Source organism: Mesorhizobium hunchu, assembly GCF_040081975.1.
Classification (GTDB): Bacteria; Pseudomonadota; Alphaproteobacteria; order Rhizobiales; family Rhizobiaceae; genus Mesorhizobium; species Mesorhizobium hunchu.
Genome location: NZ_JBEBMG010000005.1, coordinates 1 through 57,144 on the forward strand (window position 1 = coordinate 1; position 57,144 = coordinate 57,144).

Below are 57,144 nucleotides of genomic sequence, written 5' to 3' on the forward strand. Positions count from 1 at the left end.
GCCGGAAAATCCCGTATCCTTACGACAAGGCGCTCTACCGCCAGCGCCACAAGGTCGAGAACCTCTTCGCCAAGCTTAAAGACTGGCGGCGCGTCGCCACCCGCTACGACCGATGCGCCCATACCTTCTTCTCCGCAATCTGCATCGCCGCAACCGTCATCTTCTGGCTCTGAAACAATGAGTCCTGAGCCTAGGGCCGGTATTTGAAACTTCGTTGGACCGTATTGATTTGATAGATGTGCCTCAATTCGAGGCTTTGGTTAACTTTGGCGGTTTCTGGGGCGATAGAGCTGGCGCCAGTGAATCTGCACGTCAACGTATTATTATCAATCAGTTGGATAGCTCTCTGTACAAATTGCTGGTGGAAGTGATTGAGTCGGAGAAAGTTCGAGATGAAGTTAGGCGGTTGGTCGAACCTTTGACTAAAGACCCGTATGCTATGAAAATTTTCGTTTCAGCATTTATCGTAAATGTGATGAATTTTCGATTTTCGTTGAATGATTGGCAAACTATCTATGATCCTCAACGTGTTCGCCTCGTTATGCAAAAGTATTCCGAGCAGGTGCGCCACTTTATTCGCTTGCAAGGCGACACGATTTTTCCTCGTGCGGGACTTTTGAGCGTTCATATTCTCAAAAATTTTGCTAGCAATGAGTTGATCGGAGAGTGCTTGGTCGATCTGTATCAGCGGACTACGCGGCGGGATAATTCTGATCCTGAACTTATCTCCCTCAGGATCGCGCTGACCCGATATGGGTCAATTGAGCCAATGTTTTCCGGCGTGACAAAAGGGCAGAATATTTTTCGCTACTATGATGACATTCGAGTTTTTGGAGATACTCGGAACAACCCGGATTATTGGCTCCAACTTGGAATTGCCGCGACCGTTCATGAGGACCTCGATGCGGCGGACAGTGCTTTTAAGAACGCTTATGCGCGAGAGAAAGCTAAGTTAAAGCCAAACTTGAAGAGGATTGACAACTATTTTTCTCGCTTTGAAATGCGGAAAGCAATCCAGGAGAATGATCCAAAAGAGGCGTTTGCAACTTTCGCAAGAGCGAGTGAGCGTCTCAAGAAGCAAATCTTCCTGGAAGAAAACCGTCACTACCCGTTCAAAACTGGCCGCTATTACACCGATATAGCGGCGAAGCACTTTGCCAAATGGGACCAGAGCCAACAAGCACAGTTTGTGAGGGAAACCGGTGAGATCCATCAAAAAGCGGTCGACTGGAACGCATCTAGCAGGGAGAGCAGCGTGGACGTGGATATACTGATTAGGGAGACGTCTTCCTTGCTAAAAAGGATCGCCACGTCACAGTAAATTGTCTGAATGCTTATTTATCCTGAATGTCCGATGGTTCATCTGTTGGGCAATCAGCCTCTCTACTCCGCCGCTTCCCGCTTCCTCCCGCCCGGCCGGCGTTCCAGCAGTTCCTTCAAAAACTGCCCCGTATAGCTCCTCGGTTCCGCCACGATCGCCTCCGGCGTCCCGCTCGCCACCAGTTCGCCGCCGCCGTCGCCGCCTTCGGGGCCGAGGTCGAGGATCCAGTCGGCGGTTTTTATCACTTCGAGGTTGTGCTCGATGACGACCACCGTATTGCCCTGGTTGACCAGTTCCTGCAGCACTTCCAGCAGTTTCGCCACGTCGTGGAAGTGCAGGCCGGTGGTCGGCTCGTCGAGGATGTAGAGGGTCTTGCCGGTCGCCTTGCGCGACAGTTCCTTGGCGAGTTTTATCCGCTGCGCCTCGCCGCCGGAGAGCGTCGTGGCCTGCTGTCCGATATGGATGTAGCCGAGGCCGACATCCTTCAGCGTCTGCAATTTGTCGCGCACCGCCGGCACCGCCGAGAAGAACTCGACGCCTTCCTCCACCGTCATGTCGAGCACGTCGGCGATCGACTTACCCTTGAAGGTGACGTCCAGCGTTTCGCGGTTGTAGCGCTTGCCGTGGCAGACGTCGCAGGTGACGTAGACGTCGGGCAGGAAGTGCATCTCGATCTTGATGACGCCGTCGCCCTGGCAGGCCTCGCAGCGGCCGCCCTTGACGTTGAAGGAGAAGCGGCCCGGCTGGTAGCCGCGCGCCTTGGCTTCCGGCAGGCCGGCGAACCAGTCGCGGATCGGCGTGAAGGCGCCGGTGTAGGTCGCCGGATTGGAGCGCGGGGTGCGGCCGATCGGCGACTGGTCGATGTCGATGACCTTGTCCAAAAATTCCAGGCCCTCGATGCGGTCATGCTCGGCCGGGTGCTCGCGCGAGCCCATGATGCGGCGCGAGGCGGCCTTGAACAGCGTCTCGATCAGGAAGGTGGATTTTCCCCCGCCCGATACGCCGGTGACGGCGGTGAAGGTGCCGAGCGGGATCTCCGCCGTCACGTTTTTCAGATTGTTGCCGCGCGCGCCCACCACCTTGATGCGCTTGCCCTTCTTGCCGGGCCGGCGCTGGTCGGGCACCGCGATCTCCAACTCGCCCGACAGGTATTTGCCGGTGATCGACTCCGGATTGGCCATGATCTCGTTCGGCGTACCCTTGGCGATGACGCGCCCGCCGTGGATGCCGGCGGCGGGACCGATGTCGACGACATAGTCGGCGTGCAGGATGGCGTCCTCGTCATGCTCGACGACGATGACGGTGTTGCCGATGTCGCGCAGGTGCTTGAGCGTATCGAGCAGGCGGGCGTTGTCGCGCTGGTGCAAGCCGATGGAAGGCTCGTCCAGCACGTAGAGCACGCCGGTGAGGCCCGAACCGATCTGGCTGGCCAGGCGGATGCGCTGGCTCTCGCCGCCCGACAGCGTGCCGGAATTGCGCGCCAGCGTGAGATAGTCGAGGCCGACGTCGTTGAGGAAGCGCAGCCGCTCGCGGATTTCCTTGAGCACGCGCACGGCGATCTCGTTCTGCTTCTCGTTCAGCTTTCCCGGCAGGTCGGTGAACCATTGGTCGGCCTTGCGGATCGACTGTTCCGTCACCTCGCCGATATGCTTGCCGGCGATCTTCACCGCCAGCGCCTCGGGTTTCAGGCGATAGCCGTTGCAGGCGGGGCAGGGGGTGGCCGACATGAAGCGCTCGATCTCCTCGCGCATCCAGGCGGATTCGGTCTCCTTCCAGCGGCGTTCGAGATTGGGGATGACGCCTTCAAAACTCTTGGTCGTCTTGTAGGAGCGCAAGCCGTCGTCATAGTGGAACGTGACCTCGTTGCTGCCCGTGCCATGCAGGATGGCGTACTGGCCCTCGAACGGGATATCCTTCCACCTGTCGCCCGGCTTGAACCCGAAAACCTTGCCCAGCGCTTCCAGCGTCTGCGCGTAGTAGGGCGAGGTCGATTTCGCCCAGGGCGCGATGGCGCCGTCGCGCAGCGTGGCGTTCTCGTCCGGCACGACGAGCTGCGGGTCGATGGCGCGCTGGCTGCCCAGGCCGTCGCAGGTCGGGCAGGCGCCGAACGGGTTGTTGAAGGAAAACAGCCGCGGCTCGATCTCCGGAATGGTGAAGCCGGACACCGGGCAGGCGAATTTTTCGGAGAACAGGATACGCTCATGCGTCTCGTTGAGCGACTTGTTGGCGGCGCCGCCCTCGGCGGTCTCTTCCTTCGGCAGCGGCCGGTCGGCGAATTCCGCCACGCACAGGCCATCGGCCAGTTTCAGCGCCGTCTCGACGGAATCGGCCAGCCGCGTAGCGAGGTCCGGGCGCACCACGATGCGGTCCACCACCACGTCGATGTCGTGCTTGTATTTCTTGTCGAGCGCCGGCACGTCGGCGATCTCGTAGAACGTCCCGTCCACCTTGACGCGCTGGAACCCCTTCTTCTGGAGTTCCAGCAACTCCTTTTTGTATTCGCCCTTCCGGCCGCGCACGATGGGCGCCATGATGTAGAGGCGCGTGCCTTCCTCCAGCGCCAGCACGCGGTCGACCATCTGCGAGACCGTCTGGCTCTCGATCGGCAGGCCGGTCGCCGGCGAATAGGGCACGCCGACGCGCGCGAACAGCAGGCGCATGTAGTCGTAGATCTCGGTGACGGTGCCGACCGTCGAGCGCGGGTTCTTCGACGTCGTCTTCTGCTCGATCGAGATCGCCGGCGACAGGCCGTCGATCTGGTCGACGTCCGGCTTCTGCATCATCTCCAGGAACTGCCGCGCATAGGCCGATAGGCTCTCGACATAGCGCCGCTGGCCTTCGGCGTAGATCGTGTCGAAGGCCAGCGAGGATTTGCCGGACCCGGACAGGCCTGTCATCACCACCAGCGAATCCCGCGGCAGGTCCAGATCGACGTTCTTGAGATTGTGTTCGCGCGCGCCGCGAATGGAAATGAACTTGTGATCGGCCATGGCCGGTCTGCCGCCTCAGGTCTGAATGGTTGGATCGGCGCGGACGGGCCGGCCATTCCGTCATGTAGGTATTTTTACCGACAGGTCGAGGGATGCGACCCGTCCGGCAGGTTTAACCGGCTTTCGCGCGTGCGGGCAAGCGGCAGGAACAAATATCGAACACGCTCCTGACATCGTCATGGCAGCAGCCATGTTCGACGGGATGCAACTGAACGGCGCGTTGCGATCACATTTTCGATCGAGTTGCCGGTAACGGTTGACGCTGCGGCGTGGCGGGAGCAGACTTTCCATGTCACCGAGGCCGACCGCCGCAAAGGAGTTCTCCAGAGCGGTCTTCGAGCCGATGAAGCGGCGGCTTGCGAGACGCCGCAAGTCACGAATACGAGCTTCGGACGGCGACAGGAGCAACGGACAGGAGGAGGCATGACCCCGCCGGACAGTCCCTTGAGGCTCCACGGTTGATGGAGCCGCGGCAAGCATAGGCGTGGGTGGCGCGAGTGCCGCCGGCAGACCGTGATTGCCGATACGCTACAATCAGAGACCGTAGTCGGATCGTCGGCCGTGCGCCGCGAAGCATCCGAAATCCAAAGCCGGTGAACCTTTCCCGGCGAAAGTCATTGGGTAAAGCCCGACAAGGCCCCGTCCGCATTGCTTAGGCAGCGGCGGGGCCGTTTCGTTTGGAAAACTGCTTGACCGAGAGCAACCAAGCGGCTCCTCTTGCCACCACGACTTCCAAGACGCATTGACGTCTTGTTTGCCATGGCATTGCTATCCACTTCGCTTTGTTCGAGGCCTCTTCAGCGAGGCGTTGGTGAACAAGCTGGCGCGTGGTCGGACTTTATCCTACCTTACAGGTGAAAGGAGTCTGACCATGAACAACGCCGAGAAGGTCAGCGTTACAATGGCTCGCGAGCAAATGCAGGCAATACGCGAGAGCGTCGAGGCCGGCGAATTCGCCACCACTAGCGAGGCTATGCGTGACGCGGTGCGAGTATGGCAGCGACAACGCCTTGAGGACGCGCAGCGCCTCGAAGCCATGCGCGCCCGCATCCATCGCTCCATTGACGATCCGCGTCCCAGCCTGAGCTTGGAAGAAGCGGAAGCGGAATTGGCGCGCTTCATCGAGACCGAGGCCAAGGGATCGAATGCAGCGCCTTAAGGTCACGTTGCGTCCCGAAGCAATCGCTGATCTCAAAGCAATTTATCGTTCCATCGCTCAAGCCAGCCAGAGCCATGCTCTCGCTTCCGGGTTCATCGATCGAATCGTCGCCAGGTGCCGAAGGATTGGTGACGTGCCGTATGGTGGCAGACCGAGGGATGACCTAGAATCCGGATTGCGGCTCGTGCCTTTTGAACGCAGCGCTGTAGTCGCTTACCGCGTTGGTAAAGTCGTCGAAATTGTCAACGTATTCTACGGCGGCCGCGACTATGAGGCCTTATACCGCGGTGGAGAGGACACGAAGGAGTAGCGCGCCGGCGCTGACTATCCCGTCGAGGTACGACTGTAGGAAACGCCAGAATCTTCAACGAAAAAAAAGCCGGGCAATGCCCGGCTTTTCCATTTGCTTTAGCGTCAGCTAAAAAATCAGCCGACGATTTCCGTATCCGAGAACCAGTAGCGGATTTCCTGGGCGGCGGTTTCGGGGGCGTCGGAGCCGTGCACCGAGTTCTCGCCGATCGACAGCGCATGGGCCTTGCGGATGGTGCCCTCATCGGCGTTGGCCGGGTTGGTCGCGCCCATCACTTCGCGGTTCTTAGCGATGGCGTTTTCGCCTTCCAGAACCTGCACGACCGTCGGGCCGGACGACATGAACGCGCACAGTTCGTCGAAGAAGGGGCGTTCCTTGTGGACGGCGTAAAAACCCTCGGCCTCGCGGCGGCTCATCCACACGCGCTTGGAAGCGACGACGCGCAGGCCGGCCTCCTCCAGCATCTTGGTGATCGCGCCGGTCAGGTTGCGCTTGGTCGCGTCGGGCTTGATCATGGAAAAGGTGCGTTCGGTCGCCATGTGTCGTCCTTGCTGGATGAAATGAAAGTGGCGGCTCTATACAGGCCGCCTCCGCCATTGCCAAGGGGAGGCGGGTTTTGCTGCACCCGGCCGCGTTCGGTCTCTGCGTTGACTCTTTAAATCAGGCATGTTCGCAGCCTTGTGGGATAGTCGCGTAGGGCGGCGCACCCCCACCCCTAACCCCTCCCCACAAGGGGGAGGGGGACTTTGCGGTGACGCCACATCACGCTGACACTGATGGTTTTGATAGAAACGGCAGTGTCGGCGTCTCCCTCCCCCTTGCGGGGAGGGGACAGGGGTGGGGGTGCTGGACGCCGGATCATACCCGGAACGGGGTCGGCTCTTTACGCCGCTGCCGCAAAACTCCGCCCAACGCCGTCATAAAGGTCCAGGCATCGCTCGAACCATGCCTGCACGGGATCCGACGTGTCCAGGAATTCGTAGGTCGAGGTCACGCGCACCCATTGCAGCGCGCCGAAGACGATATGGTCGCAGAACAGCGGCGATTGGCCGCCGATGAAGGGCTGCTGGCCCAGCGTCTCGCGCAGCGGGTCCAACCTTTTGCGGAAGGCGGCGAGGTGCGCGTCGCGTTCCTCGCCCACTTCCTCCAGCGTCTTGCCGTAGCGTTTCTCGCGGCTGTCGCGAAAATAGACTTGGTTGGCCTCGTCCTGTCGGTGGTGGATTTCGAGCAGCGCCGCCGATCCGAGGAAGGGGTGAAGCTGCGTCTGCGACCAGCGTTCGATGAAGCGGGCCATCGCCTTGCCGCCATCGCCGGCGAACAGGGTTGGCCGGTCCGGATAGGCTTCCTCCAGATAAAGCGCGATGGCGAAGGAGTCGGCGATGACCTTGTCGCCGTCGCGGATGACCGGGATCGTTTTCGACGCTCCGTTCTCGACCTTGGGCACGTCGATGAAGCGGGTAGGCACGGACTTGAAATCGAGCCCCTTGTGGGCCAGCGCCATGCGGGTCTTCCAGCAATGCGGGCTGAAAGGCGCGGCGGGGTTCTCTCCGACGAGGTCGTAAAGCAGAATGGTCATTGGCGGTGGCGTCCCTGAAGGCTAGGTACTGCGCGGGCAATGAGTGCACGCATGGGAAAATTCGATGAAGCAGCATTTCATGATGTTCGCGGCCTACAATCAATGGGCCAACAACCGCATCTACGATGCCGCTCTTGAATTGACCGACGAGGAGTTCAACCGCCCGGTCGGCGCCGTCTTCGGCTCGCTGATGGGAACGCTCAACCACCTGCTGGTCACCGACCGCATCTGGATGAAACGTTTCACCGGCGAGGGCGACGCGCCGGCCGCGCTCGACGCGATCGTCCACAAGGGCCTGGGGGCCTTACGCGTATCGCGTGAGACAGAGGACCGGCGCATCATCGACTGGCTGGGAAGCCTGAGCGAGAAGGAATTGGCCGGGCGCTTCACCTATATGACGGTGACCGACATGCGTACCGTGTCGCAGCGGCTGGCGCCGGCGCTGGCCCATCTTTTCAACCATCAGACCCATCACAGAGGCCAGGCGCATATGATCCTGACCGTGCTTGGCCAGCCGTCCGTGCCGCTGGACCTGATCTACTTCCAGCGCACCGAAGAAGGGCGGTCGTTCGCGTGAGGATCACGTAAGAATATTTTAGATAATATTTCGAAAAGACGTTTACTGCGTCAAAACTGTCCCAGCAACCTTAAGCTTAAAATTGAAACCGAAAAGGCGCTCTATTCGTAATTGCATGTGGCGACTGGGGGCAACCTGGACGCCGAGGCAAACCACGAGGAGAGTGTTATGGCTAGAATCTTGACGAGCCTCGCCGCGACCTTGGCGAGTGGAATTATCATCGGCGCGACCTGCCTTCCGGTAGCCGCAGCCGGCCTGGGTGTCGGTGTCGGCGCCTCGATCGGCGGCAAGAGCGGTATCAACGCGGGCGTCGGAGCAAGTGTCGGCGGCAAGAACGGCGTTAATGCAGGTCTCGGCACATCGGTCGGCGGCAGCAATGGCGTCAATGCCGGGCTCGGTGCTTCCGTTGGCGGCGCGCGCGGCGTCAACGCCGGAGCAGGCGCGTCGGTCGGCGGTGCGAGCGGCGTCGATGCCGGCGCCACGGCATCGATCGGCGGCAGCAGCGGCGTCAACGCCGGTGTAGGCGCCTCGATCGGTGGGTCCAATGGCGTCACCGCCGGTTTGGGCGCGAATGTCGGGAACGGGGTAGGCGTCGGTGTGGGCGTCGGCATCGGCGGCGGAACCACGACGACGAATCCGCGCGGGCCGACCACTCCTGGCAATCCCGGCGGACCGACCACTCCCGGAAATCCGGGAACGCCGGGCAATCCCCCGAGCGTGATCGCGAACATGTCCGACGGACAGATGATGAAGATGAAGCACCGCTGCGTCGACGTCCTGTCCAGCAACGGCGGCTATGATCGCGACCTGCGCGAACTGTGCCTGATGCTGAAGCAGATGTGAAACTTCGCTTCCTTGCGTCTTTCAACGAACTGGCCCGCCGCGCGGCGGGCCAGTGCCTGTGCGGACCTCGCCGATTTACCGTCGTCAATCTAGGTTTCCCACCGTATTCTTTCGCCAACGCCCGCTTGCCTTCGCCCGCGCGCTCGTCAATAACCCGCGCACCATGCTGATCATCGACGACCTTTCGCTGCGCATCGCCGGGCGCCTGCTTCTCGACCACGCCTCGCTCACCCTGCCGGCCGGCACGAAGGCGGGTCTTGTCGGGCGCAACGGCACCGGCAAGACCACCCTGTTTCGCGCCATCACCGGCGACATGGCCTCCGAGACCGGCTCCGTCTCCTTTCCCAAGAACACGCGCATCGGCCAGGTGGCCCAGGAGGCGCCGGGCACCGAGGAGCCGCTGATCGAGATCGTGCTGAAGGCGGACAAGGAGAGGGCGGCGCTGCTCGAGGAAGAGAAGACGGCGACCGATCCGCACCGCATCGCCGAAATTCACATGCGGCTGGCCGACATCGACGCGCATTCGGCGGAATCGCGCGCGGCGACCATCCTGGCCGGTCTCGGTTTCGACGACGAGGCGCAACGGCGCCCGGCCTCGTCGTTCTCCGGCGGCTGGCGCATGCGCGTGGCGCTGGCGGCGGTGCTGTTTTCGCAGCCCGATCTGCTGCTGCTCGACGAGCCGACCAACTATCTCGACCTCGAAGGCACGCTGTGGCTGGAGAACTACGTCGCGAAATATCCGCACACGGTCCTGCTGATCAGCCACGACCGCGACCTGCTCAACCGTGCCGTCAACTCGATCGTCCATCTCGATCAGAAGAAGCTGACCTTCTGGCGTGGCGGCTACGACCAGTTCGAGCGCCAGCTTTCCGAGCAGCGGGAGTTGCAGGAGAAGGGCCGGGTCAAGCAGGAGGCGGCGCGCAAGCACCTGCAATCCTTCGTCGACCGGTTCCGTGCCAAGGCCTCGAAGGCGCGCCAGGCGCAGTCGCGCATCAAGGCGCTGGAGAAGATGAAGCCGATCGCCGCGCTGGTAGACGACACGGTGCGGCCGTTCTCCTTCCCGGAGCCGGTCAAGACCGTGGCGTCGCCGATCGTGGCGCTGTCGGGCGTGGATGTCGGCTACGATACGGGCAGGCCGATCCTCAAGAAGCTCAACCTGCGCATCGACAATGACGACCGCATCGCGTTGCTCGGCGCCAACGGCAACGGCAAGTCCACCTTCGCCAAGCTGCTGGCCGGCCGTCTCAAGGGCGAGACCGGCACGATGACGGTGGCGCCCGGCCTCAAGGTGGCGATCTTCGCGCAGCACCAGTTGGACGATCTGCGTCCCGAGGAGAACGCCTACGAGCATGTGCGCCGGCTGATGCCGGACGCGCCGGAGGCGAAGGTGAGGGCGCGCGTCGCCAATTTCGGTCTGGCGACCGAGAAGATGAACACGCCGGCCAAGGACCTGTCCGGCGGCGAGAAGGCGCGTCTGCTGATGGGGCTTGCCGCCTTCGACGGCCCGAACCTGTTCATCCTCGACGAGCCGACGAACCATCTGGACATCGATTCGCGCGAGGCGCTGGTGCATGCGCTGAACGAGTTCCCCGGCGCGGTCATCCTCATCAGCCATGACCGGCATCTGCTGGAAGCGACCGCCGACCGGCTCTGGCTGGTCAAGGACGGCGCGGTCAATCCCTATGACGGCGATCTCGACGATTACAAGACGCTGGTGACGGGCGTGTCCGTCAATTCCAGGGAGAAGCGGGAAGCGGAAAAGGCTTCCAAGGCCGATCGCAGGCGCGAGGCCGCCGCCCGGCGCGCCGCGTTCGAGCCTCTGGCCAAGGAAATCCGCGCCACCGAAGGACTGATGGACCGCCTGCGCAAGCGCATCGACACGATCGAGGACCAGCTCGCCGACCCGGCGCTGTACGAGAAGGACCCGGTCGGCGCCACACGGCTCGCCAAGGAACGCTCTGACCTTTCGGGCCAGCTTTCCCGCAACGAGGAGCGATGGCTCGAGATGAGCGCGGAATACGAGGCGGGGATCGCGGAGTAGACGAGCAGAGCGGACACGCCCACTTCCTCGTCATCCTATGGCGCAGCCCATGCCCGAAGGACAGGGGCGAAGACCATAGGATCCATGCCTGAACGGCATGGCAGCATGAGGCGGTGCAAGAGGCACCTTGTTTTGCACCGTATCACATTCTGCCGATTGTCAGGCATGGATCCCCGGGTCGCGCCCTTCGCTTCGCTCGGGCTTGCCCGAGGATGACGAAGAGGCAGTGGCCTGCTTTGATGAGGTTGAGGATGAAGCATGTCGCGCGCTGGCCCCTGCGATACTTTCCAGAAAGCCCTACACGAAAAGCAGCCGAAGGCGTAGAAGGGCCGCATGAACCAACATACGCCGATCAAGCCCGCCAAAGCCGGTATCAGCATCGGCCATTCGGCCTGCCCGCACGACTGTCCGTCCACCTGCGCGCTCGACGTCGAACTGCTCGGGCCTGATCGCATCGGCCGCGTCCACGGGGCAAAGGACAATTCCTATACGGCCGGCGTCGTCTGCGCCAAGGTCGCCCGCTATGCCGACCGCGTCCATCATCCGGACCGGCTCCTGAAGCCCCTGATCCGCGCCGGAGCCAAAGGCGAGGGCGTCTGGAAAGAGGCAAGCTGGGAGACCGCGCTCGACCTTGTGGCCGAGAAATTCGATGCGGCCGAGGCGAAATACGGGTCGGAGACGGTCTGGCCCTATTTCTATGCCGGCACGATGGGCCTGGTGCAGCGCGACGGCATCGAGCGGCTGCGCCACGCCAAGAAATATTCCGGCTTCTTCGGCTCCATCTGCACCAACCTCGCCTGGACCGGCTATGTGATGGGCACCGGCTCGCTGCGCGGCGCCGACCCGCGCGAGATGGCGAAATCGGATTGCGTGGTGATCTGGGGTACCAACGCCGTCGTTACCCAGGTCAACGTGATGACCCATGCGATCAAGGCGCGCAAGGAGCGCGGCGCCAAGATCGTCGTGATCGACGTCTACGAGAACGCTACGGTCAAGCAGGCCGACATGGGGCTGGTGCTGAAGCCCGGCACCGACGGGGCGCTGGCCTGTGCGGTCATGCACGTCCTGTTCCGCGACGGACTGGCGGATTGGCCCTACCTGGAAAGATACACGGACGACCCGAAAGGGCTGGAAGCGCATCTGGCTGACAGGACACCGGAATGGGCGGCCGCCATCACCGGCCTTTCCGTCGCGGAGATCGAAGCCTTCGCCCGGCTGGTCGGCACCACGAAGAAAACCTTCTTCCGGCTTGGCTACGGTTTCTCGCGCCAGCGCAACGGTCCGGTCAACATGCACGCGGCGCTCTCGATCGCGGCTGTCACCGGCTGCTGGCAGTATGAGGGCGGCGGTGCATTCAACTCCAATTCCGGTATTCTCAAGCTCGATACCGGGACGCTGGAGGGCAACCGCCTGCGTGATCCGACGATCCGCTATCTCGACCACTCGCGCATCGGCCCGGTGCTGATGGGCCACGAGGACGCGCTGTTCGGCGGCCCGCCGGTGACGGCGCTGCTGATCCAGAACACAAACCCCGCCAATGTCGCGCCCGAGCAGCGGCTGGTGAAGCAGGGTTTCCTTCGCGACGACCTGTTCACCTGCGTCCACGAGCAGTTCATGACCGATACGGCCAGGCTCGCCGACGTCGTGCTGCCGGCGACGATGTTCCTGGAGCACGACGACATCTACAAGGGCGGTGGCAACCAGCACATCACGCTGGGGCCGAAGGTGATCGAGCCGCCGGCCGGCCCGCGCACCAACCATTACGTGATCGAGGAGCTGGGAAAGCGGCTGGGCGTGGCGGATATGCCGGGATTCGGCATGAGCGAGCGCGAGCATATCGACCTGATGCTGGCGAAACGCGGCCTGAGCTTCGAGACGCTCAAGGCGCAGCGCTGGGTCGATCTCCAGCCCGATTTCGAGACCGCGCATTTCCTGAAAGGGTTCGGCCATCCCGATGGGAAATTCCGGTTCCGGCCGGAATGGGCAGGGGGCTTCGCGCCGAACCGGCCGCCGAAGGTGATGGGCGTGGCGTTCGGTCCCTACGGCCGGCTGCCGCAGTTTCCCGACCATATCGACCTGATCGAGGTGGCGGACGAAAAGCATCCGTTCCGGCTCGCAACGTCGCCGGCTCGCAATTTCCTGAATTCTTCCTTCACCGAGACGCCGGTCTCGAAGGAGAAGGAAAGCCGGCCGCAACTGCTGATCCATCCGGACGATGCGGCAGCACTCGGATTGGCCGATGGCGACCGCGTGGAAATCGGTAACACACGCGGCGAGGTGGTTCTCCACGCAAAGGTCTTCGACGGGCTGAAGCGGAGTGTAGTGATCGCCGAGGGCATCTGGCCGAACAGCGCCCATGAGCGCGGAGAGGGCATCAACGTGCTGACCGGCGCCGACGCGCCCGCGCCCTATGGCGGCGCGGCAGTGCACGACAACAAGGTCTGGGTCCGCGCCGCCCGATAAGGATTACCTGCCTCTTCCCCTCTCGGCGAACTGGAACCTCAGGTTGATCGCCGCAAGCGGTGCCGGCGAGGCAGCCGCATAGGTGAACAGCCCGACACCTCCCGGCGAGCGGAGCGCCAGCAGGCCGGGCTGCCGGCCAATGGTTGCGGACATGACGGACAAGGCCCGGCTGTCGGCAAGGACCTGATCGGCCTGACTGCCCGAACCCGGCACGACCTCGACCTGTGCCGTCTCGAGCCTCACATCGGGATATCCCCGGCAGCGCTGCGCCGTCCTTGCCGCGCCGTTCAGGCACGGCAGTTCCGTCGACAAGGCTCCCGCGAGCGCCGAGACAAGCGCGTCTCCCTGTTGGGAAAGCCCCGGCTGCGAAGCTGCGAATGCGTCCACCTCGGTTATCGTCAGCCGGCCTTCTGCGACATTGCTGTCGACATGGTACCCCCGGGCTTCCAATGCCTGCGACAACCGGTCGAGAAGCATCCGGGTCGCGAGTTCCACTTGGCGCCTTGGATCCAGGGGAAGATCATTCGCCGGCGTCGCCTTGCCGGCCGGCGCACTGCTCTGGGCTTTCTGCGCGGTGACGAAATCGTCGCGCGAGACAAGGTTCGCCGAGACGAGCAGGACGATGAGGATGAACACCACGCCCGCCAGCATGTCGACCATCGGGACGAAATAGCTGTGGGACTGCTGCGGCTCCATCGAACCCATGTCGGAAGGGCCGGACATGTCAGGAAACCGCCACGGCTTTCTGCGATCCGGTCGCCGGCTCCGGCGCGGCCGCGGGCAGCGGCGGCACAATCTCCGCCGGCAGAGGCTCTCCGGTGCCGCGCAGCGGGATCATTTCCTCGATCAGGATCTGCAATTCCGCGAGGCGCGCCTGGATCTGGTCGAGGATGATCCTCTGCGCGCCGCCCATCAGCATCGAGATGCCGATGCCGGTGATGGAGGTGAGAAACTTGAAGGTCGCCGCATGCAGCAGCATCGTCAGCGCTGCGCGCGCGTCGGCAAGATCCGCCGAGAGCATGGAGCGGCTGGCGAAGTAGAGGCCGGCGACGAGGCCGAGAAAGGTGAAGATCAGGCCGAGGCCGACGAAATCATTCGGCAGGCCGAGGAAGAACCGCAGCCGGACGCCTCCGTGCTCGAGGGCCGCCATGTTGAGATAGTGCGCGGGCGGGCGCGGGGCCGTGACGCGGCCGCGATCGTCCTGCGACAGCGTTGCGCGGAACAGTTTCCAGCTGCGCGCCACGATGGGATGACCGGCCATCACCGTATCGACGGATGCAAGCTGGCGCGCCGCGTCCTCGCGCCGAGAGGCGATCCTGCGCAGCGCATCGGCAACGCCGTCCAGATCCCGCAGCATCGGCGAGATGCGGCCGAGATAGGTGTAGAGGAAAAGGACAATCGCCAGCACCACCATCGCCACGCACAGCCCCAGCGCGGTGGACGGCGAGTTGAACAGGTTGAGATAGAGGTTCGCCAGCGGGATGAGCAGCGCCTTGAACCCGCTCGCGGTGGAATGGGACGCGCCGGGGGCGTGGGCCAACTGGCCGATTATCCAGGCCGCGCCAACGAGCAGCGCGAACAGCGTCAGGTTTCTTCGCATGCGCTATCCTTGATATGCGGGTTGGCCCGGCCCGTCTTCACGAACTCCGCGCGGGCGTGCCCCTTAGGCCTCCAAATGCGGCACAAACGTGTCTGCCGCTATCGAGGCGGGGCGCGAAACGGGTATACCAGATGACATTTGGGTGAACAGATCCGGCTGAAGCGGGACAGCGCGCCCTGTGGAACGGTCAGGGCGTGATACGCGCCAGTCGTTCGAGGTCGATTTCGTCGCGAACCGGGCGAGGAGACGCAATGACGAGGCCGCCATTGTCGGTCTCGTCGACTATGCCCGGAAAGGCAGCCCGTCCGCTTTCCATGCGCACCTTGCCCTCGGCGAGCAACGACAACGCGAGCGGATAGATCCGGTGCTCGGCCTTCAGCACGCGCGCGGAAAGCGCGGCCTCGTCGTCGTCCGTCATGACGGGCACGGCCGCCTGGGCGATGATCGGCCCGTCGTCCACGTCCGCCGTTACGAAATGAACGGTGCAGCCGTGAATGCGCAGCCCGGCATCCAGCGCGCGGCGGTGGGTGTCCAGCCCCTTGAACGACGGCAGCAGGGCAGGGTGGATGTTGATCATCCGGCCCTGCCACTTCTCCACCAGCGGGGTGCCGAGCCTGCGCATGTAACCGGCCAGCGCCACCAGCTCGGCGCCGAATTCGCCAAGCGCCTGGTCGATGGCCGCATCGTGCGCCTCGCGATCGGCGAAGTCCTTGCGCGCCACCACCTTGACCGGGATGCCGCGCGCAATGGCGATGCCGAGGCCGGGTGCGTCCGCCTTGTCGGAGACGACGCCGGCGATCTCTGCCGGATAGTCGGGGTCTGCGGCCGCGTCGATCAGCGCGGTCATGTTGGAGCCGCGTCCCGAAATCAGCACCGCCGTGCGCTTGCGGGTCATAGGCCGATCGCTCCCTGATAGATCACGCCGGCCTCCCGCCTCGGCACGATCCGGCCGACCGGCGTCACGGTCTCGCCGGCTTCCTGCAGGACAGCGGCCACCTGTGCGGCCTGCCCTGACGCGACCACGATAACCATGCCGATGCCGCAATTGAAGGTGCGCATCATTTCCGCCGCCTCGACGCCGCCGGCCTTCGCCAACCATGAAAAGACCGCAGGCACGTCGATCGATTCGAGATCAAGCTCGGCCGAGAAGTCCTTCGGCAGCACGCGTGGGATGTTGTCGGGAAAGCCGCCGCCGGTGATGTGGGCGAGGGCCTTGATGCCATGCGTGCCGCGCACCGCCTTGAGAACGGATTTCACGTAGATGCGCGTCGGCTCCAGCAACGCCTCGGCAAGCGTGACGTCCTTGGCGAAGGGGGCAGGCGCATCCCATGCGAGTCCACTCGCGCCCACGATGCGGCGTACCAGCGAGAATCCGTTCGAATGCACGCCCGAGGACGCCAGCCCAAGCAGAACGTCGCCCTCGACGATGTCGTCCGTCGGCAGAAGCTGGCCGCGCTCGGCCGCACCCACCGCGAAGCCGGCGAGATCGTAGTCCTTGTCCTGGTACATGCCAGGCATTTCGGCCGTCTCGCCGCCGATCAGCGCGCAGCCCGCCCGCCGGCAGCCTTCGGCGATGCCGGACACGATCGCCGCGCCCTGCTCGGGATCGAGCTTTCCCGTCGCGAAATAGTCGAGGAAGAACAGCGGCTCGGCACCCTGGACGACCAGGTCGTTCACGCACATGGCGACGAGATCGACGCCGATCGTGTCGTGCTTGCCGGCCTCTATGGCGATGCGCAGCTTGGTGCCGACACCATCATTGGCCGCGACGAGGACCGGGTCGGAGAAACCGGCTGCCCTGAGGTCGAAAAGCCCGCCGAACCCGCCGATCTCACCATCGGCGCCGGGCCTGCGCGTGGCGCGGACCAGCGGCTTGATCTTCTCGACCATGAGGTTGCCGGCATCGATATCGACGCCTGCGTCGGCGTAGGTGAGGCCGTTGCTGCGTTCGCTCATGGCGTTGTTCCTGGGCGGGCTCCTGCTTGCCTTGCCGGCTCTTCGCACGAACGGGACGGACTGCGCAAGCAAACCCGTCGCGCGTTCATCCTTATGCGCGGCAAAACCGTGGATAGCGCGGACGGTGGCGGCGATCCATTGCGCTTTTCGCGGGCTTCGCCCATGGTTCGGGCAGGACAAATGGAATGGCCGCCTCTTGGTGACGATCCCCAACCTGATCACCATATTGCGTTTCCTGCTGGTGCCGGCCGTCGTGCTGGCCATGCTCCAATCCCATTGGGACTGGGCCTTCCTCGGCTTCGTCGTCGCCGGCATTTCGGACGGCGTCGACGGCTTCATCGCCCGACAGTTCGACCAGCGCTCGCGCCTGGGCGCCTATCTCGACCCGATGGCGGACAAGCTTCTTCTGGTTTCGGTCTTCGTCGTGCTGGGCATCATCGGGCAACTGCCGCTTTGGCTGGTCGTCGCCGTGGTGTCGCGCGACGCGCTCATCATCTGCGCCGTCGTGCTGTCGACGGTGATGGGGCATCCGGTCGAGATGAAGCCGCTGATGGTCTCCAAGGCAAACACCGCGATCCAGATCGTGCTGGCGGCCGAAGTGCTTGCTGAACTGACCTTCGATCTCGACCTCGCCACGGTCCGGCATGGGCTTGTGTTGCTTTCGGGCCTCTTGACCGTCGCTTCGGCTGCGGCCTATCTCGTTTCCTGGTTGAGGCATATGAGCGGCTATGGCGAAGGCACCCCCCCTCAGGCATGACGAGGAGGTCGACGAGGCCGCCGCTTCGGCGGCGTTCCGGCGGCAGATCCTGTTCTGGCTTGTCTGCGTCATCGTCCTGGCCGTCTTTTTCTACCTGTTCAGCGACATCCTGCTGCCGTTCCTGGCCGGTATCGTGCTCGCCTATTTCCTCGATCCCGTTGCCGATCGCCTCGAGCGGATCGGCCTCTCGCGCGTCATGGCGACGGTCGTCATCCTGTTCGCCTTCGTCGTCGTCGTGGTCCTGGGTTTCGTCATCCTGGTTCCACTTCTGGCGACCCAGATGTCGGATTTCGCCGGCAAGCTGCCGGATTATCTGACGCGCCTGCAATCGCTCATCACCAGCTTCGATCCGCAATGGCTGGAGCAGCGCTTCGGCGTCGACGCGAACAATCTGCGCGAGGGTCTGAGTTCCCTCGTCTCGTCCGGCTTCGGACTGCTGACAACCGTTTTCCAGTCTCTATGGAGTTCCGGCGTCGCGCTGGTGTCGGTCGCCAGCCTGCTGGTGGTGACGCCGGTGGTCGCCTTCTACATGCTGCTCGACTGGGACCGGATGGTCGCGGTGGTCGATAGCTGGGTGCCGCGCGACCACGTCCATACCGTCCGGCAGATCGCCACGGACATCAACCATGCCACGGCCGGCTTCGTGCGCGGGCAGGGCACGCTGTGCCTCATCCTTGGCGCAATGTACGCCGTCGGGCTGACGCTGACCGGGCTGAATTTCGGCATCCTGATCGGGCTGTTCGCCGGGCTGATCAGTTTCATCCCCTATGTCGGCTCGCTCACCGGGCTGGTGCTGGCGCTGGGCGTCGCCTTCGTCCAGTTCTGGCCCGACTGGATCATGATCGTCGCTGTGGCTTGCGTGTTCTTCGTCGGCCAGTTCATCGAAGGCAACATCCTGTCGCCCAAGCTGGTGGGCAAGAGCGTCGGCCTGCATCCGGTCTGGTTGATGTTCGCGCTGTTCGCCTTCGGCGCGCTGTTCGGCTTCGCCGGCCTGCTGATCGCGGTTCCGGCCGCCGCCGCCATCGCCGTGCTGGTGCGGTTCGCCATCGCCCGCTATCTCGAATCGCCGCTCTACAAGGGCCATGAGACCAGGCCGGTGCCGCCGTTGGAGACGAGGCGCGGCCGGACGCGGAAGACCACCCGATGACCGTGGCGCACAAGCCCCGGCAGCTCCCGCTCGATCTCGGACACGGAACCGGCTATTCGCGCGACGACCTCGTCGTCTCTCCCGCCAATGCCGAAGCGGCCGCCCTGATCGACCGCTGGCCCGACTGGCCGGCGCCCGTGGTCGTGCTGGCCGGGCCGCCGGGCGCGGGCAAGACACACCTCGCAACGATCTGGCGCGACATGGCCGGCGCGGTTTCGCTCCCCGCCGATTCGATCGGTGACGCCTCGCCGGAGGCGGACGGCCGTGCCGTCCTGGTCGACGACATGGACGCCGGTCCGGTCGACGAGCGGGGCCTGTTCCATCTGATGAACGCGACGCGCGCCGCGAACGCGCAACTGCTCTTGACCGCCCGCCGCTTTCCGCTGGCCTGGGGGTTGACCCTGCCGGATCTGGTGTCGCGACTGAAGGCGGCGGCGACGGTCGAGATCCACGAGCCAGACGACCTGCTTCTGGCCGGGGTCATGACCAAGCTGTTCGCGGACCGCCAGGTCGAGGTGGAGCCGCATGTGGTGCAATATCTGGTGCGTCGCATCGAGCGGTCGCTGTCCACCGTCATGCGCGTGGTGGAAAAGCTCGATCGTGCCGCGCTCGAGCAGAAAAGCCGCATCACCCGCGCCCTGGCCGCCGAGATCGTCAGCGCGATGGACGAAGGGCAGCGGGAGCTCGACCTGTAGGCGATCAGCAAGGTGATTGCCAGAGGGATGGTCGGAGTGGAGAGATTCGAACTCCCGACCCTCTGGTCCCAAACCAGATGCGCTACCAGGCTGCGCTACACTCCGACGCGATGTGTTGCTAGTGGTTCGGCGCCGGCAAGGCAAGCGCAAAAAGCCCGTTCGCCCTGTCTTGTCTTGCTCTTGCCGGCCACGCACAGTAATCACGGGAACAGCACAGGCCGGCAAGGCCGCAGCCAGATGAGGTTTCGATGTCAGCGCGCATTTTCAGCCCCTCCAAGACCGCCATGCAGTCCGGCAAGGCGAAGACCGGCTATTGGGTGCTCGAGTTCGACCCTGAACTGCCGCGAAAGATCGACCCGCTGATGGGCTACACGTCCTCCGGCGACATGAAGAGCCAGATCCGCCTTTCCTTCGAGAGCAAGGAGGAAGCGATCGCCTACGCCGAGAAGCACGCCATCGCCTATCGGCTCGAAGAGCCGAAGGAAGCGAAGCGCCGGACGATTTCCTATGCGGACAATTTCCGCTATGACCGCCGCACGCCCTGGACCCATTAAGGCAATCTGTCACGCCAGGGCGGCATGGCGTGCGGTCCCGTAGCTCAGCCGGATAGAGCACCGGCCTTCTAAGCCGATGGTCGCAGGTTCGAATCCTGCCGGGATCGCCAACAATTCAACGGGTCAGCCCGGCCTCCGAAGGTGAAAGTTTTAACTCGCCGGAGAGGCGGGGCTCCAACTTTTCACGAGCATTCGTCCGAGACGGCGTCCAACCCATCTGAAGGATTCTCAGGCTGACGCGGCCGCCTTGAGACCCTCCAGAAGATCCGCCTTGAGGTCTTCGACGGTTTCCAGGCCGATCTGCAGGCGGATCAGCGGGCCGGCATACGGTCCCTTGGCCACGGTCCGGTCACCGAGGAACACCGCCACGGCGAGGCTTTCATAGCCACCCCAGGAATAGCCGAGGCCGAACAGTTTCAGCGCGTCGAGAAAAGCGTGCTGCTCTTTTTGGCCGCCGCCGGCGAGCACGATGGAGAAGACGCCGCTGGAGCCCGAGAAATCGCGCTTCCAGAGCGCGTGGTCCGGGTGGCTGGGCAGTGCCGGGTGCAGCACCTGCGCGACGCCGGGCTGCCCTTCCAGCCAGCCGGCGATGTCGAGTGCGCTCTTGCGGTGGTGTTCCAGCCTGACCCCCATGGTGCGCAGGCCGCGCAGCACCTGGTAGACGTCGTCCGGACCGGAGCAGCAGCCGAGCGTGACAAAGCCCTCGTGGAGCTGCTTCCAGTGCGTCTCGTTCGCCGACACGGTGCCGAGTAGGACGTCGGAATGGCCGGCGGGATACTTGGTCGCCGCATGGATCGAGATATCGACCCCGTGATCGAGCGGCTTGAAATAGAGCGGCGTCGCCCAGGTGTTGTCCATCATGACGACGGCGCCGCGCGCCCGTGCCGCCTTGGCGATGGCCGGAATGTCCTGCAGCTCGAAGGTGTTCGAGGCGGGCGACTCGGTAAAGACGATTCGCGTGTTAGGCTTCATCAGCGCCGCGATGCCGGCGCCGATCCGAGGATCGTAATATTCGATCTCGACGCCGAGGCGCGTCAGCATCGTATCGGCGAAATGCCGCGTCGGATGGTAGACCGAATCGACGATCAGCACATGGTCGCCGGCCGCTGCAAAGGCGAGCAGGGGGATGGTGACCGCCGCCAGCCCGGACGGGACGACGATGGTGCCCGCAGAGCCTTCGAGCGCGTCGATCGCCGAGGCGAGCGCGTCGGTGGTCGGTGTCCCGCGGGTGCCGTAGGTGTATTTCTGCGCCCGGGACGCCATCGCCCCGGCGTTCGGATAGAGCACCGTCGACGCGTGCACGACGGGCGGATTGACGAAGCCGTGGAAGTCGCGTGGGTCGTTGCCGCCGTGGGCGAGGCGCGTGTCGACGCCCCAATTCGCGTCATTCTTTGCCATTTCGTCTCCTCGGTGTGTTCTTCAGGCAATAAATCGCCGCCCGACGGCGTGCAACCTTGCAAGTCCCGCCACGCGCGACGACAGGCTGGGCCAAGCGACACAAGCGCGCATCTGCCGGTACGGAGACACGTGCCGACCTGAATTGTGGCTTCGGTGGGGAGGTTTGCCGTCTTTCGGTCATTTTTCTTGACCTCACCTGAATAATCGCCTTCGATACCGATTGTGAATGGGAGGCAGCTTCGGGCGTCCGTCGGGACGCCGCGCTTCGGAAGTGGGCCGATGGACGTGCTGCGTTTCACACGGGAAAAACAACAGGCTCTGCCTGAACAACAGAAAAAGGGTTTGTGGGTATGAAACACATTGCAATCGGTATTCTCGGAGCGGCGGCCGTCGGCTTCATGGCCTCGGCCGCTTCCGCCGACACGCTGAGCGACGTGAAGGCGAAGGGCTATGTCCAGTGCGGCGTGAATACCGGCCTTGCCGGCTTTTCCGCGCCGAACGACAAGGGCGAGTGGACGGGCATCGACGTCGATTTCTGCCGCGCGGTCGCTGCGGCCGTGTTCGGCGACGGCACCAAGGTGAAGTTCACCGGCCTCTCCGCCAAGGATCGCTTCACCGCGCTCCAGTCGGGCGAGATCGACATCCTGTCGCGCAACACGACCTGGACGATCAACCGCGACACCGCGCTCGGCCTCAACTTCGCCGGCGTCACCTACTATGACGGCCAGGGCTTCATGATCAATTCGAAGAAGCTGCCCGGCGTCAATTCGGCCCTGCAGCTTTCCGGCGCCGCCATCTGCGTGCAGTCCGGCACGACGACCGAACTCAACCTCGCCGACTACTTCAAGGCGAACAAGATGGAGTACAATCCGGTCGTCTTCGAGAAGTTCGAGGAAGCCAACGCCGCCTACGATTCGGGTCGCTGCGACGCCTACACGACCGACCAGTCCGGTCTCTATGCCGTGCGCCTGCAGATGGCCTCGCCGGATGATCACGTCGTTCTGCCGGAGATCATCTCCAAGGAGCCGCTCGGCCCATCCGTGCGCCAGGGCGACGACAAGTGGTTCGACATCGTCAAGTGGACCTACTACGCGCTGCTCGATGCCGAGGAAGCCGGCGTGACGCAGGCCAACGTCGACGAGATGAAGAACTCCGACAACCCCGACATCAAGCGCCTCCTCGGCACCGAAGCCGAGACCAAGATCGGCACCGATCTCGGCGTCTCGAACGACTGGGTCGTCAACATCATCAAGGCCACCGGCAATTACGGCGAGATTTTCGAGCGTAACGTCGGCCAGGGTAGCCCGCTGAAGATCGCGCGCGGCATCAACGCCCTGTGGACCAAGGGCGGCCTGCAATACGGCATGCCGATCCGCTGACCATCGAACCGGGCCGGAGGAATGATCCTCCGGCCCTTTTTGCCTCCGCGATTCAACAATAACATCAGGTCGCAGGGGCGCGTCATGGGAAGGGGAACCCTGTGGCACAAGACATCATCCGCGAAGAGCCCGCCCGGGCGTCGCTGATCTACGATCCGAAAGTTCGCGGAATCTTCTTTCAGGTGGTTCTCATGGCGGCCCTGGCACTGGGCCTCTGGTGGATCGTCGGCAATACGATCGAGAACCTGCACCGCTCCCACATCGCCACCGGCTTCGGCTTCCTGAGGGGCCGCGCCGGCTTCGACATCTCCAATACGCTGATCGACTACAGTTCCGACTCCTCGTACGGGGACGCGCTGGTCGTCGGCGTTCTCAACACGATCATCGTCGCGGTCGCCGGCATCATAACGGCGACGATCGTCGGCTTCCTGGTCGGCATCGGGCGGCTGTCGAAGAACTGGCTGATCCGCAAGCTGGCGACCGTCTACATCGAGATTTTCCGCAACATTCCGCCGCTGCTGGTGATCCTGTTCTGGTATCAGGGCGTGCTGGCGCTGCTGCCGAACGTGCGTGACAGCTATTCGCTGCCGTTCGGCTCCTATCTCAACAATCGCGGCTTTTATTTTCCGCGCTTCGTCTGGGGCGAGGGTTCGTGGCTGGTGCTGGCGGGCCTGGTGCTCGGGGTCGCGCTTTCCTGGTATGTCGCGCGCCGGGCGCGCGCCAGGCAGATGGCGACAGGACAGCAGTTCCCGGTATTCTGGACATCTGTCGCGCTGATCGTTGGATTGCCTCTGCTCGCCTTCATGCTGACCGGCTTCCCGCTGAGCTTCGACCTGCCGAAGAAGGGAACCTTCAATCTGACCGGCGGGCTGAACGTCAAGCCGGAGTTCCTGTCGCTTTATCTGGCGCTATCGTTCTACACGGCGTCCTTCATCGCCGAAATCGTGCGCGCCGGCATCATCGGCGTTCCGAAAGGGCAGACGGAGGCGTATTCCGCGCTCGGGCTCCGTTCCGGCCTCGGATTGCGGCTGGTCATCATCCCGCAGGCCATGCGCATCATCATCCCGCCGCTGACCAGCCAGTATCTCAACCTGACCAAGAACTCATCGCTCGCGGTGGCGATAGGCTATCCGGACCTCTACGCCATCGGCGGAACGATCCTGAACCAGACGGGACAGGCCATCGAAGTCGTCGTCGTCTTCATGGTCGTCTATCTCGGCATCAGCGTCCTGACGTCGCTGTTGATGAACTGGTTCAACACCAAGATGGCGTTGAAGGAGCGATAGGCCATGCAGGAACATGATATGGCCTGGGTACGGACCGAAATGGCGCTGGCCGAGGCGGCGCCGCGTTCACAGGTGGGGCCGGGCGCATGGATGCGCAGGAACCTGTTCGCGACGCCCGTGGATTCGGTCCTCACCATCTTTGCCCTGCTTTTGATCGCATGGGCGCTGCCGCAGATCCTGAACTGGCTGTTCTTCGGCGCGGTATGGACCGGCGCGGACCGCACTGCCTGCCTGACCACGGAGCAGGGCGGCCAGTTGCCGGCCGGCTGGTCGGGCGCCTGCTGGCCCTTCGTCAGCGGCCGCTTCGGGCAGTTCATGTTCGGGCGCTATCCCGTGGACCAGCGCTGGCGGGTCATCCTGACGGGGTTGATCTTCATCGCCCTGCTGGCGCCGCTGCTCATTCCGCGCGCGCCGTTCAAGCGGCTGAACGCGATCCTTTTCTTCGCGGTCTTCCCGTTCGTGGCTTTCTTCCTGCTGGTGGGCGGCTGGTTCGGTCTGCGGTTCGTCGAGACGCCTCTGTGGGGCGGCTTGATGGTGACGCTCGTCATCTCCTATGTCGGCATCGTCGTCTCGCTGCCGCTGGGCATCCTGCTGGCGCTCGGGCGCCGCTCGAAGATGCCGATCGTCAAGCTGCTCTCGGTGATCTTCATCGAGGCGGTGCGCGGCGTGCCTTTGGTGACGGTGCTGTTCATGGCGAGCTTCATGCTGCCGCTGTTCGTGCCGCCGGGCATGAGCTTCAACAAGCTCCTGAGGGCGCTGATCGGCGTGGCGCTGTTCGCCTCCGCCTACATGGCCGAGGTCGTTCGCGGCGGCCTGCAGGCCATTCCGAAGGGGCAGTACGAGGGCGCGGACTCGCTCGGGCTGACCTACTGGCAGAAGATGGGCTTCATCGTCATGCCGCAGGCGCTCAAGCTGGTCATTCCCGGCATCGTCAACACCTTCATCGGCATGTTCAAGGACACTACGCTGGTGCTGATCATCTCGATGTTCGATCTTCTGGGTGTCGTGAAGCAGAACATCTCCGGCGATCCGACATGGGCAACGCCGCAGACGGCCAAGACCGGCTATGTCTTCGCCGCCGCCATATTCTGGGTGTTCTGCTTCGGCATGTCACGATACTCGCAATACATGGAGCGCCGGCTCGACACCGGCCACAAGCGCTAGAAAAGGAACCGCCAGATGGCCATCGAAAACGCAGTCAAGGCCGACGAAATCGCGGTCGACAGGAACAGGATGCACATCTCCGACACCGACGTGGCGGTCGAGATCATCGGCATGCACAAATGGTACGGCGAGTTCCACGTGCTGAAGGACATCAATCTGAAGGTCATGCGCGGCGAGCGCATCGTCATCTGCGGGCCGTCGGGTTCGGGCAAGTCGACCATGATCCGCTGCATCAACCGGCTGGAAGAGCACCAGAAGGGCAAGATCATCGTCGACGGCAAGGAACTGACCAACGATCTGAAGAAGATCGACGAGGTGCGCCGCGAGGTCGGCATGGTGTTCCAGCACTTCAACCTGTTCCCGCATCTGACGATCCTGGAGAACTGCACGCTCGCGCCGATCTGGGTGCGCAAGATCCCGAAGAAGCAGGCGGAGGAAACCGCCATGCACTTCCTGGAGCGCGTCAAGATTCCCGAGCAGGCGAACAAATATCCCGGCCAGCTTTCCGGCGGCCAGCAGCAGCGCGTGGCGATCGCGCGCTCGCTGTGCATGAACCCGCGCATCATGCTGTTCGACGAGCCGACCTCGGCGCTCGATCCCGAGATGATCAAGGAAGTGCTGGAGACGATGGTGGGGTTGGCCGAGGAAGGCATGACCATGCTGTGCGTCACCCACGAGATGGGTTTTGCCCGCAAGGTCGCCAACCGCGTCATCTTCATGGACGCCGGCCAGATCGTCGAGCAGAACACGCCGGCCGAGTTCTTCGACCATCCGCGCCATGAGCGGACCAAGCTGTTTCTGTCGCAGATACTGCATTGACGAGAGCGGCAGTCGGAATTCGGCAGTCGATAAGCCGGAGAAACCGACTGCCTATTGCCTAGTCTCCGTACAGCCAGTCTAGATCGGCCGCGAGTTTCTGAGGCGATCGATGCCTGAGCAGGAAGTTGCGCGCCAGCGCGACCGGACCGGCCGCGTGCCAGGCGAGATGGTTCAGCGCACCGCGGCGGGCGACCTTTGTGACGCGCGGCTTGCGCAGCCGTTCCCACCGTTGCAGACACCCCGAAAGGTCCGATTCCCCGCTACTGTCGCCCGGTACGATGCAATCGGCCAATGTCGCCGCGTCCTCGATCGCCATCGCTGCGCCCTGGGCGGCGAAGGGCGTCATGGCGTGGGCGGCGTCGCCGACGAGGACGAGACCGTCGGGACGGAACCATCCGCTGGCGGCATTGACCGTATGCAGTGGCCAGGCCGTCCAGGGGCCGGCCTGCTTCACGATGTCGAGCAGCATCCTGTCCGCACCTTGCAGATGATCCAGGAGTTCGGCTGAGTCCGCCCTCGCTGCCCAGTCGCGCGCGGTGCCGTCCCCCTTGGCACCGTCTCCCTTGGCCCCGTCTCCCTTGGCCTTGCCGCCTTTGGCAATCCCTCCTTTGGTGAAGGCGACGAGATTGACAGCGGCGCCCGCCCTGACCGGATAGGCGACGAGATGGAATGCCGGGTTCAGGAACGTCGTGACGCAGTCACTGGAGGTGAGGGCGTCGAAAGCGAACCCTGCGGTGCTTGCCCGCTCGATCGTCGTGCGCCAGGCGATCTCGCCCGCGAACCGGCTTTCGGCTCCGCCGCACCAGGACCGCAGGCGCGACCACACCCCGTCCGCGCCGACGATCAGAGCGCCGCGCTCGTGCCGCACGCCTTCCGCGGTCGTCATGGTGATCGCCGGCCCGTCCGGACCGGCCTGAAAATCGGTGACGGCGGCGGCGGTCACGATTTCGATGCCCGGCGTCTCCGCGACCGCCGCCAGCAGCGCCCTTTGCAGATCGGCGCGGTGAACGACGAGATAGGGCGCCTTCCAGCGGTCCTCTGCGATTTCGCCGAGGGGGATGCGGGCGAGAAGTCGCAGGCTGACAGCATCCTTGAGAAGCACGGCCGCCGGCTGGACGGCATGGGGCAGGATCCGGCCCAGAACGCCCAGCCGCGAAAGAATCCGGGTTGCGTTGGGGGAAAGCTGCAGCCCCGCGCCGACCTCTTCCAGCCGCGCGGCCTGTTCGAAAACACGCACCCGCTGGCCCTTTGATGCAAAAGCCAGCGCCGTCGTCAGCCCGGCAATGCCCGCGCCGGCGACGATGACGCCCGGCGGTCCGGCATCAGCCATAGCGAAGCGGGGTCAGGCGGCGGCCTGGTCGGCGTAGGTGCAGCCGGGAGGGTTGGTCTCGCCCGCCTTCAGCGAAGGCGAATAGCGATAGAGCGTCGAGCAATAGGAACATACCGCCTCGTCCTCGTCGCCCATGTCGATGAAGATGTGCGGATGATCGAAGGGCGGATTGGCGCCCACGCACATGAACTCCCTGACGCCGATCTCGATCATCCGGTGCCCGGCATCGTTCTGGAAATGAGGAATGGAACCGCCGGCCATCGCCGTCTCCCGTCTCCAACGCTTCGATAGGGTGCGTTTGTAGCATAACCGTCCACTTTGCAAGGCGATTGAAATGAAACTGTTGCAAAAGCCTGTCAGTGGATAAATTGAGCCGGATAAGCGGCGCAATCTGTATAGAGAGCGGATCATGAACGAATTGAAGCCGGTCCAGGCCGAATTTAGCCCCCAGGATGCCGCGGGTGCCGACGGTGGCAATCCGGACCGGTTCGTCAATCGCGAATTCTCGTGGCTCCAGTTCAACCGGCGTGTTCTGGAAGAGGCGCAGAACGAGCGCCATCCTCTGCTCGAGCGAGTCCGCTTCCTGTCCATATCGGCGGCCAATCTCGACGAGTTCTTCATGGTCCGGGTCGCCGGCCTGGCGGGGCAGGTTCGGCAGGGGATCGTGCTCAAGAGCCCCGACGGCCGCACGCCCGATCAGCAGCTCGAACAATTGCTCCGCGAGGTCGAGCGTCTCCAGGAAGACCAGCAGAAGAGCCTGTCGTCGCTGATGAAACTGCTGGATGCCGAGGGCATCGAAAGCATCGGCGGCGGCGATCTGACCAAGGACGAGAAAGGCTGGCTGGAAGATCACTTCCAGGACCAGGTGTTTCCGGTGCTCACGCCGCTGTCGATCGACCCGGCGCACCCGTTCCCGTTCATTCCGAACCTGGGCTTTTCGATCGCCCTGCAACTGCGCCACCGCAAGAACGGCGAGCAGATGAGCGCGCTGCTGCGCCTGCCGCCGGCGCTCAGGCGCTTCATCCGCCTGCCGGACCGCAAGGGGCGCGTGCGCTTCATTCCGCTGGAGGAAACGGTCGGCCTCTATATCGGCAAGCTGTTTCCCGGTTACGAGGTGCGGGGCTCGGGCACGTTCCGCATCATCCGCGACAGCGATATCGAGGTGGAGGAGGAATCGGAGGACCTCGTGCGGCTGTTCGAGACGGCGCTGAAACGCCGCCGCCGCGGTTCGGTGATCCGCATCGAATTCGATGCCGGCATGCCGGAGGAGTTGCGGGAGTTCGTCGCGGGCGAACTCGGCGTCGGCGGCAGCCGTGTCAGCGTGCTGAACGGGCCGCTGGCGCTGAGCCAGATTTCGGAGATCGTCTCGGTGGCGCGCGACGACCTGAAATTCCCACCCTACAATCCGCGTTTTCCCGAGCGCATCCGCGAGCATGGCGGCGACTGCTTCGCCGCCATCCGCGAGAAGGACATCGTCGTCCACCATCCTTACGAGTCCTTCGACGTGGTGGTGCAGTTCCTGCGCCAGGCGGCGATGGACCCCGAGGTCGTGGCGATCAAGCAGACGCTCTACCGCACCTCCAACGATAGCCCGATCGTGCGAGCGCTGATCGACGCCGCCGAGGCCGGCAAGTCGGTCACGGCGCTGGTCGAGCTGAAGGCCCGCTTCGACGAGGAGGCGAATATCCGCTGGGCGCGCGACCTGGAGCGCGCCGGCGTGCAGGTGGTGTTCGGCTTTCTGGAGCTGAAGACCCACGCCAAGATGTCGCTGGTGGTCCGCCGAGAGGACAACCGGCTGCGCAACTACGTGCATCTCGGCACCGGCAACTATCACCCGATCACCGCGCGCATCTATACGGACCTGTCCTTCTTCACCACCGACCCGCACATCGCCCGCGACGTTGCGCAGATCTTCAATTTCATCACCGGCTACGCCGAGCCGACCGGGGAAATGTGCATCGCGCTTTCGCCCTACACGCTGCGCAGCCGCATTCTCGGCCACATCGGCGATGAGATCGAGCATGCCCGGAACGGCCATCCGGCGCGGATCTGGATGAAGATGAACGCGCTGGTCGATCCCATCATCATCGACGCCCTCTACGATGCGAGCCGCGCAGGGGTCGAGATCGACCTGGTGGTGCGCGGCATCTGTTGCCTCAGGCCACAGGTGCCGGGCCTGTCGGAAAACATAAGGGTGAAGTCGATCGTCGGCCGCTTCCTGGAGCACAGCCGCATCTATTGCTTCGGCAACGGCCACGGCCTGCCGTCCGACGAGGCGATCGTCTATATCAGCTCGGCCGACCTGATGCCGCGCAACCTCGACCGGCGCGTCGAGGCTATGGTGCCGATCACCAACCCGACCGTGCACGAGCAGGTGCTCGGCCAGATCATGCTCGGCAACATCATGGACAATCAGCAAAGTTTCGAGGTACTGGCTGACGGCACCTCGCGGCGCATGGGGCCGGACGAGGGCGAGGAAGCCTTCAACGCGCAGGAATATTTCATGACCAATCCGAGCCTGTCGGGACGGGGTGACGCGTTGAAATCGCATGCGCCCAAGCGCATCGCCCAGTTCAAGCGTCGCAAGAAGTCCGAGACCCCCGCCTGATGCTGGCCGGCTCGCAGGGCCGCCTGCAGGACAGGCGGCCGCTTTCGATCATCGACATCGGGTCGAACTCCATCCGCCTGGTCATCTACGAGGGGCTGGCGCGCTCGCCGACGATCCTGTTCAACGAGAAGATGCTGGCCGGTCTCGGCCGCGGCATCGTTTCGACGGGCAGGCTCGATCCAGAAGCCGTGACGCGCTCGATGGACGAGTTCAGGCGCTTCCGCAGCCTGTCGGAACAGGCAAGGGCGTCCGAAATGTACGTTCTTGCCACCGCAGCCGCACGCGAGGCGGAGAACGGCCCCGATTTCATCCACAGGGCCGAAGAAGTTCTCGGCACCGAGATCAAGGTGCTCTCGGGCAAGGAGGAAGCCCGCTATTCCGCGCTCGGCGTCATCTCCGGTTTCCATCCCGCCAACGGCATCGCCGGAGATCTCGGCGGCGGCAGCCTGGAACTGGTCGACGTCGACGGCGAGACGATCGGCGAGGGCATCACGCTGCCCCTCGGCGGACTCAGATTGCAGGACATGGCGAAGGGCTCCCTGGCCGAAGCCGCTCGCATCGCCAAGGACGCGCTGGCCGGCGCGTCGCTTCTGAAGGGTGGCGGGAACAGGCCTTTCTACGCAGTGGGCGGCACCTGGCGAAACGTCGCGCGCCTGCACATGGAGATGACGAACTATCCGCTGGGGGTCATGCATGACTACCAGATCGGCATCGATGAGGCCAAAGCCTTCCTGAAGCGGATCGCCAAGGGCGAGGTCGAAAAGGTCAAGGGCATCGAGGGCGTCTCGAAGAACCGCCGCTCGCTGCTGCCGTGGGGCGCGGTGGTCCTGCTGGAGATCATTGCGGCCATGCAGCCGTCGAAGATCATTGTTTCGGCGCTCGGCGTGCGCGAGGGGTTTCTATATTCATTGCTCGACGAGGAAGCCCGCAGGATCGACCCGCTCATCTCGGCAGCCGAGGAACTGGCGCGGCTGCGCTCCCGCTCCTTCGATCATGCGCAGGAACTGGTCGAGTGGACCGGCAAGACCTTTGCGGCCTTCGGCATCGAGGAGACGGCGGACGAGGCACGCTACAGGCAGGCGGCCTGCCTGCTGGCCGATATCGGCTGGCGCGCGCATCCCGAATACCGGGGCACGCAATCGCTCAACATCATCGCGCATGCCTCGTTCATCGGCGTCGATCATCCCGGCCGCGCCTATCTGGCCCTGACGAACCTGTTCCGGCACGAGGGCGTGTTCAACGAAGCCTCTCCCGAGATCAGGGGGCTGGCGACGCCGCGCTATCTGGAACGGGCGAGGGCGCTGGCAGCGATGATGCGCGTCGTCTACCTGCTGACAGCCGCCATGCCCGGCGTGATGCCGCGCCTGCGCTGGGAGGAACGCGGCGACGGCGCACTGGCGCTGGTCATTCCGGCCGACCTCGCCGGTCTCTACGGCGAGCGGCCGGCCGGGCGACTGGCCCAACTTGCGAAAGTGTCCGGCCGCAAGCTGTTCCTGTCTGTCGAAGGCGGCCCGAGCGTTTCGGCGAAATGAAAAAGGCGCGGAGCGATCCGCGCCTTCTCCAGATCGGAAAGAGATCGGATCAGCCCTTGCGGCCGTCGATCGAATAGGCGCCGGCGCCCAGAACGGCGAGCAGCAGCAGGCCGCCGGTGATACCAAGATTCTTCTGCAGCATCAGCGCGTTGCCGGCCTGCGAGAAATCGAGATGGGCGACGGCCGTGGCCACGAGCGTGAAAACCGCAAGCACGATGGCCGCAATCCGCGTCTGGAAGCCGACCAGCACCGAGATGCCGCCGAGCAGTTCCACCAGACCGACGACGACAGTCGTGACCGTCGGCATGGGCAAGCCGATGGAGCCGAACCAGCCGGCGGTGGCGGAAATGGCGGTGAGCTTGCCGAAGCCGGCAAGGATGAACAGGATCGAGATGAGGATACGGGCGACGAGGATCACCGGCGAGTTGCCGGAAGCGGCGGCCGTGGACGTGACGGAAATGTTCGACATGAGCTTGGTCTCCGGAAGGTGATTATGTGCCCTCCCAGTAGACCAAGCTGATTGTTCACCATAGATACTGTTTCGGCAACGCATTGTTCACTAATGCGCCGGGCATGGTGCCGTCAGCCCGGATGCGTCATGTCCTCAGGCCGCACCAGCCGGTCGAAATCCTCTTCGCTGACATAGCCGCCGCCGACGGCCTCCTCGCGCAACGTGGTGCCGTTCTTGTGCGCCGTCTTGGCGATCTTGGCGGCGTTGTCGTAGCCGATCGTCGGCGCCAGCGCCGTCACCAGCATAAGGGAGCGTTTCAGAGCGGCCTCGATATTGTCTTCCCGCGCGACGATGCCGATCACGCAATTGTCTGTGAAGGACACCGAGGCGTCGGCGAGCAGCTTCACCGACTGCAGGAAATTGTAGGCCATGACGGGATTGTAGACGTTGAGCTCGAAATGGCCCTGGCTGCCCGCAAAGGTCAGCGCGGCATTGTTGCCGAACACCTGCACGCACACCTGCGTCATCGCCTCGCACTGGGTCGGGTTGACCTTGCCCGGCATGATCGAGGAGCCGGGCTCGTTCTCCGGCAGCGCCAGTTCGCCGAGGCCCGAGCGCGGGCCGGAGCCGAGGAAGCGGATATCGTTGGCGATCTTGAAGAGCGCGGCGGCGGTCGCGTTGATGGCGCCGTGCGAGAACACCATGGAATCGTGCGCGGCCAGCGCCTCGAACTTGTTCGGCGCCGAGGTGAAGGCGATGCCGGTGATCGATGCGATATGCTCGGCCACCTTCTCGGCGAAACCGACGGGCGCATTGAGGCCGGTACCGACCGCAGTTCCGCCCTGCGCCAGTTCCTGCAAGCCGGGCAGCGTCAGTTCGATGCGCTTGATCGACGAGGTGACCTGCGCGGCATAGCCGGAGAATTCCTGGCCAAGGGTGAGGGGGGTGGCGTCCTGCGTGTGGGTGCGGCCGATCTTGACGATATGGTCGAAGGCCCTGGCCTTGTCGTCCAGCGCCTTGTGCAGGTGCTTCAGCGCCGGCAGCAGGTCGTGCACGATGCGCTCGGCGCAGGCGATGTGCATGGCCGTCGGATAGGTGTCGTTCGACGACTGGCTCATGTTGACGTGGTCGTTGGGATGGACCGGCTTCTTCGATCCCATCACTCCGCCGAGCAGTTCGATCGCCCGGTTGGAGATGACCTCGTTGGCGTTCATGTTGGATTGCGTGCCGGAGCCCGTCTGCCAGACGACGAGCGGGAAATGGTCGTCCAGCTTGCCGTCGATGACTTCCTGCGCGGCCTGAACGACGGCTTTGCCGAGCGCCGGATCGAGCCTGCCCAGTTCCATGTTGGTCTCGGCCGCCGCGCGCTTGACGATGCCGAGCGCCCGCACGATGGAAGCGGGCTGCTTTTCCCAGCCGATCTTGAAATTGCCGAGCGAGCGCTGCGCCTGCGCGCCCCAGTAGCGATCCGAAGGCACTTCGATCGGGCCGAACGTATCGGTTTCGGTTCTGGTGTTCTTCTCGCTCACGGCCATGGCTCCAAGTCTTTGATCGGCCACGGCCTATCGCGTTGCACAAGAGGCTTCAAGCGAAGATTGTGGGGACGGGCGGTGCAAATCGGTTCAGGTCGAGGCGGCTGATGGCCGCGCCGCGCGCTGTGCATCGTCCACGTTGGGCGGGACGCTCACAACGGAATGTTGTCGTGCTTCTTCCAAGGGTTCGACAGGTCCTTGTTGCGTAGCATCCTGAGCGCCCGCGCCACGCGGCGGCGGGTCGAATGCGGCATGATCACCTCGTCGACATAGCCCCGCTCGGCGGCGACGAAGGGCGACAGGAACCGATCCTCGTAGCGCGCGGTATGCCCAGCGATCTTTTCCGCATCGCCGATGTCCTTGCGGTAGATGATCTCGACCGCGCCCTTGGCGCCCATCACCGCGATCTGCGCGGTCGGCCAGGCGTAGTTCATGTCGCCGCGCAGGTGCTTCGACGCCATCACGTCATAGGCGCCGCCGAACGCCTTTCGGGTGATCACAGTCACCTTTGGCACGGTCGCCTCGGCATAGGCGAACAGCAGCTTGGCGCCATGCTTGATGAGCCCGCCATATTCCTGCGCGGTGCCCGGCAGGAATCCCGGCACATCGACGAAGGTGACGAGCGGGATGTTGAAGCAGTCGCAGAAGCGCACGAAGCGCGCGGCCTTGCGGCTAGCGTCGGAATCCAGAACGCCCGCCAGCACCATCGGCTGGTTGGCGACGAAGCCGACGGTGCGGCCTTCGACGCGGCCGAGCCCGGTGACGATGTTCTTCGCGAAGGAAGACTGGATCTCGAAAAAATCCGCCTCGTCGCAGATTTTGAGGATCAACTCCTTGATATCGTAAGGCTTATTGGCGTTTTCGGGGACCAGCCGGTCGAGCGACAGATCGTGCTCCGTCACGGATTGATAGCACTCGATTTCGGGAAGGTCGGCCGTGTTGGAGGCCGGCAGCAGGTCGACCAGCCGCCGCATCTGCAACAGCGCCTCGACGTCGTTGTCATAGGCGCCGTCGGCGATCGAGGATTTCGTCGTGTGGACCGACGCGCCGCCGAGTTCCTCCGCGGTCACGGTCTCATTGGTCACGGTCTTCACTACGTCCGGTCCGGTGACGAACATGTAGGAGGTGTCGCGCACCATGAAGATGAAGTCGGTCATGGCCGGCGAATAAACGTCGCCGCCCGCGCACGGCCCCATGATGAGCGAGATCTGAGGGATGACGCCCGACGCCAGCACGTTGCGCTGGAAAATCTCGGCATAGCCGCCGAGCGCGGCCACGCCTTCCTGGATGCGCGCGCCGCCGGCGTCGTAGAGGCCGATGATCGGCGCGCGGTTGCGCAGCGCCATATCCTGCACCTTCATCACCTTTTCGGCGTGCGCTTCCGAGAGCGAGCCGCCGAACACGGTGAAATCCTTGGCGAAGAGATAGACCGGCCGCCCGTTCACCGTGCCCCAGCCGGTGACGACGCCGTCGCCGGCGAACTTGGTCTTCTCCATGCCGAAATCGGTCGAGCGATGCTCGACGAACATGTCGAATTCCTCGAAGGAACCCTCGTCGAGGAATATCTCGATGCGCTCGCGCGCCGTCAGCTTGCCTTTCCTGTGCTGTGCCTCGACGCGCGCCGGCCCGCCGCCGGCCCGGGCGATTTCGCGGCGGCGTTCGAGTTCCTGCAGCACGTTTTTCATGTGGGGTCCTCCGGGCGGGTTCCGTTGTCGTATCCACAGGCTGCCGGGGACGCAAGCAGCACCAAAGTCGTCAATCCCGCTTCATGGCGAACTGCGAGCGCTCGAACACAAGGACGATCGCAAGGCCGATCAGCAGCGGAATGATCAGGAAAAGCAGCCGGTACACCAGAAGCGCGGCAAGTACGCCCGCCGGATCCATGTCCGAGAGCCCCGCAAGGAAAACCACTTCGAGCACGCCGAGTCCGCCGGGCGCGTGGGAGAGTTGAGCGAGCGAGAACGAGACCAGGAAGACGCCGAGCACCACGAGATAGCCCGGATTTCCCGCCTCCGGCAGGGCGAAGTAGATGATGCCGGCCGTGGCGAGGATCTCCATCGGGCCGATGACGAACTGCCGCGCCACGATCGGCAGGCGCGGATAATGCACCTGCAAGGCGCCGAGCCTGAACGGCCGCAGGTGCAGCCAGCTTCCGAACACATAGGCGCAGATGATCGCAAGCAGGGCGATGCCGGTGCCGGTCGAGAACTGGGCGTAGCCGATATCGGAAAACCGGCCGAGGATTTCCGGTATCAGCACGAGCACGACGCCGCCGATCAGCATCGCCGACAGCGTGAAGGTGATCGAGCAGACCGCCACGAGCACGCCGATTTCCTGGCCGGTCAGGCCGCGCGTGCTGTAGGCGCGGTAGCGCACGACGGCGCCCGACAATACCGACCCGCCAATGTTATGCGACAACGCATAGGTGGTGAAGGAGCAGAGCGTCACGAAAAGCCAGGAGACCCGCTTGCCGATGTGAAGCAGAGCTATGTGATCGTATCCGGCAAGCGCCGCATAGGCGGCGAGCGCGCACAGCGCCGATGCCGTCCAGTGGCGCCCCGGAATCGCGGTAAGTCCGTCCCATACATCGTCGAGGGAGACGCCGCGCAGTTCGCCGTAGAGCAGCCAGAGCGAGAAGGCGACCGCTGAAAGTCCCACGACAGGCCAGAAATACCGTCCGACCTTTTTCATCCACCCGTTGCCGTCATGACCCGCCGTCACCCCCGTTCGCGTGGCGCGCTGCGCCGTACTTCCTGCCCCGGCTTCAGACATGCCTCATCGATGCCGGCTGTTCAACCTTTGCCGGCGTCATTGTTCGCGCTCTCAGCTTTGCGCTTGGTGATCGGGCGCCGTCCTGCTAATCTTGGCACAACTTGAGAACAGATGTGCCTGCTGCGTCCTGTATCGGTTCGCGCGGCGCCGGAAGGATAGACTGTGGAAGACCGCAACACCGGCGCCGGCGCGCCGGAGGCGGGCGTGGCCGGGGACCTTCCGGCATCGCGGGTTTCATTTGCCCCGCAGCCGGTAGCCACGCTCAGCCGCCAGCACGATTCTGCCCCCGATCGCGGGGATGCCGCTCATCAGCCCGGAAAGGGCAAGAAGCGCCGCAAGCGTCGTCGCGGGCGTAAGGTTTTCGCGCGCGACGATCATGGCCTGGCAACAGTCAGGGCCGATGGCGAGCCGGCCTCGGCTGCGGCAACCGCGCCCGTTCCTGCGCCCGCGATGCGGCGAGAGGGGGCAATCCACGGATCAAGCCGCCCGACCGGGCGCGACTTGCCGGTCTTCGCGGCCCTCGACCTCGGCACCAACAATTGCCGCCTGCTGGTGGCCATACCGCAGCGCCACGGCCAGTTTCGCGTCATCGATGCGTTCTCGCGCATCGTGCGGCTGGGCGAGGGGCTGTCTTCGTCTGGAAGCCTTTCCCAGCAGGCGATGGACCGGGCCGTCGAAGCGCTCAAGGTCTGCGCCGACAAGCTGCGCAACCGCAGCGTCCGCAGGGCGCGCCTGATCGCCACCGAGGCATGCCGCAGCGCCAGCAACGGGGCCGAGTTCCTCGACCGGGTCGAGCGCGAGGCCGGGCTGAAGCTCGAGATCATCGACCGGCAGACGGAGGCGCGGCTGGCGGTCTCCGGGTGCGGGTCGCTGGTCGAGCGCAACACCCGCGGCGTCGTCCTGTTCGACATCGGCGGCGGCTCGTCGGAAATCGCGCTGATCGACCTGACGGGGCACCGGTCGTCGCGGCTGGCCAACCATATCGTCTCCTGGACGTCGCTGCCGGTCGGCGTCGTGTCGCTGGCCGAGCGCTTTGGCGGCCGTACGGTGACGGAATCCGTGTTCCGGGCGATGGTGGACGACGTCCGCGTCAGGCTCGACGACTTCAAGGGTCGCACCAAGCTCGATCATCTGGTCGCCCGCCCCGGCTTCCATCTGCTCGGCACGTCAGGCACCGTCACCACGCTGGCTGGCGTTCACCTGGAGCTGGAGCGCTACGACCGCCGCCGCGTCGACGGCCTGTGGATGGACAACGACAGCGTCGACCGCATGATCGGAAAGCTGCTCGGCTGGAATTTCGATCAGCGGGTCGCCAATCCCTGCATCGGCGCGGACCGCGCCGATCTCGTGCTCGCCGGCTGCGCCATTCTGGAGGCGATCCGCGCCGTTTGGCCTTCGGAGCGCCTGCGGGTGGCCGACCGAGGCCTGCGTGAAGGCATATTGAGCGAGCTGATGGCGCAGGAGGGCGTATGGCAGGAGCGCTGGCGGGGCGCACGTCCATGACGAAGAAACCGGAAAAACCCGGCGCCGGCCGCGTACTTCGCACCCGCGTCAAGAAGAAGAGCGGGCTCAAGGAATCATCACGGCGCTGGCTGGAGCGGCACCTCAACGACCCTTATGTCCAGCGGTCCAAGGCGGAAGGTTTCCGTTCGCGCGCGGCCTACAAGCTGATCGAGATCGACGACCGGCATCATCTGCTGAAACCCGGCATGAAGATCATCGACCTGGGTGCCGCGCCCGGCGGCTGGTGCCAGGTCGCCGCCGACCGCACGAAGTCCAGCGCCGAGCATCCGCATGTGGTGGGCATCGACTATCTCGAAATGGATCCCGTTCCGGGGGCCGTCATCCTGCAGATGGATTTTCTCGACCCGCAGGCGCCGGCGAAACTGACCGAGGCCCTCGGCGGAGAGCCCGACATCGTGCTTTCCGACATGGCGGCGCCCACCACCGGCCATCGGCGCACCGACCATCTGCGCACCATGCATCTGTGCGAGGTGGCGGCCGACTTCGCCATGTCCGTGCTGAAACCGGGCGGCCATTTCCTCGCGAAGACCTTCCAGGGCGGCACGGAAGCAACGCTGCTCGACGCGCTGAAGAAGAATTTCCGCTCCGTGCATCACGTCAAGCCGCCAGCCTCGCGCGACGCATCGGTCGAGCTCTACCTGTTGGCCAAGGATTTCAAGGGGCGGACGCCGTCAGCCGGCTGAAGGTTGAAGAAGCGGCGGCGCCTGCTACTCCGCCGGCGCCGAGGCGTCGGCCTTCCTTGCGACGCGCCCCTTGTAGCCGGATACGGCGTTGCCGGCGTCGGGGCTCAGCCTGAAGAACCAGAGCGAGGCGACCGCCGAGACCGCCGCCACGATGAAGAACGCGATGTGGAAATCGGCCAGCGTCAGCGCGCCGCCATGCAGGCTGAGCTGGAACTCAAGGATGCCGCCGGCCAGCGCCACGCCGAGCGCGATGTTGAGCTGCTGGGCGACGGCGGCGATGGGCGTCGCCTTGCTGGTGTCGGCCGCCGGCACCTCGGCATAGGCCAGCGCATTGATGCCGGTGAAGAACATCGAGCGGATGAAGCCGCCCGCGAAGATGACCGCGAGCATCAGCCAATAGGGCGTCTGCGGCGTGAAGAAGCCGTTGGCGGCGATGGTACCCGCCGCCACGAGGGAGCCGATGATGAGCACCCGGCGAAAGCCCATTGCCCGAAACAGCCGGGCCGTCACGAATTTCATGCCGAGAGCGCCGAGCGCGGTGACGAAGGTGATCATGCCGGATTCGAAGGGAGTCAGCCCGAAGGCGAGCTGGAACATCAAGGGCAGCAGGAAGGGCACCGCGCCGATGCCGATGCGGAACAGCCCGCCGCCCAGCACCGAGGCGCGAAAGAGCTGGTTACGGAAAAGATCGAGGGCGAGCAGTGGATGGCGCGCACGGCGGGCGTGATAGAGATAGAGCGCGCCGCACACCAGCCCGACAACCACCGTCACTATGCCCGTCATCGGCGGTAGCGCCGGCAGGCTGACGACGGACAGGCCGAAGACAACGCCCGAAGCGGCCACGCCGCTCAGCACGAAACCGATGAAATCGAGCGGCGGCGTCGGTTCGCGCTCCATCTCCGGCAGGTACCTCGTTGCCAGGAAAATGCCGATGAAGCCGATCGGCACGTTGATAAGGAATATCCAGTGCCAGGAGAAATAGGTGGTGATGAAGCCGCCGACCGGCGGCCCCACCAGCGGGCCGACGAGGGCAGGGATGCTGAGCCACGACATCGCGGCCACGAGATCGCTCTTCGGCGTCGCGCGCACCAGAACGAGCCGGCCGACGGGCGTCATCATCGCCCCGCCGATACCTTGCAGGAACCGGGCGAGCACGAAAGCGCCGAGCGAATTGGAAATGGCGCAGGCGACCGATCCCACCACGAAGACACCGATGGCCGCGCGAAACACCTGCTTGGCGCCGAAACGGTCCGCCATCCAGCCGCTGATCGGAATGAAGATCGCGAGCGAGACCAGATAGGATGTCAGCGCCAGCTTCAGGGCGATCGGGCTGGTATGGATGTCGAGAGCGATCGCCGGCAGCGACGTCGCGATGACGGTCGAATCCATGTTCTCCATGAACAGGGCGACCGCCAGTATGAGTGGAATGAGCCGGTTCACAACCGTTTCCGATCTGGCAGGTTCGAGGCGGCGACCGGGGGCGGGCCGACCGGCAGGCCGTTATCACGCATCGAGGAGCATGTCGTGTTAATTCCTTGTCATATTTATGAGAGTCGCCTCAGGAATTGAAGCCCCGGGCGGAAGGGAAGATGACGCCGGTTTCATGCGCGGACCAGGCTTTGCCGAAGAGCCGGCAAGACCGTCAGCGGAGAGCCTGGCGAAGGAAATCGAACAGGCCTTCATCCGCCATCTGCGAAACGTTGAAGCGCATGAAGTTCGGCGCCGATTGCGAGACGCTGAAGACGTTGCCGGGCGCAAGGACGAAGCCTTTCGCCATTGCTGCCCGTGCGAGATCCGCCGCATCGGCATCGTGCGGCAGCCGGCACCACAGGAACATGCCGGCCTGCGGCATCAGCCACGGCTCTATGCCGATTTGCCGTAAGCGGGACGCGACGGTGGACATGGCGGCCGCCAGGCGGGTGCGCAATCCCTCCATGTGCTTGCGGTAACCGCCGTCGCCGAGCACGTTGAGCACCAGATCGGCGTTCAGCCGGCCGCCGCCGAAGGCCGTCGCGATCTTGAGGTCGATCAGTTGCTCGATCCAGCCGGGCTTGCTGGCGATGAAACCGCACCTGACCGATGCCGATATGGTCTTGGAGAAACTGCCGATCGTCACCACGCGCTCCAGCCCGTCGAAAGCGGCGAGCCGGGGAGCCGGACTGCGTTCGAAATCGGCGAAGAGATCGTCTTCGATGATCGTCAGGCCGGCGCGTTCGGCAAGTTTCAGCACCTTGTGCGCCGTCACCGGCGAAAGCGTCGCGCCCGTCGGATTGTGGATGGCCGAATTGGTGATGTAGAGGCGGGGACGGTGTTCCGTCAGCGCCTTCTCGAACAGGTCCACATCGGGGCCTGAAGGCGTATAGGGGACCGACACCAGCTTGGCCCGGTGGGCGCGCAGCAAGGCCTGGAAATTGAAGTAGCAAGGGTCGTCGACGAGGACGGCATCGCCGGGCTCCAGCAGCAGGCGGCAAAGCAGGTCCATGGCCTGCGTACCGGATTCCGTCAGCATGATCTGGTCAGGCGGGCAGTCGATCGCCCGGTCGGCCAGGCGCTTGGCCAGAAGTTGCCGCAAGGGCGGAGAGCCGAGAGGCGAAGCGTATTCGGCCAGCGAGACCGCCGGCGCGCGCGCCAGCGCCCGCAGTCCCTTCCTGATGCCGTCGTTCGGCAGCCAGTCCGGGGGCAGCCATCCGCAGCCCGGCTTGGATACGCCCTCGGCCGATTCGAGCGACTGCCGCGACACCCAGAACGGATCGACGGCACGGTCCAGCCTCGGCCCGCTGGCCGAAGGCGAGAACGGCGCGCCTTGCTGCGCCACGTAGAAGCCCGAACCCGGACGGGAATGGACGAGACCCTCGGCCGCCAGCCGTTCATAGGCCTCCACGACGGTCGAGACCGAGACGCCGAGCGAGGCGGCGAGGGCGCGCAGCGACGGCAGCTTCGCCCCTGGCGCGAGGCTGCGCCCGGCGATACGTCGCCGGACGGTGGCCATCACCATTTCCGTTCGCGTCGCAGTCATGAGCCCTCACCCCACCGTACTGGAAATTCGATCAGTACGGTTTGTCATAACTGTATCGTACTGTTGCTGGCAATGGCAGCGTCGATCATCGACAAGCCACATCTTGTCGAAGGAGCGCAGCATGGACAGGACAGCGGCGGGATGGGTCAACGGCCTCGTCGGCGTGGTCATTTTCAGCGGCTCGCTGCCGGCAACGCGGGTCGCCGTAGCGCAGTTCGATCCCGTCTTCCTGACCGTGGCGCGTGCGGCGATCGCCGGCGTCCTGGCCGCCGGACTGCTCGTCCTTTTCCGTGAGAGGCGGCCTGCACGGGTCGATCTATTTTCACTGGCGATCGTCGCCGCCGGCGTCGTGATCGGCTTTCCGCTTCTGACAGCCCTCGCGCTACGCCACGTGACCGCCGCGCACTCGATCGTCTTCATAGGCCTGCTGCCGCTGGCCACGGCGATCTTCGGCGTGGTGCGGGCAGGCGAACGCCCCAAGCCGCTGTTCTGGCTGTTCTCGCTGGCGGGCAGCGCCTGCGTGGTCGGGTTCGCACTGGCGCAGGGCTTCGCCGCCTCCGCGACCGGCGATGCCCTGATGCTGGCGGCAGTCCTGGCCTGTGGCCTCGGCTATGCGGAAGGCGCGCGGCTGTCGCGACAACTCGGCGGATGGCAGGTAATCTGCTGGGCACTGGTCCTGTCCTTGCCCGTGATGCTGGCCTTGATGCTCCTGACGGCTCCGCAAACGCTTTCCGGGATCGGAACGGCCGCGTGGGTCGGTCTGGCTTACGTCTCGCTGTTCAGCATGTTGATCGGCTTCGTCTTCTGGTATCGAGGACTGGCCCAGGGCGGCATCGCTGCGGTCGGCCAGTTGCAGCTTCTGCAGCCGTTTTTCGGTCTCGCGATCGCGGCCGCGCTGCTGCACGAGACGGTGACGCCGGCCATGCTCGCCGTCACGCTGGGCGTCGTCGCCTGCGTGGCCGGCGCACGGAAATTCGCGCGCTGAGCGAAACATGGCTGCCCTGCCGTCAGCGCACTTCCCTTCACCCGTTGTCCGTGTTACCAGCCAGCGCCAATCCTGAAAGGGAAATCCACGAGTCGGCGCTGGCCAGCGGGTCGCAGCGCCTTTCCTGCATTCTGGGGACTGGCCATGGCAAAAATCATCGAAACCGCAACCGGCGTTATGGCGCTTACCTTCGACGACGTGCTCCTGCAGCCCGGCCATTCCGAGGTCATGCCCGGCGGCACCGACATCAGCACGCGCATCGCCGGCGACATCGATCTCAACGTGCCGATCCTGTCGGCGGCGATGGACACGGTCACCGAAGCGAGGCTCGCCATCGCGATGGCACAGGCCGGCGGCATCGGCGTGATCCACCGCAATTTCACGCCGGCCGAGCAGGCCGAGCAGGTGCGGCAGGTCAAGAAGTTCGAGTCCGGCATGGTCGTCAACCCGGTCACCATCGGGCCGGACGCCACCCTGGCCGACGCGCTGGCGCTGATGAAGGCGCACGGCATCTCCGGCATTCCGGTTGTCGAGAACGGCGGGACCGGCGGCCAGAAGGTCGGCCGCCTCGTCGGCATCCTCACCAACCGCGACGTGCGCTTCGCCTCCAATCCGGACCAGAAGGTCTACGAGTTGATGACGCGCGAAAACCTCATCACGGTCAAGGAGAACGTCGACCAGAACGAGGCCAAGCGCCTTCTTCACCAGCACCGGATCGAGAAACTGCTGGTGGTGGACAAGAAGGGCAACTGCGTCGGCCTCATCACCGTCAAGGATATCGAGAAGTCGCAGCTCAATCCGCACGCGACCAAAGACGCGCAGGGCCGGCTGCGCGCCGCCGCCGCGACCAGCGTGGGCGACGACGGCTTCGAGCGCGCCGAGCGGCTGATCGACGCCGGCGTCGATCTTCTGGTGATCGACACCGCGCACGGCCATTCGCAGCGTGTTCTCGATGCGGTTGCCCGTGCCAAGAAGCTTTCCAACTCGGTGCGCATCCTCGCCGGCAATGTCGCGACCAGCGACGGCACCCAGGCGCTGATCGATGCTGGCGCAGACGCCGTCAAGGTCGGCATCGGTCCCGGCTCGATCTGCACAACCCGCATCGTCGCCGGCGTCGGCGTGCCGCAGCTTTCAGCCATCATGTCGGCGGTCGAGACGGGGAAGAAGGCGGGTGTCTCGATCATCGCCGACGGCGGCATCAAATATTCGGGCGATCTCGCCAAGGCGCTCGCGGCGGGGGCGGACGCGGCCATGATCGGCTCGCTGCTGGCCGGCACGGACGAAAGCCCGGGCGAGGTCTATCTGCACCAGGGCCGCTCCTTCAAGGCCTATCGCGGCATGGGCTCGGTGGGCGCCATGGCGCGCGGCTCGGCCGACCGCTATTTCCAGGCGGAAGTGCGCGATACGTTGAAGCTGGTGCCGGAAGGCATCGAGGGGCAGGTGCCCTACAAGGGGCCGGTGGCCGGCGTCCTGCATCAGCTCGCAGGCGGGCTGAAGGCGGCGATGGGCTATGTCGGCGGCCGCACCCTGGAGGATTTCCGCGAGCGCGCGACCTTCGTGCGCATCTCCAACGCCGGCCTGCGCGAAAGCCATGCGCATGATGTGACGATCACGCGCGAGAGCCCGAACTACCACGGCGGCGCGTAAAACCGGACGCATCCGGCACCGGACGGCGCTGGCGCATTACAGCGCCGGGTATGCCGTTGTGGCTAGAGATCGAACACCACGATCCTGCGCTTGTCGAACTTGATGCCGAGTTCGCCGCGGACCAGTCGCAGCGCGACGTCGCCGAAGACCGCCTTTCGCCATCCATGAAGCGCCGGCACGTCGGCTTTCTCCCCTTCGGCAGCGATGCGGTCGATGTCGTCGGAGGACGCCAGCACCTTCGGCGCGACGCCTTCCTTCTCGGCCACGATCCGCAAAAGCACCTTGAGCAGTTCGGCGGCAGCGCCCGATCCCTCCGGCGGCTGGAAATGCTTCGGCGGTTTCGGCATATTCTCCCTGGGCACCGACAGCGCCTCATTCACCGCCGCCAGCAGGGCAGAAGCGGTGGCCGACCGTTCCCAGCCCTTCGGCGTCGTGCGCAACCGTCCCAGCGCCTCCGCGTCGCGCGGCTGCTGCTGGGCGATCTCATAGATGGCGTCGTCCTTGATGACGCGCCCGCGCGGAACGTCCCGTTCGCGCGCCTCGCGCTCGCGCCATGCCGCGACGGCCTGCACCACGGCAAGCTCCTGCGGCTTGCGAAGCCGCATCTTGAGCCGCTTCCAGGCGTCTTCCGGGTCGGGATCGTAGGTCGAGCGCGAGGTGAGGACTTCCATCTCTTCGTTGAGCCAATGGGCGCGGCCTTCGCGCTCCAGCTCGGCCTTGAGATGCAGATAGACGTCGATGAGATGCGTCACGTCGGCCAGCGCATAGTCGAGTTGCTTGTTCGACAGCGGCCTGTGGCGCCAGTCGGTGAAACGCGAGGATTTGTCCAGCTGCGTGCCGGTAACCTTCTGGACGAGCTGGTCATAGGAGACGCTGTCGCCGAAGCCGCAGACCATCGCCGCCACCTGTGTGTCGAACAGCGGATGCGGCACGAGGTTGCCGAGGTGGACGACGATCTCGACGTCCTGGCGCGCGGCGTGAAAGACCTTCACCACCTTCTCGTTGCCCATCAGGCGGAAGAACGGCGCCAGATCGATGCCCGGCGCCAGCGGATCGATCAGCGCCGTCGCGTCGGGCGCCGCCATCTGGATCAGGCACAGCACCGGCCAGAACGTGGTCTCGCGGATGAATTCGGTGTCGACAGTGACGAAATCGGACTTTTCGAAGGTTGCGATCGCTGCTTCGAGTTCCTGCTGGGTGGCGATGACGTGCATCAAACTGCTTTTTTTGATTATGAAAACATCCTTTCCATTCCAGCCGGAAAGCCTTTCGTCAAGGCGAAGCGCTTTCATGCCACCGCGAAACGGCCCAGCCATCGCCCGTTTGCCTTGACAAAGCGGGCCTCCCATGCGCTTTTCCGGCCGATTTCGCGGCCGGATTCCTCCATGCGGCCGGACAAACCCGATCGGATACCATCGACCATGCATCGCTACCGCAGCCACACCTGCGCTCAACTGAGGAAGGCCGATGTCGGCCAGACCGTCCGCCTGTCCGGCTGGGTCCATCGCGTGCGCGACCACGGCGGCCTCCTGTTCATCGACCTGCGCGACCACTACGGCATCACGCAGATCGTCGCCGACCCGGACTCGCCGTGCTTCGCGATTGCCGAGACCGTGCGCGGCGAGTGGGTGATCCGCGTCGACGGCGAGGTAAAGGCGCGCACCGCCGAGACCGTCAACGCCAAGATGCCGACCGGCGAGGTCGAGATCTACGCGCGGGAGATCGAAGTGCTGTCGGCGGCGAAGGAACTGCCGCTGCCGGTGTTCGGCGAGCCGGAATATCCGGAGGACATTCGCCTCAAATATCGCTTCCTCGACCTGCGCCGCGAGACGCTCCACAAGAACATCGTGCAGCGCACGCGAATCATCGCCGAGATGCGCCGGCGCATGGGCGAGACCGGTTTCACCGAGTTTTCCACGCCGATCTTGACCGCCTCGTCGCCGGAAGGCGCGCGCGACTTCCTGGTTCCCTCGCGCATCCATCCGGGCACGTTCTACGCGTTGCCGCAGGCGCCGCAGCAATACAAGCAGCTCATCATGGTGTCCGGCTTCGACCGCTATTTCCAGATCGCGCCGTGCTTCCGCGACGAGGACCCGCGCGCCGACCGGCTGCCGGGCGAATTCTACCAGCTCGACCTCGAAATGAGCTTCGTGGAGCAGGACGACGTGCTGGCCACCATGGAGCCGGTGATGCGCGGCGTGTTCGAGACCTTCGCCGACGGCAAGCCGGTGACGAAGGAATTCCCGCGCATCGCCTATGACGAAGCCATGCGCAAATACGGCACCGACAAGCCGGATCTGCGCAACCCGATCGTCATGGAAGAGGTGTCGGAGCATTTCCGCGGTTCCGGCTTCAAGGTGTTCGCCAACATCCTGGCCAACGACGCCAAGGCCGAGGTTTGGGCCATTCCAGCGAAGACCGGCGGCAGCCGCGCTTTCTGCGACCGTATGAATAGCTGGGCGCAGGGCGAGGGCCAGCCGGGGCTTGGCTACATCTTCTGGCGCAAGGAAGGCGACAAGCTGGAAGGCGCCGGCCCCATCGCCAAGAACATCGGCGAGGAACGCACCGAGGCGGTCCGCCAGCAGCTTGGCCTGGCAGACGGCGACGCAGCCTTCTTCGTCGCCGGCGACCCGAAGAAGTTCGCGAAATTCGCCGGCGATGCGCGCACGCGCGCCGGTGAGGAACTGAACCTTGTCGACCGCGACCGTTTCGAACTGTGCTGGATCGTCGATTTCCCGTTCTACGAATGGAACGAGGACGAGAAGCGCGTCGATTTCGGCCACAACCCCTTCTCGATGCCGCAGGGCGGTCTCGAGGCGCTGAACGGGCAGGACCCGCTGTCGATCAAGGCGTTCCAGTACGACATGGTCTGCAACGGTTTCGAGATCGCTTCCGGCGGCATCCGCAACCATCTGCCGGAAACAATGGTCAAGGCGTTCGAGATCGTCGGGCTGGACCGTGAAACGGTCGAGGAGCGCTTCGGCGGCCTGTATCGCGCCTTCCAGTACGGCGCCCCGCCGCATGGCGGCATGGCGGCGGGCGTGGACCGTGTGGTGATGCTGCTCGTCGGCGCCAAGAATCTGCGCGAGATCACCATGTTCCCGATGAATCAGCAGGCCTACGACCTGTTGATGAACGCGCCTTCGGAGGCGACGCCGCAGCAGTTGCGCGAACTGTCGCTGCGCGTGGCGGCGACGAAGAAGGAAGGCTGACGGCGCCGACGAGCGGCGGCGACAAGTCGCCGCTCAGTGGCTCTGGTGCCGTTTCGGCGCGTAGCGGCCGTCGGGCCGCTTGTCGAATAGTTCGCGGATCTGCGGGTGTCTGACCGGCTCCCCGGAGTCGTCCTCGAGCAGGTTCTGTTCCGAGACATAGGCGATGTATTCGGTTTCGGAGTTTTCGGCGAGCAGGTGGTAGAACGGCTGGTCCTTGCGCGGCCTGACCTCCGCGGGTATCGACTCGTACCATTCCTCGCTGTTGGCGAATTGCGGGTCGACGTCGAAGATGACGCCACGGAACGGAAACAGCCGGTGGCGGACCACCTGTCCGATCGAGAATTTGGCTGTCTTCATTCTGTCTTACCACTCAAAAACACCTTTCCTTATGTGGCGCAGAGACGATTTCGATTCAATCCCGTTGCCCCTGAGGGTGCGGGTATCGCCCGATCGACCTGTCGGTGCCATCGTGCGTCAGGAGAGGCCGCATGAGTGACGTCATCGGTCTCGTGCTGCCGTTCTTCGGGCTGATCTTCATCGGCTTCGTCGTCGCCCGCATCACGCGCGAGCCGCTGGAAGCGCTCGGCTGGATGAACACCTTCATCATCTACGTCGCGCTGCCGGCGCTGTTCTTCCAGTTGCTGGCGAAGACGCCCTTCGAGAGGCTGACGGAGTGGGGCTTCATCCTCGGCTCGGTCGCCTCCACCTACATCGTCTTTACGATCATGTTCGCCGGCTCGCTGCTGTTTTCCGGCGGCGGCATCGCCGAGGCGACGATCAAGGCGTTGTCGGCAGCTTACGGCAATATCGGCTATATGGGGCCGGGCCTGGCGCTGCTCGCCTTCGGAGAGGAAGCGGCGGTGCCGGTGGCGCTGATCTTCTGCTTCGAGAACATCGTCCATTTCGCCGTCGCACCGATGATGATGGCGCTGGCGGGCGACGACGACAGCACGGCAGCGCAACTCGTGGCCGGCGTGGTCCGCCGCATCGTGCTGCATCCCTTCATCATAGCCACCGCATTCGGCGTCGCCGCGGCCTATGTCGGCTTGCGGCCGCCTTTGCCCGTCGAGCGTCTGCTGAGCTACCTGTCGGCGGCCGCGGCGCCCTGCGCACTGTTCGCGATGGGCGTCACGCTGGCCCTGCGCCCGCTCAGGCGCGTGCCAGTGGAGATGGCCCCGATCGCCATCCTCAAGCTCGTGATCCATCCGCTGCTCTGCTATGTGGTGCTGTCCTGGATCGGCGATTTTTCGCCGGTCTGGACTTTTTCGGCCGTCCTGCTGGCGGCTCTGCCTACGGCGACCAACGTGTTCGTCATCGCCCAGCAATACAATGTCTGGCTACAGCGGGCTTCGGCCAGCATCCTGATCACGACCTGTCTTTCCGTCGCGACCGTCACGGCCTGGCTCATTGCCATTCGAAGCGGCGTCCTACCGGCGGACCTGTTTCCCTAGAGCAATTCCAGCAAAAATGCGCAGCGGATTTGCGTCCGGAGCTGTGTAAAAACAAAAGGATAGGGCATCGAAGGCGATTTCTATTTTTGCCGAGAATGCCCTAGATCGCCGGCGAGGGCGGCGAAGCCGCTTCCGGGCCGCAGGCCCTCGCGCATGAAGAAGGCCCGCAAGGGCGAGAATGCGCCGAGCATTCCGAGCCCGGCGCTGCGCGCCATCTGCGCCGGAAGCAAGTCGGAGAGCAGCGAGCGGTTGAGCAGGTTGACCGCGCTGCTGCGAGCAAGAATATCCGGCTTGCGTTTGAGATCATAGGTGGTAAGCGCTTGCGGCGCGCCGGGATCATGTCTGTTTTTCAAAGCCGTTTCAAGTAGATCGACAATATCCCTGATACCGAGGTTTAGGCCCTGCGCGCCGATTGGAGGAAACACATGCGCTGCTTCGCCGACAAGCGCGACCCGGTTGCGGGCAAAGCGCAGGCTGGAAACGGCTGCCAGCGGATAGATTTGCCGCCCCGCTTCGACGGTCACGCGACCGAGCATGGACTGCATCCGCTCCTCGATATGGGCCGACAGCGTGGCATCGTCCAGCGTCGCCAGTTGTTCGGCCGTCTCGGGCTTGACGACCCAGACCAGGCTGGAGCGATGGCCGCCCGGCAGCGGCACCTGCGTGAAAGGGCCGGTTTCGGTGTGGAATTCGGTCGAGGTGAAGGCATGATCGCTGTGGTGGGCGAAGTTCAGCACCAGCGCGGATTGCGGGTAGGCGCGTGTCCTGGCGTGCAATCCCGCCGCCTCGCGCGCCGGCGAGGCACGGCCATCGGCGGCCACGACCAGCGAGGCTTCGACCGTCGAGCCGTCCGCCAGTGTGGCGACGGCCTTGTCCGTGCCGAGATCCCAGCCGGACACCAGTGTGCGGCGCCAGTCGATCCCGTCATGCTTTTTCACGGCCGAAAGCAGCGCCGGCAGGAGAACGGCGTTCGGCACGTTGAGGCCGAACTGATCTTCTCCGATCTCACTGGCGCGGAAGATGACGATGGGGCTGCGGATGAGACGGCCCGTCGCGTCGATGATGCGCATGACCTTGAGCGGCGCGCAGTCCGGGCGGATACGATCCAGCACGCCGAGCCGATCGAGCATCACCAGCGCCGGATTCATCAGGGCGGTGGTGCGGTTGTCCTTTCCCGACGGCTCGGGACCGGCAAGGACAACCGCGAAACCTTCATGGGCGAAGCCGAGCGCGGCGATCAGCCCGGCAGGTCCGCTGCCCGCAACCAGTATTTTCCCTGACGGTCCTGGAATGTCCAAAAGCTCACATCCGCATCACGTTCGGCTGCCGGTGGCCCGCCGGTATTCCTCCGAGGTATAGTAACGGACGATCGCCCGATCAACGTGACCATTCGCCCGTTGCCGCGGCGGAAGGGATGCGGGTCATGGGGACAAACAGGTGGACGGTCCATGTCCGGCGGCGCAACCGGAGCGATAGCGCTTGTATGGGCGCATACGCTGCGGGTAGTGTCCCTCGGAGTTTCGGGGGAGTGCGCATGTTGAATCCGGTTTGGGCGAAGGCGGGCGGACCTTTGCTTTCGGGCGGCGGTATCGGCTCGCCCGGTTACCCGCCGCCGCGCGGGGGGTGTGCCGGACCGGCAGCATGGAGCCGGCTTGGGTCATGAGCAGGAGCACGATGCCCAGACCGAAAGCGCGCGCGGCCGCGAAGAAGATCACCAGCCGCATTCCACGGCCGAAGAAGAAGGTGACATGGCCGCAGGCGCGCGCCTTCTCCGTCCATCTTCTCACCGCCTCCGGATCGTTTCTCGCCTTCCTGTCGCTCGTCGCCGCCAGCGAGGAGCGATGGACGGCGATGTTCTGGTGGCTCGGTCTGGCGCTGCTGGTCGACGGCATCGACGGCCCGGTCGCGCGCAAGCTGGAGGTGAAGGAAATCCTGCCGACCTGGTCGGGCGAACTGCTCGACAACATCATCGACTACGTCACCTATGTGATGATCCCGGCCTTCGCGCTCTACCAGCGCGGCTTCATGGGCGAGAAACTGTCGTTTCTGTCCGCCGCCATCATCGTCGTGTCCAGCGCCATCTACTATGCCGACACGGGCATGAAGACGAAGGAGAACTTCTTCAAGGGCTTCCCGGTGGTCTGGAATATGGTGGTCTTCGCGCTGTTCGTCATAGAGCCCGGCGAATGGGTATCGTTCGCCATCGTCGTCGTCTGCGGCATCCTGACCTTTCTGCCGATCAACTTCCTCCACCCGGTACGCGTGGTGCGGCTGAGGCCGATCAACCTCGGCATGACGCTGCTGTGGTGCGCGTTCGGCGCCCTGGCGCTGGCACAGTCGGCGCTTGCCCAGTTCTACGATCAGATCGGCGTGCTGGGAGAGCAGGTCGGCGTCTTCACCAAGATAGGCATCACGGTCACCGGCATCTATCTCTTCTGCATCGGCGGCGTATTGCAATTGTTCCCGAAGCTCGGCGCGAAGGAGGCCTGACCATGTCGAAAGCGATCCGCATCCATTCCAACGGCGGCCCCGAGGTGATGGTCTGGGAGGACGCGGACCCCGGCAGGCCGGGGCCGGGACAGGTTCTCATCCGTCACACCGCCGTCGGCCTCAACTTCATCGACGTCTATTATCGCACCGGTCTCTATCCGGCACCGGGCGGCCTGCCGCTGATCCCCGGCGGCGAGGGCGCAGGCGTCGTGGAAGAAGCGGGCGAGGGCGTGACCGGCCTGAAGGCGGGCGACCGCGTCGCCTATGCGGTCGGCACCGGCGCCTATGCCGAGCGGCGCGTCATTCCGGCCGACCGCCTGGTGAAGGTACCCGACACCATTTCCGACGAGCAGGCGGCGGCCATGATGCTGAAGGGCATGACGGCCGAATACCTGCTGCGCCGCACCTACAAGGTGAAGGCGGGCGACACGATCCTCTTCCACGCAGCGGCCGGCGGTGTCGGCCTGATCGCAGGCCAGTGGGCCAAGCATCTCGGCGCAGTCACCATCGGCACGGCTGGCTCCGCCGACAAGGTCGAACTCGCCGGGGCGCACGGCTACGATCACGTCATCAACTATCGCGAGCAGGATTTCGTCGCCGAGGTGAATGCGATTACCAAGGGCGGCAAATGCGAGGTCGTCTACGATTCCGTCGGCAAGGACACGTTCGAAGGGTCGCTGGACTGCCTGAAGCCACTCGGCCTGCTGGCGCTGTTCGGCCAGTCCTCCGGGCCGGTGCCGCCGTTCAATCTCGGCGTCCTGTCGCAGAAGGGATCGCTCTACATCACCCGTCCGACCCTGTTCGTCTACGTGGCGAAACGCGAGGATCTCGAAGCCTCCGCCAGTGCTCTGTTCGACGTCGTCGGCAAGGGCATCGTCGACATCAGGATCAACCAGCGCTACTCCCTGAAGGACGCCGCGCAGGCGCATGCCGATCTCGAAGCACGCCGCACCACCGGCACCACCATTCTCGTGCCGTAAAGCGCGCCGCGATGTTTTGGCACTTGAGTTTCTGCTGAAATTCTTGAAGCTCTTTCAAGCGGACCGCAGCTATCGAGGGCAAGCTTGCGCCGCCTACCATGATCGCGGGAACAGAAAACACGTCTGGGAAACAGACCGGGAGATGAAGTGGGCGAAGAACGCGCGCACGGGAACCTTTTAGAGGTTCGCGGCCTGACCAAGATTTTCGGGACGCTCAAGGCGTGCGATCATGTCGACCTGACTGTCGCCAAGGGCGAGATTCATGCGCTGCTCGGCGAGAACGGGGCAGGCAAGTCGACGCTGGTGAAGATGCTGTTCGGGTCGCTGGAACCGAATTCCGGCGCCATCGCCTGGGACGGCCGCCCGGTCCGCATCACCAGCCCCGGCTTTGCCAAGAAGCTCGGCATCGGCATGGTTTTCCAGCATTTTTCGCTATTCGAGGCGCTGACGGCGGCCGAGAACATCGCGCTGTCGCTGGATGACGGCTCGCCGATCAGCCAGATCGCCGCCAAGGCGAGGGCGCTTTCCTACAGCTACGGCCTGCCGCTCGATCCGCAGTCGCTTGTCGGCGACCTTTCGGTCGGCGAGCGCCAGCGCATCGAGATCATCCGCTGCCTGTTGCAGTCGCCGCAACTCGTCATCCTGGACGAGCCGACCTCGGTGCTGACGCCGCAGGAAGCCGACAAGCTGTTCGAAACGCTCGAACGGCTGCGGGCGGAAGGCAAGTCGATCCTCTACATCTCGCACCGGCTGGAAGAGGTGAAACGCATCTGCGACCGCGCCACCGTGCTGCGCCACGGCAAGGTCGTCGGCCACTGCAACCCGCGCGAGGAAACGGCGGCGTCGCTGGCCCGCATGATGGTAGGCAACGAGGTGAAGGCGGTGGTGCGAGCGCCGGTCGAAGGCATCGACACGGCGGCGGCGCTGCTCGAAATCCGCAATCTCAGCCGCAAGCCGGCGACCCCCTTTTCCATTCCGCTGCGCGACATAAGCCTTTCGGTGCGCGCCGGCGAGGTGATCGGCATAGCCGGCGTCGCGGGCAACGGGCAGGGCGAGTTCTTCGAGTCCGTCTCGGGAGAGGTCCGGCAGGCGGATGCAGCCGCGGTCCGGATCCGCGGCAAGGATGCCGGCGCGCTCGGCGTCACCGGCCGCCGGTTGCTGGGCGCCGCCTTCGTGCCCGAGGAACGGCTGGGCCACGGCGCGGCACCAGCCATGAAGCTGTCGGAAAACCTGCTTCTGTCGCGCCATGCCACTGACAGAAAGGCGTTCCTCGGCACCGTGGGCACGGTGAGGAGCGGCGCGGTGCAGAGCGCGTCGCAACGGGTCATCGAGGCGATGGACGTGCGCAAGAGTGCGCCCGACCCGGAAGCGGCAGCCCTTTCCGGCGGCAATCTGCAGAAATTCATCGTCGGGCGCGAACTGGACCGCAAGCCGGCGCTCATGGTCGTCAACCAGCCGACCTGGGGCGTCGATGCGGGTGCGGCAGCGCACATCCGCCAGGCGCTGATCGAGCTCGCCCGTTCCGGCTCGGCCGTTCTCGTCATCAGCCAGGACCTCGACGAACTGTTCGAGATTTCCGACGCGATCGCCGTCATGCACAATGGCGAGCTTTCGCGGCCGATCCCGATCGCGGACGCCACGTTCGAACGGATCGGCCTGCTGATGGGCGGCGCCGAGCCCGGCCATGCCGCTCATGAGACGGAGGGCGCATGATGCGTCTTGAACTGGTCAAACGGCCGCAACGCTCCGCGCTGTTCTCCATCCTGTCGCCCTTCATCGCCTTCCTTTTGACGCTGGTCGCGGGGGCGGTGATGTTCGCCCTGATCGGCGTGAACCCGTTGGCGGCCTTCAGGGTCTATTTCATCGAGCCGCTCAGCCAGGTCTGGCAACTGCACGAGCTCGCCATCAAGGCTGCCCCCCTGATCCTCATCGGCGTCGGCCTCTCGGTCTGTTACCGTGCGAATGTCTGGAACATCGGCGCGGAAGGCCAGTTCATCCTCGGCGGCATCGCCGGCTCCATCATTCCGGTGCTGTTCCCGAACTTCGAGAGCCCGATCGTGCTGCCTCTGATGCTGTTGATGGGCATGGTGGGCGGCGCTGCCTACGCGGCGATCCCCGCGCTGCTGAAGGTCCGCTTCAACACCAACGAGATCCTGACCAGCCTGATGCTGGTCTACATCGCGCAGCTCTTCCTCGACTGGCTGGTGCGCGGCCCGTGGAAGGACCCCAAGGGCTTCAACTTCCCGCAGACGGTGCAGTTCAACGATTCCGCGATCCTGCCGGCGATCTGGCCGCAATCGGGCGACGCGCATTGGGGCTTCGTCTTCGCGCTGGTGGCCGCGGTGGCGCTGTGGCTGGTGATGGGCCGCACGATCGCCGGCTTCGAGATCCGCGTGCTTGGGTCGGCGCCGAGGGCAGGGCGGTTCGCCGGCTTCAGCCTCAACCGGATGATCGTCTCCGTGTTCTGCCTGTCAGGCGCTCTCGCGGGGTTGGCCGGCATCTCCGTCGTGTCCGGCGAGATCAATCAGCTCCAGCCCGTCATCTCACCCGGCTACGGCTTCACGGCCATCATCGTGGCGTTTCTCGGCCGGCTCAATCCGCTCGGCATCGTCGCCGCCGGCATCGTACTGGCGCTGACCTATCTCGGCGGCGAGGCCGCGCAGACCGCGCTCGGCGTTTCCGACAAGGTGGCACGTGTGTTCCAAGGCATGCTGCTGTTCTTCGTCCTCGGCTGCGATACGCTCATCAATTATCGCATAAGGCTGGCAGGAGGGGGCGCCGCCGTGTCGGCGAAGGACGCCGCGCCTTTGGCCGAACCGGAGGAGGCGCACTGATGGACATCACCGTCAACATCCTTCTCACCATCGCCACAGCGGCGACGCCGCTGCTCGTCGCGGCGATCGGCGAACTGGTCGTGGAGCGCTCCGGCGTGCTCAATCTGGGCGTCGAGGGCATGATGATCATGGGCGCCGTGGCCGGCTTCGGCGCTGGCTATCTCACCGGGTCGCCGTGGCTCGGTCTGCTGGCCGCGATCGTCGTCGGTGCGCTGTTCTCGCTGCTGTTCGCCTTCATGACGTTGACGCTCGCCACCAACCAGGTGGCCACCGGCCTGTCGCTGACGCTGCTCGGCCTCGGCGTGTCGGGCATGCTGGGAACCGGCTTCGTCGGTTTGCCGGGGCAGCGCCTGCCCAACCTGTACATACCCGTTCTCAGCGACCTGCCGGTCGTCGGCAAGCTGTTGTTCGGGCAGGATCCGGTGTTCTACATCTCCATCCTGCTGACGCTGGGCGTCGCCTGGTTCCTGTTCAGGACGCGCACGGGGCTGACGCTGCGCTCCATCGGCGACAGCCACGGCTCCGCGCATGCGCTGGGCATCCACGTCATCCGCTACCGCTATCTGGCTGTCCTCTTCGGCGGCGGCTGTGCGGGGCTGGCCGGCGGGCAGCTTTCCCTCGTCTATACGCCGCAATGGGTGGAGAACATGTCGGCCGGGCGCGGCTGGATCGCGCTTGCGCTGGTGGTTTTCGCCTCGTGGCGGCCGCTGCGCGCGCTGGCGGGCGCCTACATCTTCGGCCTGATCTGGATCGGCCAGCTTCACGTGCAGGCGATCGACCTGCAGCAGTTCACCGGCGCGCCGTGGCTGCTCTACAAGACCATTGAGCTGTTGAAATCGCTGCCCTCCCAATACCTTGCGATGCTGCCCTATCTGGCAACGGTGGTGGTTCTTGTTCTAATCTCGCGCAACAAGCGTCTGACGATGATGAACACGCCGGCTTCCCTCGGGCAGCCATTCGTGCCTGATCGCTGACGGCAACGATAACAAAAACAGGAAGCTCAGGCTCAACTCCAAGAGGTAACACGATGAAAAGATTGCTTATTGCCCTGATGACCACTGCGGCTGCACTCTCGATGGCGGTGACGGCGGAGGCGCAGGAAAAACTGAAGGCCTGCTGGGTCTATGTCGGCCCGATCGGCGATTTCGGCTATTCCTATCAGCACGATCAGGGCCGTCTCGAGGTCGAGAAGGAACTCGGCGACAAGGTCGAGACCGCCTATCTGGAGAACATCTCGGAGGGTCCCGACGCGGAACGTGCCTTCGAGCGCCTGGCGCGCGAGGGCTGCAAGGTCATCTTCGGCACGTCCTTCGGCTTCATGGATTCCGAACTGAAGGTCGCCAAGAAGTTCCCGGACATCAAGTTCGAGCACGCCACGGGCTACAAGACCCTGGACAATTTGGGCGTCTACAACGCCCGCTTCTACGAAGGCCGCTACGTGATGGGGCAGATCGCGGCCAAGATGTCCAAGAAGGGTGTTGCCGGCTACATCGTCTCCTTCCCGATCCCGGAAGTGGTGATGGGTATCAACGCCTTCCTGCTCGGCGCGCAGTCGATCAATCCGGACTTCAAGCTGAAGATCGTGTGGGTGAACTCCTGGTTCGATCCCGGCAAGGAAGCCGACGCCGCCAAGGCGCTGTTCGACCAGGGCGCCGACATCATCACCCAGCACACCGACTCGACGGCGGCCCTGCAGGTCGCCGAGGAGCGAGGCCTGCTCGGCTTCGGCCAGTCCTCCGACATGATCAAGTTCGCGCCCAAGGCCCAGTTGACCTCCAACACCGACAACTGGGGTCCGTATTATGTCGGGCGCCTGAAGGCGGTTCTGGACGGAACCTGGAAGTCCGACAATGTCTGGCTGGGCATCAAGGACGACGCCGTCAAGCTGGCTCCCTTCACCAACATGCCCGACGACGTGAAGAAGATGGCCGAGGACACCGAAAAGAAGATCGCCGGCGGCTGGAATCCTTTCACCGGGCCGATCGCCAAGCAGGACGGAACGCCCTGGCTGAAGGACGGCGAAGTGGCCGACGACGGCACGCTGCTGGGCATGAACTTCTAC

The 57,144-nt window shown here is 64.4% G+C and carries 49 protein-coding genes and 2 tRNA genes (1 of these 51 only partly in view); 31 read left to right on the forward strand and 20 right to left on the reverse strand.

Annotated features, from left to right (window positions below; all coding sequences use genetic code 11):
- Positions 1-173: transposase (locus ABMA46_RS10435; RefSeq protein WP_348999620.1), on the forward strand; the 173-nt coding region annotated here is incomplete at its 5' end.
- Positions 174-214: 41 nt separating this feature from the next.
- Positions 215-1,321: a hypothetical protein gene (locus ABMA46_RS10440; RefSeq protein ID WP_348999289.1), complete on the forward strand. Its 1,107-nt coding sequence runs from the start codon at positions 215-217 to the stop codon at positions 1,319-1,321.
- A gap of 62 nt (positions 1,322-1,383) precedes the next feature.
- Here the strand turns inward: ABMA46_RS10440 and uvrA are convergent, their stop codons facing one another.
- The gene (gene uvrA, locus ABMA46_RS10445; protein ID WP_348999290.1) at positions 1,384-4,311 is read right to left on the reverse strand and encodes an excinuclease ABC subunit UvrA; all 2,928 of its coding nucleotides are present in this window, start codon (positions 4,309-4,311) and stop codon (positions 1,384-1,386) included.
- 871 nt (positions 4,312-5,182) lie between these two features.
- On the opposite strand from uvrA, the gene ABMA46_RS10450 reads away from it, so the two are divergent.
- Together ABMA46_RS10450 and ABMA46_RS10455 are read left to right on the forward strand one after the other, a co-directional pair.
- Positions 5,183-5,470: a ribbon-helix-helix domain-containing protein gene (locus ABMA46_RS10450; protein WP_348999291.1), complete on the forward strand. Its 288-nt coding sequence runs from the start codon at positions 5,183-5,185 to the stop codon at positions 5,468-5,470.
- On the forward strand, positions 5,457-5,780 hold the full coding sequence (locus ABMA46_RS10455; protein ID WP_348999292.1) for a type II toxin-antitoxin system RelE/ParE family toxin: 324 nt from the start codon (positions 5,457-5,459) through the stop codon (positions 5,778-5,780). Before ABMA46_RS10450 ends, ABMA46_RS10455 begins: the two co-directional genes overlap by 14 nt.
- 116 nt (positions 5,781-5,896) lie before the next feature.
- On the opposite strand, the gene ndk is transcribed toward ABMA46_RS10455, so the two are convergent.
- Both ndk and ABMA46_RS10465 read right to left on the reverse strand, forming a co-directional pair.
- Positions 5,897-6,319, reverse strand: coding sequence for a nucleoside-diphosphate kinase (gene ndk, locus ABMA46_RS10460; RefSeq protein WP_348999293.1), 423 nt, complete (start codon positions 6,317-6,319; stop codon positions 5,897-5,899).
- A gap of 344 nt (positions 6,320-6,663) precedes the next feature.
- Positions 6,664-7,356, reverse strand: coding sequence for a glutathione S-transferase family protein (locus tag ABMA46_RS10465; protein WP_348999294.1), 693 nt, complete (start codon positions 7,354-7,356; stop codon positions 6,664-6,666).
- 64 nt (positions 7,357-7,420) lie between these two features.
- Between ABMA46_RS10465 and ABMA46_RS10470 the strand changes: the two genes are divergently transcribed.
- From ABMA46_RS10470 to ABMA46_RS10485, 4 genes are all read left to right on the forward strand, one after another.
- On the forward strand, positions 7,421-7,933 hold the full coding sequence (locus tag ABMA46_RS10470; RefSeq protein ID WP_348999295.1) for a DinB family protein: 513 nt from the start codon (positions 7,421-7,423) through the stop codon (positions 7,931-7,933).
- Positions 7,934-8,101: 168 nt separating this feature from the next.
- Positions 8,102-8,776 (forward strand): hypothetical protein, encoded by a 675-nt coding sequence (locus ABMA46_RS10475; RefSeq protein WP_425475723.1) that lies wholly within the window; start codon positions 8,102-8,104, stop codon positions 8,774-8,776.
- 163 nt (positions 8,777-8,939) lie between these two features.
- Positions 8,940-10,817 (forward strand): ABC-F family ATP-binding cassette domain-containing protein, encoded by a 1,878-nt coding sequence (locus ABMA46_RS10480; protein WP_348999297.1) that lies wholly within the window; start codon positions 8,940-8,942, stop codon positions 10,815-10,817.
- A 333-nt stretch (positions 10,818-11,150) separates the two neighbouring features.
- Positions 11,151-13,280, forward strand: coding sequence for a molybdopterin-containing oxidoreductase family protein (locus ABMA46_RS10485; protein ID WP_348999298.1), 2,130 nt, complete (start codon positions 11,151-11,153; stop codon positions 13,278-13,280).
- A 3-nt stretch (positions 13,281-13,283) separates the two neighbouring features.
- Here the strand turns inward: ABMA46_RS10485 and ABMA46_RS10490 are convergent, their stop codons facing one another.
- The 4 genes from ABMA46_RS10490 to purM all read right to left on the reverse strand — a co-directional run bounded on the left by ABMA46_RS10490 (position 13,284) and on the right by purM (position 16,836).
- Complete coding sequence (locus ABMA46_RS10490) at positions 13,284-14,003, reverse strand: hypothetical protein (protein ID WP_348999299.1); 720 nt, start codon at positions 14,001-14,003, stop codon at positions 13,284-13,286.
- 1 nt (position 14,004) lies between these two features.
- Complete coding sequence (locus ABMA46_RS10495) at positions 14,005-14,880, reverse strand: hypothetical protein (RefSeq protein ID WP_348999300.1); 876 nt, start codon at positions 14,878-14,880, stop codon at positions 14,005-14,007.
- Positions 14,881-15,067: 187 nt separating this feature from the next.
- Entirely contained in the window at positions 15,068-15,775 is a 708-nt protein-coding gene (gene purN, locus ABMA46_RS10500) for a phosphoribosylglycinamide formyltransferase (RefSeq protein WP_348999301.1), read from the reverse strand.
- Positions 15,772-16,836 carry a phosphoribosylformylglycinamidine cyclo-ligase gene (purM, locus tag ABMA46_RS10505; protein ID WP_348999302.1) on the reverse strand — a complete coding sequence of 355 codons (1,065 nt, stop codon included), beginning with the start codon at positions 16,834-16,836 and terminating at the stop codon, positions 15,772-15,774. The genes purN and purM overlap by 4 nt, the downstream gene beginning before the upstream one ends.
- Before the next feature lie 199 nt (positions 16,837-17,035).
- Between purM and ABMA46_RS10510 the strand changes: the two genes are divergently transcribed.
- Genes ABMA46_RS10510 through hdaA form a run of 3 tightly spaced genes read left to right on the forward strand, consistent with a single transcriptional unit; the run spans position 17,036 to position 19,435 of the window.
- Positions 17,036-17,593 carry a CDP-alcohol phosphatidyltransferase family protein gene (locus tag ABMA46_RS10510; RefSeq protein WP_348999622.1) on the forward strand — a complete coding sequence of 186 codons (558 nt, stop codon included), beginning with the start codon at positions 17,036-17,038 and terminating at the stop codon, positions 17,591-17,593.
- Positions 17,565-18,740, forward strand: coding sequence for an AI-2E family transporter (locus tag ABMA46_RS10515; RefSeq protein WP_348999303.1), 1,176 nt, complete (start codon positions 17,565-17,567; stop codon positions 18,738-18,740). The genes ABMA46_RS10510 and ABMA46_RS10515 overlap by 29 nt, the downstream gene beginning before the upstream one ends.
- Complete coding sequence (gene hdaA / locus ABMA46_RS10520) at positions 18,737-19,435, forward strand: DnaA regulatory inactivator HdaA (RefSeq protein ID WP_348999304.1); 699 nt, start codon at positions 18,737-18,739, stop codon at positions 19,433-19,435. Before ABMA46_RS10515 ends, hdaA begins: the two co-directional genes overlap by 4 nt.
- Positions 19,436-19,463: 28 nt before the next feature.
- Here the strand turns inward: hdaA and ABMA46_RS10525 are convergent.
- Positions 19,464-19,540: transfer RNA gene (locus ABMA46_RS10525), tRNA-Pro, on the reverse strand.
- A 143-nt stretch (positions 19,541-19,683) separates the two neighbouring features.
- Between ABMA46_RS10525 and ABMA46_RS10530 the strand changes: the two genes are divergently transcribed.
- The gene (locus ABMA46_RS10530) at positions 19,684-19,989 is read left to right on the forward strand and encodes an ETC complex I subunit (protein WP_348999305.1); all 306 of its coding nucleotides are present in this window, start codon (positions 19,684-19,686) and stop codon (positions 19,987-19,989) included.
- A 33-nt stretch (positions 19,990-20,022) separates the two neighbouring features.
- A tRNA-Arg gene (locus tag ABMA46_RS10535) sits at positions 20,023-20,099 on the forward strand.
- Between the two features lie 118 nt (positions 20,100-20,217).
- On the opposite strand, the gene ABMA46_RS10540 is transcribed toward ABMA46_RS10535, so the two are convergent.
- Positions 20,218-21,387, reverse strand: a complete 1,170-nt coding sequence (locus tag ABMA46_RS10540; protein WP_348999306.1) for a cystathionine beta-lyase — start codon at positions 21,385-21,387, stop codon at positions 20,218-20,220.
- 350 nt (positions 21,388-21,737) lie between these two features.
- Between ABMA46_RS10540 and ABMA46_RS10545 the strand changes: the two genes are divergently transcribed.
- From ABMA46_RS10545 to ABMA46_RS10560, 4 genes are all read left to right on the forward strand, one after another.
- Complete coding sequence (locus ABMA46_RS10545; RefSeq protein WP_348999307.1) at positions 21,738-22,766, forward strand: amino acid ABC transporter substrate-binding protein; 1,029 nt, start codon at positions 21,738-21,740, stop codon at positions 22,764-22,766.
- Positions 22,767-22,867: 101 nt separating this feature from the next.
- The gene (locus ABMA46_RS10550; protein ID WP_348999308.1) at positions 22,868-24,052 is read left to right on the forward strand and encodes an amino acid ABC transporter permease; all 1,185 of its coding nucleotides are present in this window, start codon (positions 22,868-22,870) and stop codon (positions 24,050-24,052) included.
- A 3-nt stretch (positions 24,053-24,055) separates the two neighbouring features.
- On the forward strand, positions 24,056-25,216 hold the full coding sequence (locus tag ABMA46_RS10555; protein ID WP_348999309.1) for an amino acid ABC transporter permease: 1,161 nt from the start codon (positions 24,056-24,058) through the stop codon (positions 25,214-25,216).
- Positions 25,217-25,231: 15 nt separating this feature from the next.
- Positions 25,232-26,035, forward strand: a complete 804-nt coding sequence (locus ABMA46_RS10560) for an amino acid ABC transporter ATP-binding protein (protein WP_348999310.1) — start codon at positions 25,232-25,234, stop codon at positions 26,033-26,035.
- 58 nt (positions 26,036-26,093) lie between these two features.
- Here the strand turns inward: ABMA46_RS10560 and ABMA46_RS10565 are convergent, their stop codons facing one another.
- Positions 26,094-27,365, reverse strand: coding sequence for an FAD-dependent monooxygenase (locus tag ABMA46_RS10565; RefSeq protein WP_348999311.1), 1,272 nt, complete (start codon positions 27,363-27,365; stop codon positions 26,094-26,096).
- A gap of 12 nt (positions 27,366-27,377) precedes the next feature.
- Complete coding sequence (locus tag ABMA46_RS10570) at positions 27,378-27,626, reverse strand: zinc-finger domain-containing protein (RefSeq protein WP_348999312.1); 249 nt, start codon at positions 27,624-27,626, stop codon at positions 27,378-27,380.
- Positions 27,627-27,774: 148 nt separating this feature from the next.
- Between ABMA46_RS10570 and ABMA46_RS10575 the strand changes: the two genes are divergently transcribed.
- Together ABMA46_RS10575 and ppx are read left to right on the forward strand one after the other, a co-directional pair.
- On the forward strand, positions 27,775-29,973 hold the full coding sequence (locus tag ABMA46_RS10575; RefSeq protein ID WP_348999313.1) for an RNA degradosome polyphosphate kinase: 2,199 nt from the start codon (positions 27,775-27,777) through the stop codon (positions 29,971-29,973).
- Entirely contained in the window at positions 29,973-31,505 is a 1,533-nt protein-coding gene (ppx, locus tag ABMA46_RS10580) for an exopolyphosphatase (RefSeq protein ID WP_348999314.1), read from the forward strand. The genes ABMA46_RS10575 and ppx overlap by 1 nt, the downstream gene beginning before the upstream one ends.
- Positions 31,506-31,554: 49 nt before the next feature.
- Here the strand turns inward: ppx and ABMA46_RS10585 are convergent, their stop codons facing one another.
- The 4 genes from ABMA46_RS10585 to ABMA46_RS10600 form a co-directional block, all read right to left on the reverse strand.
- Positions 31,555-31,974, reverse strand: a complete 420-nt coding sequence (locus tag ABMA46_RS10585; protein WP_348999315.1) for a DoxX family protein — start codon at positions 31,972-31,974, stop codon at positions 31,555-31,557.
- 113 nt (positions 31,975-32,087) lie between these two features.
- Positions 32,088-33,485: a class II fumarate hydratase gene (fumC, locus tag ABMA46_RS10590; protein WP_348999316.1), complete on the reverse strand. Its 1,398-nt coding sequence runs from the start codon at positions 33,483-33,485 to the stop codon at positions 32,088-32,090.
- A gap of 155 nt (positions 33,486-33,640) precedes the next feature.
- Positions 33,641-35,173: an acyl-CoA carboxylase subunit beta gene (locus ABMA46_RS10595; protein ID WP_348999317.1), complete on the reverse strand. Its 1,533-nt coding sequence runs from the start codon at positions 35,171-35,173 to the stop codon at positions 33,641-33,643.
- Between the two features lie 70 nt (positions 35,174-35,243).
- The gene (locus tag ABMA46_RS10600; protein ID WP_348999318.1) at positions 35,244-36,179 is read right to left on the reverse strand and encodes a lysylphosphatidylglycerol synthase transmembrane domain-containing protein; all 936 of its coding nucleotides are present in this window, start codon (positions 36,177-36,179) and stop codon (positions 35,244-35,246) included.
- 243 nt (positions 36,180-36,422) lie between these two features.
- Between ABMA46_RS10600 and ABMA46_RS10605 the strand changes: the two genes are divergently transcribed.
- Together ABMA46_RS10605 and ABMA46_RS10610 are read left to right on the forward strand one after the other, a co-directional pair.
- Positions 36,423-37,763, forward strand: coding sequence for a Ppx/GppA phosphatase family protein (locus ABMA46_RS10605; protein ID WP_348999319.1), 1,341 nt, complete (start codon positions 36,423-36,425; stop codon positions 37,761-37,763).
- Complete coding sequence (locus tag ABMA46_RS10610) at positions 37,760-38,467, forward strand: RlmE family RNA methyltransferase (RefSeq protein WP_348999623.1); 708 nt, start codon at positions 37,760-37,762, stop codon at positions 38,465-38,467. The genes ABMA46_RS10605 and ABMA46_RS10610 overlap by 4 nt, the downstream gene beginning before the upstream one ends.
- Positions 38,468-38,491: 24 nt before the next feature.
- Here the strand turns inward: ABMA46_RS10610 and ABMA46_RS10615 are convergent, their stop codons facing one another.
- Together ABMA46_RS10615 and ABMA46_RS10620 are read right to left on the reverse strand one after the other, a co-directional pair.
- Positions 38,492-39,907 (reverse strand): DHA2 family efflux MFS transporter permease subunit, encoded by a 1,416-nt coding sequence (locus ABMA46_RS10615; RefSeq protein WP_348999320.1) that lies wholly within the window; start codon positions 39,905-39,907, stop codon positions 38,492-38,494.
- Positions 39,908-40,109: 202 nt separating this feature from the next.
- Positions 40,110-41,483, reverse strand: coding sequence for an aminotransferase-like domain-containing protein (locus ABMA46_RS10620; RefSeq protein WP_348999321.1), 1,374 nt, complete (start codon positions 41,481-41,483; stop codon positions 40,110-40,112).
- 121 nt (positions 41,484-41,604) lie between these two features.
- Between ABMA46_RS10620 and ABMA46_RS10625 the strand changes: the two genes are divergently transcribed.
- Positions 41,605-42,468 (forward strand): DMT family transporter, encoded by an 864-nt coding sequence (locus ABMA46_RS10625; RefSeq protein ID WP_348999322.1) that lies wholly within the window; start codon positions 41,605-41,607, stop codon positions 42,466-42,468.
- 144 nt (positions 42,469-42,612) lie between these two features.
- Positions 42,613-44,115, forward strand: a complete 1,503-nt coding sequence (guaB, locus tag ABMA46_RS10630; protein ID WP_348999323.1) for an IMP dehydrogenase — start codon at positions 42,613-42,615, stop codon at positions 44,113-44,115.
- A gap of 62 nt (positions 44,116-44,177) precedes the next feature.
- Here guaB and rnd read toward each other — a convergent pair whose 3' ends face one another.
- Entirely contained in the window at positions 44,178-45,329 is a 1,152-nt protein-coding gene (rnd, locus tag ABMA46_RS10635) for a ribonuclease D (RefSeq protein ID WP_348999324.1), read from the reverse strand.
- 207 nt (positions 45,330-45,536) lie between these two features.
- Between rnd and aspS the strand changes: the two genes are divergently transcribed.
- Entirely contained in the window at positions 45,537-47,327 is a 1,791-nt protein-coding gene (gene aspS, locus ABMA46_RS10640; RefSeq protein WP_348999325.1) for an aspartate--tRNA ligase, read from the forward strand.
- A 33-nt stretch (positions 47,328-47,360) separates the two neighbouring features.
- Here the strand turns inward: aspS and hspQ are convergent, their stop codons facing one another.
- Positions 47,361-47,684 (reverse strand): heat shock protein HspQ, encoded by a 324-nt coding sequence (gene hspQ / locus ABMA46_RS10645; RefSeq protein ID WP_348999326.1) that lies wholly within the window; start codon positions 47,682-47,684, stop codon positions 47,361-47,363.
- A 131-nt stretch (positions 47,685-47,815) separates the two neighbouring features.
- Between hspQ and ABMA46_RS10650 the strand changes: the two genes are divergently transcribed.
- Positions 47,816-48,778 (forward strand): AEC family transporter, encoded by a 963-nt coding sequence (locus tag ABMA46_RS10650; protein ID WP_348999327.1) that lies wholly within the window; start codon positions 47,816-47,818, stop codon positions 48,776-48,778.
- Between the two features lie 80 nt (positions 48,779-48,858).
- Here the strand turns inward: ABMA46_RS10650 and ABMA46_RS10655 are convergent, their stop codons facing one another.
- Positions 48,859-50,076 (reverse strand): UbiH/UbiF family hydroxylase, encoded by a 1,218-nt coding sequence (locus tag ABMA46_RS10655; protein ID WP_348999328.1) that lies wholly within the window; start codon positions 50,074-50,076, stop codon positions 48,859-48,861.
- A gap of 376 nt (positions 50,077-50,452) precedes the next feature.
- Between ABMA46_RS10655 and pcsA the strand changes: the two genes are divergently transcribed.
- The 6 genes from pcsA to ABMA46_RS10685 all read left to right on the forward strand — a co-directional run.
- On the forward strand, positions 50,453-51,268 hold the full coding sequence (gene pcsA / locus ABMA46_RS10660; RefSeq protein WP_425475724.1) for a phosphatidylcholine synthase: 816 nt from the start codon (positions 50,453-50,455) through the stop codon (positions 51,266-51,268).
- 2 nt (positions 51,269-51,270) lie between these two features.
- Positions 51,271-52,248: a quinone oxidoreductase family protein gene (locus tag ABMA46_RS10665; protein ID WP_348999330.1), complete on the forward strand. Its 978-nt coding sequence runs from the start codon at positions 51,271-51,273 to the stop codon at positions 52,246-52,248.
- A 147-nt stretch (positions 52,249-52,395) separates the two neighbouring features.
- Positions 52,396-53,961, forward strand: a complete 1,566-nt coding sequence (locus ABMA46_RS10670) for an ABC transporter ATP-binding protein (protein WP_348999331.1) — start codon at positions 52,396-52,398, stop codon at positions 53,959-53,961.
- Positions 53,958-55,082 (forward strand): ABC transporter permease, encoded by a 1,125-nt coding sequence (locus tag ABMA46_RS10675; protein WP_348999332.1) that lies wholly within the window; start codon positions 53,958-53,960, stop codon positions 55,080-55,082. Before ABMA46_RS10670 ends, ABMA46_RS10675 begins: the two co-directional genes overlap by 4 nt.
- Positions 55,082-56,056, forward strand: coding sequence for an ABC transporter permease (locus ABMA46_RS10680; RefSeq protein WP_348999333.1), 975 nt, complete (start codon positions 55,082-55,084; stop codon positions 56,054-56,056). The genes ABMA46_RS10675 and ABMA46_RS10680 overlap by 1 nt, the downstream gene beginning before the upstream one ends.
- Before the next feature lie 53 nt (positions 56,057-56,109).
- On the forward strand, positions 56,110-57,144 hold the 5' portion of the coding sequence (locus ABMA46_RS10685; RefSeq protein WP_348999334.1) for a BMP family ABC transporter substrate-binding protein. 33 nt of this gene lie beyond the right edge of the window; only the first 1,035 of its 1,068 coding nucleotides appear in the window; the start codon lies at positions 56,110-56,112; its stop codon lies off the right edge, out of view.

Coding starts and splice junctions, on each gene's coding strand:
- uvrA (WP_348999290.1), bottom strand. CDS start 4,311: ATGGCCGATCACAAGTTCATTTCCATTCGCGGCGCGCGCGAACACAAT.
- ABMA46_RS10450 (WP_348999291.1), top strand. CDS start 5,183: ATGAACAACGCCGAGAAGGTCAGCGTTACAATGGCTCGCGAGCAAATG.
- ABMA46_RS10455 (WP_348999292.1), top strand. CDS start 5,457: ATGCAGCGCCTTAAGGTCACGTTGCGTCCCGAAGCAATCGCTGATCTC.
- ndk (WP_348999293.1), bottom strand. CDS start 6,319: ATGGCGACCGAACGCACCTTTTCCATGATCAAGCCCGACGCGACCAAG.
- ABMA46_RS10465 (WP_348999294.1), bottom strand. CDS start 7,356: ATGACCATTCTGCTTTACGACCTCGTCGGAGAGAACCCCGCCGCGCCT.
- ABMA46_RS10470 (WP_348999295.1), top strand. CDS start 7,421: ATGAAGCAGCATTTCATGATGTTCGCGGCCTACAATCAATGGGCCAAC.
- ABMA46_RS10475 (WP_425475723.1), top strand. CDS start 8,102: ATGGCTAGAATCTTGACGAGCCTCGCCGCGACCTTGGCGAGTGGAATT.
- ABMA46_RS10480 (WP_348999297.1), top strand. CDS start 8,940: ATGCTGATCATCGACGACCTTTCGCTGCGCATCGCCGGGCGCCTGCTT.
- ABMA46_RS10485 (WP_348999298.1), top strand. CDS start 11,151: ATGAACCAACATACGCCGATCAAGCCCGCCAAAGCCGGTATCAGCATC.
- ABMA46_RS10490 (WP_348999299.1), bottom strand. CDS start 14,003: ATGTCCGGCCCTTCCGACATGGGTTCGATGGAGCCGCAGCAGTCCCAC.
- ABMA46_RS10495 (WP_348999300.1), bottom strand. CDS start 14,880: ATGCGAAGAAACCTGACGCTGTTCGCGCTGCTCGTTGGCGCGGCCTGG.
- purN (WP_348999301.1), bottom strand. CDS start 15,775: ATGACCCGCAAGCGCACGGCGGTGCTGATTTCGGGACGCGGCTCCAAC.
- purM (WP_348999302.1), bottom strand. CDS start 16,836: ATGAGCGAACGCAGCAACGGCCTCACCTACGCCGACGCAGGCGTCGAT.
- ABMA46_RS10515 (WP_348999303.1), top strand. CDS start 17,565: ATGGCGAAGGCACCCCCCCTCAGGCATGACGAGGAGGTCGACGAGGCC.
- hdaA (WP_348999304.1), top strand. CDS start 18,737: ATGACCGTGGCGCACAAGCCCCGGCAGCTCCCGCTCGATCTCGGACAC.
- ABMA46_RS10530 (WP_348999305.1), top strand. CDS start 19,684: ATGTCAGCGCGCATTTTCAGCCCCTCCAAGACCGCCATGCAGTCCGGC.
- ABMA46_RS10540 (WP_348999306.1), bottom strand. CDS start 21,387: ATGGCAAAGAATGACGCGAATTGGGGCGTCGACACGCGCCTCGCCCAC.
- ABMA46_RS10545 (WP_348999307.1), top strand. CDS start 21,738: ATGAAACACATTGCAATCGGTATTCTCGGAGCGGCGGCCGTCGGCTTC.
- ABMA46_RS10555 (WP_348999309.1), top strand. CDS start 24,056: ATGCAGGAACATGATATGGCCTGGGTACGGACCGAAATGGCGCTGGCC.
- ABMA46_RS10560 (WP_348999310.1), top strand. CDS start 25,232: ATGGCCATCGAAAACGCAGTCAAGGCCGACGAAATCGCGGTCGACAGG.
- ABMA46_RS10565 (WP_348999311.1), bottom strand. CDS start 27,365: ATGGCTGATGCCGGACCGCCGGGCGTCATCGTCGCCGGCGCGGGCATT.
- ABMA46_RS10570 (WP_348999312.1), bottom strand. CDS start 27,626: ATGGCCGGCGGTTCCATTCCTCATTTCCAGAACGATGCCGGGCACCGG.
- ABMA46_RS10575 (WP_348999313.1), top strand. CDS start 27,775: ATGAACGAATTGAAGCCGGTCCAGGCCGAATTTAGCCCCCAGGATGCC.
- ppx (WP_348999314.1), top strand. CDS start 29,973: ATGCTGGCCGGCTCGCAGGGCCGCCTGCAGGACAGGCGGCCGCTTTCG.
- ABMA46_RS10585 (WP_348999315.1), bottom strand. CDS start 31,974: ATGTCGAACATTTCCGTCACGTCCACGGCCGCCGCTTCCGGCAACTCG.
- ABMA46_RS10595 (WP_348999317.1), bottom strand. CDS start 35,173: ATGAAAAACGTGCTGCAGGAACTCGAACGCCGCCGCGAAATCGCCCGG.
- ABMA46_RS10600 (WP_348999318.1), bottom strand. CDS start 36,179: ATGAAAAAGGTCGGACGGTATTTCTGGCCTGTCGTGGGACTTTCAGCG.
- ABMA46_RS10610 (WP_348999623.1), top strand. CDS start 37,760: ATGACGAAGAAACCGGAAAAACCCGGCGCCGGCCGCGTACTTCGCACC.
- ABMA46_RS10620 (WP_348999321.1), bottom strand. CDS start 41,483: ATGACTGCGACGCGAACGGAAATGGTGATGGCCACCGTCCGGCGACGT.
- ABMA46_RS10625 (WP_348999322.1), top strand. CDS start 41,605: ATGGACAGGACAGCGGCGGGATGGGTCAACGGCCTCGTCGGCGTGGTC.
- guaB (WP_348999323.1), top strand. CDS start 42,613: ATGGCAAAAATCATCGAAACCGCAACCGGCGTTATGGCGCTTACCTTC.
- rnd (WP_348999324.1), bottom strand. CDS start 45,329: ATGCACGTCATCGCCACCCAGCAGGAACTCGAAGCAGCGATCGCAACC.
- aspS (WP_348999325.1), top strand. CDS start 45,537: ATGCATCGCTACCGCAGCCACACCTGCGCTCAACTGAGGAAGGCCGAT.
- hspQ (WP_348999326.1), bottom strand. CDS start 47,684: ATGAAGACAGCCAAATTCTCGATCGGACAGGTGGTCCGCCACCGGCTG.
- ABMA46_RS10650 (WP_348999327.1), top strand. CDS start 47,816: ATGAGTGACGTCATCGGTCTCGTGCTGCCGTTCTTCGGGCTGATCTTC.
- pcsA (WP_425475724.1), top strand. CDS start 50,453: ATGCCCAGACCGAAAGCGCGCGCGGCCGCGAAGAAGATCACCAGCCGC.
- ABMA46_RS10665 (WP_348999330.1), top strand. CDS start 51,271: ATGTCGAAAGCGATCCGCATCCATTCCAACGGCGGCCCCGAGGTGATG.
- ABMA46_RS10675 (WP_348999332.1), top strand. CDS start 53,958: ATGATGCGTCTTGAACTGGTCAAACGGCCGCAACGCTCCGCGCTGTTC.
- ABMA46_RS10680 (WP_348999333.1), top strand. CDS start 55,082: ATGGACATCACCGTCAACATCCTTCTCACCATCGCCACAGCGGCGACG.